This window comes from Amycolatopsis sp. FDAARGOS 1241 (genome assembly GCF_016889705.1).
Taxonomy (GTDB): Bacteria; Actinomycetota; Actinomycetes; order Mycobacteriales; family Pseudonocardiaceae; genus Amycolatopsis.
Window position 1 is genome coordinate 7,638,699 of sequence record NZ_CP069526.1, and the last position, 55,918, is coordinate 7,694,616.

Below are 55,918 nucleotides of genomic sequence, written 5' to 3' on the forward strand. Positions count from 1 at the left end.
GCCATGAGGCGCGCCTGAGCCGGCGGGACGTCGGCCGCGAACTGCTTCGGGAACAGGTCCTGCTTCACGTAGAGGTCGGTCTCGCCGCCGGGGAGGGCGACCTGCTGGAGCGTGTCACCGAGCGTGCTGCCCGGGAACTTGGCGGACAGCCCACCGGCGGACTCGCCCTGGTCGGGAAGGAAGGCCGCGATGTAGACCAGCGCCTGCACCTTGGGGTCGTTCAGCGCCGCGGTGCTGATCACCGAGCCGCCGTAGGAGTGACCGACGAGCACGACGGGCCCGTCCACGCTGTCCACCAGCGCCTTGATGTAGGCCCCGTCGGACGCGACCCCGCGCAACGGGTTGGCGGCCGCGATCACGGAGTAGCCGCGCCGCTCGAGCCGCTCGACCTCGCCGTTCCAGCTCGAGGCGTCGGCGAACGCGCCGTGGACCAGCACGATCGTCGGTTTCACCTTGTGGTTGCCCTGCGCTTCCTTTTGCTGCGGCGCCGCCGACGAAGGCACTGCAGCAAACACGGCGGCCGCGGCCAACGCGACGGTGGCGGCGGCGATCTTGGTGAGGCGGGTCCGGGTACGCATCTCTGGCTCCTTGTGAAGTGCGGTGAAGTTCAGGCTTCTCGCTTGCCTCTGAAGAGTACAACTCAATTGTGCGCAATCAAGTTGTCCACTCTGAGATGTGGATCATCCTTATTCGAGGAATAACCCAGCCCTGGCAGCAGATGTGCGACACACTCGACAGCAGAGTCCGAAGGGCACGAACCCGGCACGTTCTGGCTGCTGCTGCCTCTCCTCGTGCTGACGGTGTCGCTCCTGCTTCACCGGTCCACTCGCGCGGCCGGAGGTCTGCTCGTGGCCGCGGTGTTGCCGACGTACGTGACGTACGCCGTGTCGAGGCCGACGATGGACTACCTCGACCGCTTCGCCGACCACGGTGTTCCGGTCATCACGAACGCCCGGCCGACCGTCGTGATCATCACCGCGCCGAGCCCGCAGGTGCACGACGTCCGCTACGGCGTGCGCAGCCTCGAAGCCGCGGCCGGGTACGAGGAGGTCACCGCCGTGGCGATGCGCGGCAACTACTACCAGACGATCTGGGTGCTGCCCGAGTGGGCAGCCACCGTGCGCGACCACGTGAACGCGGCGGTCGCGCAAGCCGCGCCCGCCAACGACCCCGGCCGCTACGACGAAACCGTCGGCCGCCGGCTCGACCGGTTCAAGGCCCAGCTGCCGGGGTCCTGACCCGGCGGCTCAGCCGAGCTGAGCCTCGAACTCCGGATTCAGCGACGCGGCCGGCACCAGCGCGTGGCGCACCGCCAGGGCCGCGGCCTCCAGGCGGGAGTGGACCCCCAGCTTCACCAGCACGCCCTGGACGTGGCTGCGCACCGTCGCGGTCGACACGCCAAGGCGGCGCGCCATGGTCTCCGTGGTGTTGCCGTCGATGAGCATCGCGAGGCACTGGCGTTCGCGGGTGGTGAGAAAGCGTTCGCGCAGGTCGACCTCGTGCGAGCGTTCCGCGGCGGGCTCGGCGGTGCGGGCGGGGACGTCGACGTGGGTTTCGCCGGCCACGACGCGGCCGATGGCGCTGATGAGATGCTCCACGCCGCGCGTCTTGTGCACGTAGCCGGCCGCGCCGGAGCGCAGGGCGTCGGCCACCGCGAGGTTGCCGGGGCTGGCGGTGAGCATGATGACCTTCGTCCTCGGGCTGGCGTGCAGCGTCGCCGCGACACCGTCTTCCACTGGGCCCTCGCCGAAGTTGCGGTCGAGCAGGCAGACATCCGGGCGCGCGCCGCGCACCTGGTCCACCACCTCCGCGAGGGTGCGGCCCGTGCCCACCACCCGCATCCCGTTCCGCTCCAGCAGCCCGGCCAGGGCGTCCAGAAAAACCTTGTGATCGTCACCGAGGACGATGCTCGTCATGGATGTTCCTCCCCTTCACTTTTCCGGCTGGGGAAGACGATCCGCACGCAAGTGCCCGCCGGCTCGCCCGGACCGACCAGCGTCTGCGCGCCGCAGGACTCGGCCAGCCGCGCGACCGTCGCCAGGCCCAGCGACGCCGTGCCCGGCGGGATGCGCCCGAACCCGGGCCCGTCGTCCGAGATCGACACGGTGACCGGCGAGTTGGCCGTGAGCTCCACGCGCACGTGGCCGCCATCACCGGCGGCCCGCACCGCGTTGCCGAGCACGTTGGCCAGGATCCGCCACAGGACCGTGCTGTCCGCACGGACCGCGGCTGCGGCACCGTCCACGAGCACCACCGACGACCGGCTGACCCGATCGGTCAGCTTCACCAGCTGCGCCAGCAACGGCCGCAGCTGCACGACCTCCGCGTGCGTCTCGGCGGCCAGCGCGTGGGCGACGAGCGTGCGCAGGCGCACGACCTGCTCGCCGATCAATCCCGCCCCGGCCAGATCCTTGAATTCCGCCTCGACCAGGTAGGTCAGTGTCGTGATCTCGTGGCCGAGATCGTGCAGCACTCCCCACAGGGCCTCGACGGTTCGGTCCTCGCTTCGGCGCCCGGTGCCCGCGCGACGTTCCGGCACGGATTCCATGGCCTTTTCCCCCGCCTTTACTTCCCCGACCGAGAGAAGTCGTCCGCGATCTTGGGCGCGTTACTCGTGATGAGACGGTGATCGGAAACGGCCGGTTATCACCTCTCGTGCGTGACACCGCTCGTGGTGACGACGATCTGCCACGGACCGGGTGGCACGTCGGCGGCGTCGGAGAACTGCCAGTCCACCCGATCATCCTCCCCGTTGAGGTCGGTGAACCCGAGGCAGCCGTTCAGCGCAGGTGACACGTCCAGACCGGCGCCGTTGAACCGATGGTTCGCGGGCCGGGCGTCGTCGGAACCGAACACGTACCGGGCGTCGTCGTACCGGCCGGGGCCGGCGTCCTGGATCTGCCCGTAGCAGATCCTGCCCTCGTTGCGAATGCGAACCCAGCGATTTTTCAGGAGACTGAAGGTGGGCTCGGAAATTCGCGCGGAATAGTACTCTTCGTGCGCCCACGGCACCACCTGGGTGCGTTGCCGGCGTGCCGTCTCGTTACCCACATCGTCGAAAGGAAGGTCGAGGTAGAACGGATTCTCGCGTGGGACCACGTGAATGGGGAAGAATCCGTTGGACGCCGTCCGCCGTTCGGTCTCGCAGTTTCCGGCGACGACGACGCCGTCGCAGCCGCCGTAGTGCTCCAGCCAGCGGTCGTCGTACGCGGACTGGACCTGGCTGCCGTCCTCGGCGTCCGGGTCGAACACCTCCCCGACCCAGAAGGTCGTCGCGACGATTCCCGTGTGCCACGGATACCTCTGCTGCGAAGGCTGCACGGCCGGCGCGCCCGCCCGGGGGGTGTGGACGGGCGCGCCGGTGCAGGATGCGGTGATCAACACGGCCGCCAGACCCCACACCGCATACCTGACCCGGGCCGCTGCCCGGCGGCTCCAGCTGGGCAGCGACGATGGGTGGACCTCAGTCACCTGGCTCCACGGGAGCGATGACCTGGCCCGGCTTCGACGGAACCAGCGGTTTCGCGTGCTTGCCGAACACGCCTGCCTTCACCGAGTTGCGGCTCGGCACCGCGAACCGCCGCGGACTCGTGGGCGACGCCTGGATGGCCGCCGCCGCGGCAGCGCCCGAACCCGCGGTGAACGAGTAGTCGTCGGTGGTCACGGAACCGTTGGCGATGAGCGCGAGGCCGAAGCTCAGCCCGACCGCGCCCGCGGGCGCCGGCGGGGTGGTGAACGTGCCCTGCGTCCAACCCGGCGCCGCGTCGAGCCACGGACCGGACGTCCAGTACTGCCAGAAGCCCTGCGTGTTGCGGTAGTACAGCGCGAACTGCGTGATCGCCGTGGACTTGTACCAGACGCCGACGGTGTACGTGCTGCCTGCGGTCACCGTGGGCGTGCAAGCGCCCAGGTCGAACGTCGGCAGGAGCTTCGCGTCACCGTCCGTGTAGCCGGTGACGTCGAGCCGCTCGGCGTACGTTCCGGTGTGCGCGTCGGTGGTGCGCGTCCACGTCGGCGTGTTGGCGCCGTAGCCACCCGGCATGTAGCAGTCGGGGAACCCCGTGCCGCTCGTCGAGCTCTCGAGCGAGGTGTTGGCCAGCGTCGTGTTCGTCGACGCCGGTGCGGTCACGATGGGTTTCACCGCGCCGCCGATGACCTGGTTGATGGTCTTCACCGTCGTGCCCACGCTCGTGCGTGTGGACAGCCACGACAGGAACTGGTCGAGCCGCGTGGTCGGGATCGACAGCTCATCGCACCCCGTGCCGTCGCAGACGTGGTGGAAGGTGAACGTCAGCAGCCCGCCGATGTTCTCGGCCGCGGTGACCGCGCTCTGCATCTGCTCCAGGGTCCAGGTGTTGTCGTCCTCGTCGAGGGCGCGCAGCTCGAACGCGTCGCGGGGCGGCGTCGTCTCGGCAGCGGGACAGCCGGCGCAGCCGTGCGCCGAAGCGATGTCGCCGAGTCCGCGGGCGCTGTTGTACCCGCACGTGCGCGCCGTGTTCTTCACCGTGGTGTTCAGCGACGCGTACGGGTACGCGAAGCTCGTGACGGAAAAGCCCATGCCGGCCAGCGCCGCGCGGTCGTTGCAGATCTGCCGCTTCGCCTCGTCGGCGGGCACCGTGGCGAGGTCGGGGTGCGTGACGGTGTGTCCACCGATCTCGTGCCCGGCACCGGCGATCGTCTGCAGGTCGGCCTGGGTGAGGTAGCCGGGCGCGCCGACCGAACCGCTGATGATGTAGAAGGTGCCCTTCATGTTGTACTTCTGCAGGATCGGCAGCGCGTTCAGCTGGTCCGCGTTGCCGTCGTCGAACGTGAGGCTCACGGCGAGCGGCCTCGCGAGCGACGCGGAAGCCGTGGAGCTCTCCGCCGCCAGCGCGGGCAGCACGCACAGCAGCGCGGCCGCGCAGACCGCGAGCTTCGTGCGCGCCCGCCGGAAGTCGAAGCCCCCGCGGGGCTTGCGGTGTTTCCGCCTTCTTCTTTGCATGGGTGGCCACCAATAGCTCGGGGATTCCTGAACCGACCGTATTGTCCAGACCGCGGCACCGGATCCCCCTCCGAGACGAGGCCACCTACCGCAAATGCGGGATCTCCGTCATCTGCATGAGTCCGCTTTCGCACAGCTGGCTGAGGACAAGCCGGTGCGCGCGCTGCTTTGCTGTGCGGCGTGGACATCACCCGCCTCTTCCTGATCGAAGACCACCTCATGGTGGCCGACGTGCTCACGTCGAGCCTCGCCACCGTGCCGTGGCTCAGGGTGGTCGGCACCCGGTCCGCCACGGACCCGGCGTTGCGCCCCGCGCTTTCGGCGCAGCAACCGGACGTGGTGACCGTCGAACTGCAGTCGCTCACCGACGTGCGTGAGCGGATCCGCACTTGGCGCGAAGCGGCACCAGCCGCGTGTTTCGTGGCGCTCACCGCGAGCCGGGATCGGGAGCTCGCGGTGAGCGCGGCCCACGCGGGGATCAACACCTGGATCCCCAAGGAGAGCTCGCTCGAAGACCTGCTCGACCGCGTCCGCGGCGCCCGCGCAGGGCACGCGTGGTACCCGCCGGAGCTGCTGGCCGCGCTGTTCGACCGGCTGCGCCGCGACGGTGCGGCACCGCGCCGGACCGGGTCGAGCCCCCTCGACGTATTGAGCGGGCGCGAACTCGAAGTGCTGGTCGCGATGGTCGACGGCGACCGCAGCGACCAGATCGCGGCGCGGCTTCAGCTTTCCCGTCACACCGTGCGCACGCACACCCGAAACCTGTTCCGCAAGCTGAAAGTCCACAGCGGACTGGAAGTCGTGAAGATCGCCCGAGCCGCCGGCATCGAGCCCACCGGCCAGACGCCGGCCCGGAAAGGGGAACTCCCTTGACTCTCATGGCCGAATCGCCCCTCAGCGAGGCCGACGACCTCGCGTCAACCGCCGTCGTCGGCATGGGCTACGTGGGCCTGCCGACGGCGCTGGGCTTGCACGCCGCCGGCGCGCGCGTGCTGGGCCTCGACACGAGCGCCGCGCGGCGCGAGACGATCGCCTCCGGCGAACCCGACCTGGTCGACGCCGACGTCGCGCGCCTGGCGGCGGCCCGCGGCGACGACCGCTTCGCAGTCACCGGCGACCCCGCGCGGCTGGCCGAAGCCGACTCGGTGATCGTCTGCGTCCCGACGCCACTGGACCGCTACCTGACGCCGGACCTCGGCCCGCTGCGGTCGGCGTGCCAGGCCGTGGTCGAGCACGCGCGGCCGGGGCAGACGCTCATCCTCACGTCCACCAGCTACGTCGGCACCACGCGGGAGCTGCTCGTGGAACCGTTGGCCGACCGGGGCCTCGTGGTCGGCAAGGACGTGTTCGTGGCGTTCAGCCCGGAACGCATCGACCCCGGCGTCCCCGAGCACACGCAACTCGGCACACCCCGCGTCGTCGGCGGCTGCACGGCGGCGTGCGCCGGCCGCGCACGGCGCGTGCTGGAACGCTTGACCCCGCTCGTGCACGAGGTGTCCTCGGCCGAAGTGGCGGAACTGACGAAGCTGTACGAAAACTCGTTCCGCGCGGTGAACATCGCACTGGCCAACGAGTTCGCCGGGATCTGCTCGACGTTCGAGCTCGACCCGATCGAGGTCACGCGCGCGGCGGCGACCAAACCGTACGGCTTCATGACCTTCTACCCCGGACCGGGCGTCGGCGGCCACTGCATCCCGTGCGACCCGCACTACCTGCTGTGGCAGCTGCGCGAGGCCCGCGGCACCGCTCCGCTGATCAGCCAGGCCATGACGTCGATCGCCCACCGGCCGGGCCAGGTGGCCGACCGCGTGACCGCCACGCTGTCCGCCGCGGGCCGCGGGGTGGCGGGCACGCACATCGTCGTGGTGGGCGTGACGTACAAGCCCGGCGTGCGCGACCTGCGTGAGTCGTCCGCCCTGGAGATCCTCGAGCGACTGGCCGCTCGCGGCGCCAAGGTCGACTATCACGACCCCCTCATTCCGGAGCTGTCGCTGGGCGACCGGTCGCTCCAGAGCGTCCCCGACCCGCACGGCACGGACTTCGACCTGGCGCTGATCCACACCGTCCACCCCGGACAGTCCTACGACTGGATCGAGCACTGCCCCCTCGTCCTCGACGCGACTTACACGTTCGAGGCCGCCGGGCACCGCGAACTCGTCTGACCCCGGCGCGGCCGCTTCGCCTGTCCGTTGCGGCCGCGCCGGCCTGTTCCATCCCAGCGATTACTCCGACGAAAGGGCGAACCCATGCGGTGCTTGGTGACCGGCGGGGCCGGCTTCATCGGTTCCCACCTGACCGAGCGGCTGCTCGGCGAAGACCGCGAGGTGGTGGTGCTGGACGACTTCAGCACCGGCACCGCGCAGAACCTCGCGGCCGTCGCGGACGACCCACGGCTGCGGATCGTCCGCGGCTCCGTGTGCGATCCGGAGGCGGTGGAGTCGTGCCTGGCGGGGGTCGAGCAGATCTACCACCTCGCCGCGGCCGTCGGCGTGTTCACGATCATGCGCAAGACCCTGCAGAGCCTGCGTACCAACCTGCTCGGCACCGAAGTCGTGCTCGACGCGGCGCTGCGGCACGACGCCCGCATCCTCGTCACCTCGACCAGCGAGGTCTACGGCAAGAACACGTCGATCGGCCTGCGCGAAGACGACGACCGCGTGGTCGGCTCGCCGTTGAAGAACCGCTGGTCCTACGCCGAAGCGAAGGCGCTCGACGAGACGTTCACCCACCTCTACGGCACCGAGCTCGGGGTGCGGACGGTGCTGGTGCGGCTGTTCAACACCGTCGGCCCGCGCCAGCGCGGCCGCTACGGCATGGTCGTGCCGCGGTTCGTCGACCAGGCGCTGACCGGGCAGCCGCTCACGGTGTTCGGCACGGGCCGGCAGACGCGGTGCTTCTGCCACGTGCTCGACGTCGTGCCCGCGCTGGTCGCGCTGCTCGACGACGAGTCGGCGCACGGCACTGTGTACAACCTCGGCAGCCCGGAGCAGGTGAGCATCGAAGAGCTCGCGGGGCTCGTCATCGCGGCGACGAAGTCCGGCAGCGAGATCGTGAAGGTGCCCTACTCCGAGGCTTACGGTGAGGGGTACGAGGACATGCAGCGGCGTATTCCGAACTGTGCGCGGGCCGCGCAGCAGGTCGGGTTCCGGGCGGCGCACAGCCTGCGGGAAACCATCGACGCCGTGATCGACGACCGGCGGGCGCACCTGCGGGCCGCCGTCGCCGGTTGATGCCAACGCGCCCGGCCCGGCCGCGTCACCGCGGCCGGGTCGCCTTGCTGCTCGTCTGCGAGCTGCTGGTGCTGACGTTGCTGCGGGACGGAGGAGCGCGCGCGGCCGTGCGGCCACACACGATCGCGTCGCTCCCCTATTGGAACCTGGCCGACGGGACCGCGACGGTGCAGTCGCACACATCGCAGGTGACGGAGGCTTCGCCGTGGCTCTACGGCCTCGACGCCGAGGGCCGGCTCGTCCCGCAGTCGGAGCGCACGGGTGATCTCGCGCAGCTGCGCGCCACGGGCGTGGAGCTGACTCCGACGATCGCGAACGTCACCGAGGGCCGGTGGCACCCGCAGATCGTGCAGCGGATCCTGCACGATCCGCCGGAGCTGACGCAGCACGTGGCGGACATCGTCGCGCTGGCCGTGGGTGAGGACTTCGCGGGTATCGACATCGACTACGAGGAGCTGCGCGCCGGCGACCGCGCGGCGTTCACGGAATTCATCACGCGGCTCGCGGATTCGCTGCACCGCAACGAAAAACGCCTGTCGGTCGACGTTTTCGCCAAGACGACGGACGTCGGCTACGACGAGCGCAACCGTGCCCAGGACTACGCCGCGCTGGGCCGTGTGGCCGACCAGGTCCGGCTGATGGCCTACGACTACCACTGGCAGACATCGGCACCGGGCCCGATCGCGCCCGAGGGCTGGGTCCGCGACGTGCTGACGTACACCGTGACGCAGATCCCGCCCGGGAAGATCGTCCTGGGCGTGCCGATGTACGGCTACGACTGGGTGGGCCACAGCGGCGTGCCGGTGACGTGGGTGCAGGCCTACGGCCGTTCGCGGGAGTTCGGCGCGGCCGTGGAGTGGGACGGCTTCAGCGAGTCGCCGCACTTCACCTACACCGATTCCGCCGGGCAGCGGCACGACGTCTGGTTCGAGAACGCCTACAGCGCCTCGATCAAGTTCGCACAGGCGCGGCAGTTCCGGATCGGCGGGGTGTTCCTCTGGCTGTTCGGCACGGAGGACGACCTCGTCTGGTCCAAACTCGACACTTACTGGACACCCGCGGAGGCTCGATGATCCCCCTTTGGCTGATGGCAATCTTCGTCTTCGGGGTGAACTTCACGTTGTGGGGCACTGCCGGGCTCGCGCGTGCGATCGAGAACCGCCTCCGCCGGCCGCGGCCGGCCCAGCCGTTGCCCGTGCCGTGCCGCCACCCGGGCGGCGTGCGCCGCTCGCGGGTCGCCGTGCTCATGGCCGCGCACAACGAGGAGATCGTGATCGCCGACTCGCTGGCCGCCATCACCCGCCTCGTCCGGCCCGAAAACGTCCACGTCGTCTCCGACGGTTCCACCGACCGCACGGTCGAGATCGCCCTCGCGTGCGGGGTGAATGTCACCGAGACTCCCGTCAACGTCGGCAAAGCCGGCGCCCTGGAAGAAGGCGTGCGCCACTTCTCCCTCGCCACCCGCTTCGACGCCGTGCTGCTGCTCGACGCCGACACCCGCCTCGACCCCGGCTATTTCGACGCCGCCCTCCCGGAATTCGACGACCCGGCCGTGGTCGCCGTCGCCGGCTGCGCCGCCACCGACTGGTCCGCCGCCAAGCGGGGGTTTGCCGCCTGGCTGTTCACCGCGCACCGCTCCCGCATCTACGCCGTGCTCCAACGCCTCCTCAAGTTCGGCCAAACCTGGCACCGCACCAACGCGACGCCGATCGTCCCGGGCTTCGCCAGCCTTTATCGAGCCCACGTGCTGCCGCGGATCGACATCAACCCGCCGGGGCTCGTGATCGAGGACTTCAACATGACGTTCGAGGTGTACCGCCGGCGCCTGGGCAAGGTCGGCTTCTCCTTGCGCGCCGTCGCCGTCACCCAGGACCCGGACTCGCTGCGGGACTACGTGCGCCAAACCCGCCGGTGGGCCCTGGGCTTCTGGCAGACAGTCCGCCGCTTCCGGCCACGCGCCGACCTCTTCACGGCCATGCTCGGTCTCTACCTCGTCGAACTCGTACTGGCCAGCGTCTTCATGGCCCTGCTCCCCTTCGTGGTCGTCCTGCTCCTCCTCGCTGAGTTGCCTGGCTTCCTCGCCGTACCCGTAGCCGGCGACGTCACCCTCGCCGTCGGCCACTACGTCAACCTCCCGACGATCGCCTTCGGCATCCTCCTGCCCGACGTGATCCTGACGGTCGCCGTCGCCCTCACCGAACGCCGCGCCCGCTACCTCCTCATGGCGCCCTTCTACCTCCCCCTCCGTTGTCTCGACGCGTTCGTCGCTCTCTGGACGCTCCCCCGCGCCTGGCTCGAACGCTCCACCGGCCGCTGGCAGAGCCCCTCCCGCCGCGCCGCCGATGCCTCCGGCCTCTCCGGCGTCTCTGATGTCTCCGAGGTCTCCGTCGGCGCCCCCGGCCAGCCCCTACCCGGAGGCCCGCAACCGCACCAGACCCGCGGCCCGCGTCCTCGTGAATCCCACTCCAGTGGCTCGCTACCGCACCAGTCTCAACCCAGCAGCTCCCTCCCGCACCAGTCTCGACCCAGCAGCACGCTCCCTGGCCAGTCCCACTCCAGCGGCTCCCTCCCGCACCAGTCTCAACCCAACGGCCCACTCCCTCGCCAGCCGCAACCCAGCAGCACCCTCCCCGGCCAGTCCCATCCCAACGGCCCGCTCCCGCACCAGACCCACCCCAGCGGCCCACTCACTCGCCAGTCCCAGCCCAGCGGCGGTTCGCTCCCCCGCCAGTCCCAATCCAGCAGCACCCTCGCCCGCCAGCCACACCCCACCGGACCCGGGCGAGGCCACTCCATCCCGGACCACTCCACTGCCGACTCCGAACCGATCTGGCCATCGGAGCTGCCCCCGGAATGGCCGCCCGACCCGTTCCCGCGCGAGAAGGTCAGCTGACCACTCGCATCCCGCCTCGGCAGCCGGCAGCACCCACGGGTCGCGCCGGAACCCACTCGCGGCTGCGACCGTAGAACCCTTGTTCCGCAGGCGTCACGCGCCCTTGGCCAGCGCGAGCTTCTGCGCGGCGCTCACCAACGGCAGCAACCGCGTTCCGAAGTTGCGCACCGCCATCCCCGCACGTGTCGCGGGGATCAGCAACGCCGTGGCCACGGGAACCTTGCGCTGTTTGGGATCCGACAGCTTCCGGTGCGCCGCCTCGTACCGCCGGAAGGCCAAGGCCGGATCGTGCGGGCTCGCCACCAGTTCGGTTGCGAGTGTGTACGCCCCAGCCATCGCCAGCGTCGAGCCGTCTCCGAACAACGACACACACGAAGCCGCGTCGCCCACCAGCACCACCCGGCCCGCCGACCACTTCGGGACGCGCACGCGGCTCACGGAATCGAAGTACAAGTCCTCGGCCACGCGCACGTGCTCGCGCAGCTCGGGCACCCGCCAGCCCGCCCCGGCATACGCGTTCTCCAGCAACCGCTTGTGCTGCTCCGCGTCTCGGTGGTCGAAGCCGGGCACCGCCCGGCCGCGGAACATGAACGCCACGATCCCGCGCTCCCGCGACGGGTGCAGCGCCATCGCACGCCCCGGCGAGTTGTACATGACGATCTCAGTGCGATCGCTCACCGGTCCGTCGAACGGCATGGTCGCAACGTATACGCCCATGTGCTCCACGAATCCCGGCTCCGGCCCGAACGCGAGCCGGCGCACCGCCGAATGCAGCCCGTCGGCGCCCACCACGAGGTCGAACCGCCGCGGCGCACCGTGCTCGAACGTGACGTCGACGCCGCCCGCATCCTGCGCGAGCGCGACTACGGAATCCTGGAACACGTACTCCGCGTCGTCGCCGCTCGCGTCGTGCAGGATGCGCGCGAGATCGGTGCGGGTCAGCTCGACGCCGGTGCCACCGCCATCGTCCATCGGCACCCGGCCGACGCTCTTCCCCCGGTCGTTCACAAACCTCAGGCTCGTGACGCCGGTGGCCGCCTCCCGCAGCCGCGCGCTGATGCCCATCTTCCGCGCCACGTCGGCAGCAGGCCCGCGCACGTCGACCGGACTGCCGCTCGAGCGCAGTCCCGCCGCGCGTTCCACCACGGTCGGGTGGTACCCGGCGCGCACCAGCCAGTGGGCGAGCGTCGGTCCGGCGACACCCGCACCGGAAATCAGCACTGTCTTCGTGGCCATCGGTCATTCCTCCCCAGCCCGACGATCTATCTGACCGTCGGTCAGTGCCGAAGGTACACGCCTGTCCACTGGTCAGGCAAGGAGGTAAGCTGACCGGGTGACAGAAGACGTTCCCCCCGACACCCGGGCCCGCATCCTGAGCGCCGCGATGGACATGTTCGCCGCGCGCGGATACCACGCGACGTCGGTGCGGGAAATCGCCGAACGGGTCGGTGTCACGAAGACCGCGGTGCTGTACCACTTCCCCGGCAAGGCCGACATCATCGCCGCGCTCACCGAGCCGATGCTGGTCGACCTGGAGGCCGCGATCGACTCCGCCCAGGCCCTCGCGCCGGACCCGCACCGGGCCCGGGACGCGGTGATCGAGGGCCTGCTCGACGTGTGGCTCCGGCACCGCTACCTGCTGCGCCTCAACCTGCGCGACCTCGGGTTGACGGCGTCCCAGTCGGTGTTCGACCGCTTCCGCAACGGCATGCTGCGGGCGAACCTGATCGTGGCAGGCCCCGGCGGGGACCTCGCCGGTGACGTTCGGGCCGCGCAGGCCATCGCCATGCTCAGCGACCCGGTGGTGCTCTTCGCCGATCAACCGGCCGACGAACTGCGCGCCGCGGTGCTCGACGGGGTCCACCGACTCTTCGACCAGCCGCGCCCGCGTGCCGGGCGGGGCCGGCCGACGGTCATGACCGACAACCTGATGGTCCTGTGCCGCAAGCTCCACGACGAGGGCTTCTCGGCCGCCCGGATCGCCGACGAGCTGGGCGTCTCACGCGCGACGGTGTACCGCCATCTGCCGGGCTAGCATTATTGAGACGCTTTATGATACTTTTGAGACACCACCGGCACAGCAGTACTCAGGACTCACCGAGAACCCGCGCACCGAGAAACAGGGGAGGCGAATGGACGGAACAACGGCACGACATCCGGGCGTGTCAGCCCAGGACGGAACGGACCGTCTCTTCGTCGCGCGCGACGACTGTGGTGCCGTCGTCGGCCGTGATGATCGGGCGCTGGATCAGTGAAGGGTTGGCCGACAGCGCCTCGATCCAGCGGGCACGATCGGCCGGCGTGCGCGACCACGACTTCAGGTCGAGCTCCGCCGCGACCTTCTCGCCCGTGCGCGTGATGTCCCACGGATCGAGCCCGAGCCGGTCCAGCACGGCCTCTAGCTCGGCGGGCGTCGGCGGGTCTTCGAGGTAGCGGCGCACCGTGTAGGTGGCACCGGCCTCGTCGAGCAGCGACACGGCGGAGCGGCACTTCGAGCACCGCGGATTGACCCAGATCTCCACGGGCTCACCGTACGCGACCTACTTCGAGAACGCCTGCAGCTGGCACTGGTCGGCCAGCTTGTCGAGGTTGTCGTAGGTGTCGGACGAGCCGTCGTCGATGCGCCACGTGAGGCCGTCGGGGTCGACACTGGTGTCGGGGGCCACGTGCACGTGGGCGCCCTGGGCGGTCATGCCCTTGACCATGTCGTGGAACTGGTCGCTGAACTTCGGGTTGGTTCGCGGCGACAGCTGGGGCGGCTGCAGCGGCAGCTTCCCCTTGCAGACTGCTTCGGCCTTCTTGGGCTGGGGGCTGTCGTCGTTCACGTCGAGCGCGGGTGGGCTGCCGGGGCCGCCGACGGGCCCGGCGTGCCCGCTCCGTCCACTGAGGACGGCGTGGCCGTTGGTGCGGAGGCAGGAGTCGTAGGCGTCCCAGTAGGCCTGTTCCTCCTCGGGCAAGCTGTCGAGCCGCAGCTGCAGGCGGCCGGCGTCGGCGCCGACCGTGGTCGGCGACTCGGGCGCGCCGGCGGTCGCACTGCTCGTGTCGAGGGTGGCGACCTGCGGCGCGCCAGGCTGGCCGGAGCAGGCGCTGAGCAGGGCGAACGCGGCGCCGGCGACAAGAACGGTGATGGATGAACGCACGCCGCGAGCGTGCCGGCCGGTTGTGAGCAAGCTGTCACGACGGAGTCAGGAGGCCACGAGGACGTATCGAGGAGCGCCAACACCCCACGGGTGACGGGCGGGTGCCGCGGATCACCCGCCTGAGAAGGGCGTTTTCGGCGTACCGTTCACCCATGGACATGCCTCTGACCACCGACCGCCTCGTGATCCGGGATTGGTCGGTCGACGACGCCGAAGCTGCCTTCCTCATCTACGGCTCGGATGAGGTCACGCAGTGGCTGACTCCCGCGATGGACCGCGTCACCGACATCGCCGCGATGCGGTCGGTGCTGCACGCGTGGCAGGAGGCACAGCCGAACCTCGTCCCGCCGCGCGGCCGCTGGGCCGTGGCGCGCGCCTCCGACGGTGCAGTGGTGGGCGGGCTGGGGATCCGGCTGCTGCCGCCGTACCAGGAGGACTTGGAGCTGAGCTGGCAGCTGCATCCGGACGCGTGGCACCAGGGCTACGCGACGGAGTCCGCGCGGGCGCTGATCGAGTGGGCGTTCACCCAGGACACCGACGAACTGTTCGCGGTCGCGCGCCCGTCCAACACCCGCGCCATCGCGACGGCCGAGCGCCTCGGCATGCAGTGGGTCGGCGAAACGACCAAGTACTACGACCTGCGGCTGCAGGTGTACCGCATCCGCCACAGCGACATCGTCTGACCCGACCACGGACGCACCCCACCGGCGTCGGCCCGCCCCGGCGCCGGTGAACGCTGCGCGAACACTGGAAACGCCGCGCACCGCGCGAATCCCCCGCCCGCGACGCCCCGGCGGCAACACCCAGGCGGAGAAGCTTCCGCGCCCAGATCGCGGCGCCTCTCGCCGGCGACCCGGGGAGGTCCAGACGTCCGCGCGCACGAGAACTACGGCGCAGACGGTCATGGAGATGCCCAGACACCAAGACGTGCCCTGAAGATCGTGGCACATCGCGCCCGCCCCGGTGGTTGAACACCACAGCACGACCGCGCCGCCCGCCAACCAACCCAGCCGCCCACACCGCGGCAAAGACAGCGCGCCAGGCAACCAGCCTGAGCCTCCGCGAAACCCGAAGACCACGCCGCGGGCGCACCAACTCCGCCGCCCGCCGCACCGCCAGCAGGCCGCAGAGCCAGCGGACGGACTCCGGAGGCCGCGTGCCCCGACGAGATCGCCGCGCGAGCAGACCGGCCCGAGCGCTCGCACAAGCTTCGAAGACCACAACGCCAGCAGACCATTTCAGTCGCCCGCAGACCCCGGCACAACCACAGCGCAAGCAGACCAGCCGAGCCTCTACACAACCCGAAGACCACAGCGCAGGCGCACCAACTCCGCCGCCCGCCGCACCGCCAGAAGGCCGCAGAGCCAGCGGGCAGACTCGGGCGCCGACGCACCACCGAGAGATCGCGCAAGCAGCCCCGGCCCGAGATTCGAAGACCGCGACGCCAGCAAATCATGTCAGTCGCCCGCAGACCCCGGCACAACGGCAGTGCTAGCAGAGCAGCCCGAGCCACCACACAGAACCCGGAGACAGCGCAGGCACACCGACTCCGCCGCCCGCCGCACCGCCAGCAGGTCGCAGAGCCAGCGGACGGACTCCGGAGGCCGCGTGCCCCGACGAGATCGCCGCGCGAGCAGATCGGCCCGAGCGCTCGCAAAGGTCCGAAGACCGCAGTGCTAGCAGACCAGCCCGAGCCTCCACACAGAACCCGGAGACAGCGCAGGCACACCGATTCCGGCGCGCATGCACCGCGCGAAACCGCAGAGCCGGCGGGCAGAATCGGGCGCCACGCACCACCGAGAGATCACGCCAGCAGCCGCCCGCCCAGGATTCGAAGACCGCGACGTGCGCAGACCCCAACTCCGGCACCCACGTACCGTGCGAAGAACCCGGGGGCAGACTCCGAGGCCCCTGCACCAGCGGAACAGCACCACGACAGACCAACCCAAGCGCTTGCCTGGACCCGAAGACCGCGACGCGCGCAGACCTCCGACACCCACGCACCGCGAAGAACCAGCGAACAGACTCTGCCGTCCCCGCACCAGCGGAACAACACCACGACAGAACAACCCGAGCGCTCGCACAAGACCCGAAGACCGCGACGTCAGCTAACCAGCTCGGCCGAGCGCGCACCGCAAGAAGACCGTCAGGCGAGCCGGCAAGCTCGAGCGCCCGTGCGTCGCGAGCCGGCAAGTGGTGCCGGCGGCGGTTCAGGCGTCCGTGTAGCGCGGGAAGATCGCGGCCTGGCCGTGGTTCACGCCGGTGGGATCGGTGAGGTTCCACATGGTGACGTCTTCGATCCAGAAGCGGCGGCCCGACTTGGCGATGCGGCGGCCGCGGTAGCCGGTGGCGAAGCCGTGGGCCGTGACGGCTGCGAGGAGGGCGTCGCGGTCTTCCTGGCGGTCAGGTTCGGCCGAGAGGCGCGAGGGCAAGCCCGTGAATTCGGGCCAGGGACGTTCGAAGGCTTGCTGCGCCATGAGGTTGGCGTAGGTGAAGTGGGGGTCGCCGGCGGTGTCGTGGGCGAGGAGGCCGAAGGGGGCGTCCGCGTAGAGCCAGTGGGCGAGGTCGTGCGGCTCGCCCGTGACGAGCGGGGTGCCCACCAGCCGCTCGTAACTGGAGGTCAGGAGGCGGGCGAAGGTGGCGTCCTGGGGCGACGGCATGTCGCCAAAGTACGCCCACCGCAACGCGGCAAGCGGGGACGGGTGATCGACTTCACGGGCGGCGTCCACTGTGGAAACGCGGCTCGCCACGGTCTCCCCCGCGCAACCGTGGCGAGCCGGCGAGCCTGCGGACGGCCGGGAGCCACCCCACAAGAACTCAGGCGTTGACCGGCGTCCAGAGCTCGTCGATCTCGCGCTCGGCGGCGGCGAGGCTCTCGGCGGCCAGGCCGCGAAGGTCGGCCATGGCCGGGTTGGTGTCGGCGAGCGTCAGCTCGGCGGAGATGAAGCGCGGCTCGAGGCCGGTGATCGCGAGGCCGTGCGGCAGCCACGGCTCGGCGTGGTCCCAGCCGAAACGCGGGGTGCCCTCGCCGTAACCGCCGCCGCGGGAGGCCAGGACGAGGAACTCGCGCCCGTCGAGGAGACCGGCGCCAGTGGCGGGGTCGAAGGCCAGGCCGGGCGCGATGAGGTGGTCGACCCAAGCCTTCACGACGCTCGGGGCGCCGTAGTTGTACAGCGGCAGGCCGAGCAGCACCGTGGTGGCCTCGCGGATCTCGCCGACCAGTTCCTCGGTCAGCTTCCAGGACTCGTTCTGCTCGGGGGTGCGCTCCTCGGCCGGCACGAGGCGGGCGAGGCCGGCCACGGAGTCGAAGTGCGGAACGGGGTTCGCACCCAGGTCGCGGTAGGTGACGGTGCCGTCGGGGTGCGCGGCGCGCCACGCGTCAGCCGCGCGGGCGGTGAGCTTGCGGCTCACGGATCGGTCACCGTTGATGCTGGAGTCGATGTGGAGGAGGTGAGGCATCTCGTTAGCCACCCATAGATCGTTTGCGTAGGACAAACCATTTATATCACACAGACGACTAGCGAGTTCTCGTACACTGGACACATGGCCTCGCTCCCGGTCGTCAACCAGCCGCCCCACCGGTGCGGCGCTCTGCTCGACCACCTCTCCCGCCGGGTGCGGACGCGGTCCGAGACCGTGCTGGCACCTCTGGGCCTGCGGCCGCGCCACCTGCTCACGCTCACCGTCCTGCGTGACCACGGCAGCAGCACTCAGCAGGCCCTCGCGGCCACGCTGGGCATCGACAGCACGAACCTCGTCGGGCTGCTCAACGACCTCGAAGCCGACAACCTGATCGAGCGCCGCCGCTCGCCGGAAGACCGCCGCCGGCACGTCGTGGACCTCACGGACGTCGGCGCCAAGAAGCTGGCCAAGGCGGAGTTCGCCCTGGCCGCGGTCGAGGACGAGGTGCTGGCCGCCCTCAGCGTCGAGCAGCGCGAGCAGCTCTACGGCCTCCTCCAGCAGGCCACCGCGACCACGGACGTCGTCGCCTGCGCCGGCGCGGAGGACGAACCGGTTCCGCCGGTCATGTACCGCTGAACCGCGAAAAACGAACCCCACCAGGCGATCCACGGCGTTGAAAAACCGACCCCGGTCGGCCTTCGTGAGCGTGCTCACAATGGGTACGCCCGCGCGCCGTTAGGGGGTCGAGGATCCATGACCGACACCGTGAACAGGCCTGTTCCGGTTCCGACGCGGCCTGCGTGGCGAGGAGCCAAGGGCGGGCAGGTCCTGAAGGTCGTGCGGACGACCGATCACAAGACGATCGGCGTGCTGTACCTCACGACGTCGTTCGCGTTCTTCCTGATCGGCGGGCTCACCGCGTTGCTCATGCGCACCGAGCTCGCGCAGCCCGGGCTGCAGTTCCTCTCCCCCGAGCAGTACAACCAGCTGTTCACCATGCACGGCACGATCATGTTGCTGCTCTACGCCACCCCGAACCTGTTCGGGTTCGCGAACTTCGTGGTGCCGCTGCAGATCGGGTCGCCCGATGTGGCGTTTCCCCGGCTGAACGCGTTCTCGTACTGGCTGTATCTGTTCGGCGGGCTGATCGTGATCAGCAGCTACCTCACACCCGGCGGCCCGCCGGACTTCGGCTGGACCGCGTACACGCCGCTGTCCGACGCGATCCACTCGCCGGGCGTCGGCGGGGACCTGTGGATCACCGGGCTGATCGTGTCCGGGCTCGGGACGATCCTGGGCGCCGTCAACATGGTGACGACGATCGTCACGTTGCGCTGCCCCGGCATGACGATGTGGCGGATGCCCATCTTCACCTGGAACATCCTGCTCACCGGGGTGCTGATCCTGCTCGCGTTCCCGATCCTCACGGCCGCGCTGTTCGCGCTGCTGGCCGACCGGCACATCGGCGCGCACGTGTTCGACCCGGCCAACGGCGGCGCCATCCTCTGGCAGCACCTGTTCTGGTTCTTCGGTCACCCGGAGGTGTACATCGTCGCGCTGCCCTACTTCGGCATCGTCACGGAGATCATCCCCGTGTTCAGCCGGAAACCGCTCTTCGGCTACCGCACGATGGTGTTCGCGACGATCGCCATCACCGGCCTGTCGGCCACCGTGTGGGCGCATCACATGTTCGCGACCGGCGCGGTGCTGTTGCCGTTCTTCTCGTTCATGACGTTCCTCATCGCCGTGCCGACGGGCATCAAGTTCTTCAACTGGATCGGCACGATGTGGAAGGGCAGCCTGACTTTCGAAGCACCGATGCTGTGGTCGATCGGCTTCCTCGTCACCTTCCTGCTCGGCGGCCTCACGGGCGTCATCCTCGCCGCGCCGCCGCTCGACTTCCACGTGCACGACAGCTACTTCGTCGTCGCGCACTTCCACTACGTGCTGTTCGGCACCATCGTGTTCGCGACGTTCGCCGGCATCTACTTCTGGTTCCCCAAGATCACCGGCCGGATGCTCGACGAGCCGCTCGCCAAGTGGCACTTCTGGACGACGTTCATCGGCTTCCACACCACGTTCCTGATCCAGCACTGGCTCGGCGACGCCGGCATGCCCCGCCGCTACGCCGACTACCTGCGCTCCGACGGGTTCACCCTCATGCAGAGCATCTCCACGCTCGGGTCGTTCATCCTGGGTGCGTCGGTGCTGCCGTTCATCTGGAACGTCGTGAAGAGCTACCGCTACGGCGAACGCGTCGAAACCGACGACCCCTGGGGTTTCGGCAATTCGCTGGAGTGGGCGACGACCAGTCCCCCGCCACGGCACAACTTCCTGGAACTGCCGCGCATCCGTTCCGAACGGCCGGCATTCGAGCTGCACTACCCGCACATGGTGGAGCGGATGCGTGAAGAAAGCCACATCCACCGCGGCGGCCGGAACCGGGCGACGCTCAGCGAGACCGCCGCATCGGCGACGATCCCGCCCGACCACCAAGACCGCTGATCGAAAGTGTCCTACTCTGCCTGCAGGAGGGCGGAACCATGGACTCAGCGGCGGAGCGGCTCAGGAAGTACCGCGAGATGCGCGACTTCGAGCGCACCGCCGAGCCCCCGGGCGGCGACGCCGCGACGTCGCCCGGCAACCGGTTCGTCGTGCAGCGCCACCGCGCTCGCCGCCGGCACTACGACCTGCGGCTGGAGCTGAGCGGAGTGCTCATCAGCTGGGCCGTGCCGAAGGGCCCGACGCTGGACCCGAAGGCGCGGCGCCTGGCCGTGCACGTGGAGGACCACCCGCTCGAGTACGCCGACTTCGAAGGCGTGATCCCGCACGGCGAGTACGGCGGCGGCGACGTGATCGTGTGGGACCGCGGCACGTGGGAGCCCGTCGACACCGATGACCCGGAGCAGGCGCTCGCCGACGGCAACCTCCACTTCGACCTGTTCGGGGAGAAGCTGCTCGGCCGCTTCGTGCTCATCCACCCGAGCCGCGACGGCGACGGCAAGCAGTGGCTGCTGCTGCACAAGCAGGACGACCACGCCACGGCCGGCTGGGACGCCGAGGACCACCCGAAGTCCGTGAAGAGCGGCCTGACCAACGACGAGATCAAGGCAGCTCCCCCGGCGCTCTGGCGCGGCGACCTGCCCGCCGCCGAAGCCGAGCAGAAGCTCAAGCCCGTGTTCCGGCCCGCGTCGGACGACGAGCTGGCCGCGCTCGACGAGCTGGGCGCCAAGGGCTCGTGGGCCGTCGCCGGGCGCAAGCTCGCCCTCACCAACCTCGACAAGGTCCTCATCCCGGGCCGCGACGGCGAAGATCCCATCACGAAACGCGACCTCATCCGGTACTACACGCGCATCGGCCCGACGATGCTGCCCTACCTGGCCGAGCGCGCGCTCAACACGAACCGCTTCCCCAACGGCATCGAGAAACCGGGGTTCTGGCACAAGGAAGTGCCCGACCACGCGCCGCAGTGGCTGCACCGCTGGCACTACGAAGCGGCCGATCCCGACGACGTGCAGCAGTACCTCGTGCCCGAGGGCGTCGCGGACCTGGCGTGGCTGGCCAACTTCGGCGCTTTGGAGCTGCACGCGTGGACGTCGCGGATCCAGGACGTCGAGCACCCCACGTGGACGCTGTTCGACATCGACCCCGGGCCGGAGACGTCGTTCGACGACGTGCTTGCCCTCGCCCGCCTGCACCGCACCGCGCTCGATCACCTCGGGGTCATTGGGCTGCCGAAAGTCACGGGGCAGCGCGGGATCCAGGTGTGGGTGCCGGTCGAGCCGCGCTACACCTACGCCGAGACGCGCAAGTGGGCCGAGACCGTGTCGAAGACGATCGGGCGCACGCTACCGGACCTCGTGAGCTGGGCTTGGCAGAAGGATCGCCGCGGCGGGAAGGCGCGGCTGGACTACACGCAGAACGTGCTGAACAAAACGCTCGTCGCGCCCTACAGCGTCCGCCCGCGCCCGGGTGCGCCGGTTTCGGTTCCGCTGCAGTGGGATGAGCTCGACGATCCGGATCTCACGCCCGACCACTGGACGATTCGGACGGTCGCCGACCGCGTCGAATCGGCCGGTGATCCGTTCGCGGCGCTGCTGGGTGTGGAACAGCAACTTCCGAAGCTGTGACATTTCCCGGTTCCGAGCGCACCTGGAGCGCGCTCAAGGCCTAGGGTCGGGGCCATGCGATTCGGACTCTTCGTTCCCCAGGGCTGGCGCCACGACCTCGTCGGCATCGACCCGAAGGACCACTGGACCACCATGCTCGACCTCGCCCGGTTCGCGGACGCGGGCCCGTACGAGTCGATCTGGGTCTACGACCACTTCCACACCGTGCCCGTGCCGAGCGACGAAGCGACGCACGAGGCGTGGAGCCTCATGGCGGCCTACGGCGCGGCGACTTCGCGCGTGCGGCTGGGCCAGATGTGCACCTGCATGGCGTACCGCAACCCGGCCTACCTCGCGAAGGTCGCGGCCACGATCGACGTGATCTCCGGCGGCCGCGTGGAGATGGGCATCGGCGGCGGCTGGTACGAGCACGAGTGGCGCGCCTACGGCTACGGCTTCCCGAGCGCCGGCGAGCGCCTCGGCATGCTCGACGAGGGCGTGGAGATCATGCGCCAGCTGTGGACCGAGGGCAAAGCCACCCTCGACGGCAAGCACTACCAGGTCGACGGCGCCATCTCCCGCCCCCTGCCCTTGCAGGACGGCGGCATCCCCCTGTGGATCGCGGGCGGCGGCGAGAAGAAGACGCTGCGCACGGCCGCGAAGTACGCCCAGTACACCAACTTCGTCGGCGACGTCGAGGGCTTCAAGCACAAGTCCTCGGTGCTCGAAGCCCACTGCAAGGACGTCGGCACTGACTTCGGCGCGATCGTGCGCTCGGCCAACTACAACGTCGTGATCGGTGAGACCGAGAAGGACGTGCAGGACCGCCTGGCATGGATCCGCGCGCACTACGCGCCGCACCTGCCCGCGGACGTCCTCGAGTCCACGTGCGACAGCTTCGCGAAGGGTCCGCTCGTCGGAACGCCGGAGCAGATCGTCGAGCGCCTGAAGGAGCTGGAAGCCCTCGGCATGACCTACGCCATCTCGTACTTCGTCGAGGCGGCCTACGACCGCTCCGGGATCGAGCTGTACACGTCGAAGGTGGTTCCTGAGCTCTCTTGAGCTTTTCGGACGTCCAGCCGGCCGGCGCCCTCTGGGGTTCCGGCCGGTTGTCCTTTGTGGACTCCGTGGGAGCCGTTTCGCTGACGGATGCCCCGGCCGCCGTGCTACCCCGCTACCCCCGCTCGCAACGCTGCCGCCGAGTTAGCGGGTCAGGACCGCCGGGAGAAAACCTCCGCCCTCCTGGGACAAACCCCTGCCCTCCCTGGGCAGGGCTCCCGCCAAGGTGTTGTGGTGTCCAGGAGGATGCCGGGCAGGGCGAGTGCCCTGCTGCCGGCCGAAACCCGGCGCTGACCGAACACGGTGGACCGCTCGTGGGTGATCGCGGCGTGGAGGTGCCTTCCGGCGCCGACGGTGCGGGCGAACGTGCCGCACAGCGGTTTCGCGTCCACCGCAACCGCCAGTGACAGGTGTCGAGGCGGGGTTCGGCGGCATCGTGTCCGGCCGGCCAGGCACTGACCACGTTGTCGATCGGGACGGCGTCGATGCGGCTGGCCACTGGTCGCTCCGTGGCTTTATCCGTTGCGCATACCGGACCACGCGGGCATCGAATCGTGCGCAGGTCGTCCGCCCATCCAGGAGCAGTGCCAACCGCGACGCGCGGGGGCAGGCGATCAAGCGCGGGACGAACCAGCCTCGATGACGCGGCGGGCACGGCTCTCTTCCACGAGCAGGGGACCCGGAGTCTCACATGATCAACAGAGGTTGTAGGGCAGGATCGCCGGGAGACTAACCCCCGCCCTCCCGAGGGGGGCGGCCCCACGTCCATTCTATCGGCCGGCACCGACAGTTTCGGAAAATGCGCCGCAGGGCGAGGTGGTTGTCCACAACTTGGATGCCCTGTGGACAAGCCGGTCTGTGCAAGCGCGATCACGGAGCCACGGCGGTACGTTGGCGAGGGCCGCCCAACACAAGCAAGCCAAGCGACGTCCATCCACCTACGCAGACAGGAGGTCAATCCGAAGTACCCGAACCTGCCAAGCCATCCGCGCCAAGCCACAGAAGCGAACCGGCGCACGTCGCGTTGGAGGAAGTCAGAGAAGTGACTCGAACACATCCGGAAGGGCCACCAGCAGAACCGACACCAGAGCGCACTGAACAGCGAGCGCCGCGACGATACCGAGGTTCCTGAGCGAGCGGACGCCGAGCCCGAGCACCACGCCGATGCCCAGCACGGTGGCGACGGTCAGCGTCAGCGGGTCCTGCCGGCCCCCTTCGCGGACGGCGTCGGCGACGAGGAGGCCCACGGCGGCGGCCGTGGCGAAGGGACCGGCGGACGTGTCGCTGCCGATGTGGCGGAAGACGACACCGAGCAGGCCCGCGGCGAAGCCCAGCACGCACCACAGCACGACGGTCTCGGTCTCGAGCAGGTACGGCATACCGGAGTACTTGATGCCGTACGCGATCTTCTTGCCGAAGGAGAACGCGAGCCGCCGGGACGAGCGCGGCGACCGTGCGCCAGTAGGCCCGCCTCGGCGAAGCGCGCGACGAGATGGCGACGACGAGCACGATCCACAGCACGAAGGCGTGGGCGAGGATCCGCAAGCCGTCGGTGTAATACGCGAACGCGGCGAACGCACCCGACACCAGTCCAACGGCAACGGTCAATACCTCGGCCGGCCCGATCCGCGCCCCGGTCATCCATCCCCCTCGAACGATCAGCGCTTCGTCAGCACCACCAGGTACCGGCACGCCTCTTGCGTCGGATTCACATACGTACCAGGCACCGGCCGGCCGAGTTGCAGGCAGTCGCCCGCGTCGAGGTCGTGGACCTCGGCGCCCTCGATGAAGCGCAGGTGGCCCGACAGCACCCAGATCTGGTGGTCGGCGAAGGCGTACGAGTCGGCCGGGAAGCCGACGGACGCGCCGGCCGGGAGGGAGACCTCCACGAGTTCCGTCGCGCCGCGGGCTGGGGGCGAGATGGAGCGGCGGACGTAGCCGGTGACGGGATCGGTCCAGGTCGGCTGGTCGGCGAGGCGGGCGAGCCTGCGGTCGGCCGAGCCTTCGGCGCGGGCGACGAGTTCGGACAGCGTCAGGCCCAGCGCGGAGGCGAGCCGGCTGAGCAGGACGGCCGTCGGCTGGGCTCCGCCGCGTTCGATCTTGCCGATCATGGCACGGGAGACGCCGCTGCGGTCCGCGAGAGCGGCCGTGGAGAGGTCGTGGGACAGCCGGGCTTCTCGAAGCGTCGAAGCCAGGGAGGCCGACAGCGGGTCCGTCACAATTCGACACTATAGCAGCCAGATAAGGCTACTATAGTGCCCATGCTGATCCGGGAAGCCGACGAACGCGACGCCGAGGCGTGCGCGGAGATCTACGCGCCCTACGTCCGCGACACCACCATCACCTTCGAACTCGAGCCGCCGACGCCGGCCGAGATGGCGGAGCGCATCAAGCGCGCCGCGAAGACGCACGCGTGGCTCGTGCTGGAGGACAACGGACGCGTTGCCGGGTACGCGTACGCCGGCCCGTACAAGGAGCGCGCGGCGTACCGCTGGTCGTGCGAGGTCAGCGTGTATCTGGAGCTCGGGCGGCGGCGCACGGGCGCCGGGCGGAAGCTCTACGAAGCGCTGTTCGCCCGGCTGGCTGAGCGCGGGTTCCGCACGGCCGTCGCCGGCATGACGCTGCCGAACGAGCCCAGCGTGGGCCTGCACCGGGCGCTCAGGTTCGAGCCCGTCGGCACTTACCGGCGGATCGGGTGGAAGCACGGAGCGTGGCGCGACGTCGCGTGGGCGCAGCGTCCGCTCGTGCCCGAGTCGGACGATGCTCCCGGCGACCCGGCGTGACGGTGCAGAATAGGAGCCATGGGTGCCGACCTCGACGAGCTGCGCCGACTGCGAAGGGCGCGTGACCGGATGGACCGCGAGTACGCCCAGCCGCTCGACGTCCCGGCGCTGGCCCGCACCGCACTGATGTCGACGGCGCACTTCAGCCGCCGTTTCCGCGACGCGTACTCGGAAACGCCGTACTCCTACCTCATGACCCGGCGCATCGAGCGCGCGAAGACGCTCCTGCGCAACGGCCTCACCGTCACCGAAGCGTGCTTCGCCGTCGGGTGTACGAGCCTCGGCTCGTTCTCGGCGCGGTTCACGGAGCTGGTCGGCGAAACGCCGTCGGCCTACCGCGCGCGCAACCACGAGGACATCGCCGCGGTTCCGCCGTGCCAGACGATGGTGGCGACGCGCCCGCGCAAGACCGGCAGCAAGAGCAGTTTTGGAGAAGCGCCCGTCGGCGCGCCCGCATAATCTCACGACATGTCTGTTTCCATCGCTGCAGTGCACGTGATCGTCGACGATCCCGATGCCGCCGTCGCCTTCTACCGCGACACCCTGGGCTTCAAGGTCCGCAACGAAGTCAGCAACGACGGGTTCCGCTGGGTCACCCTGACCACCGAAACCCAGCCCGAGATCGAAATCGTGCTCTCGCAGCCGCACGCCGGCCGGTCACAGACCGACGGCGACACCGTGGCCGCACTGCTCGCCAAGGGTGAGCTCGGTGCGATCAACCTGCGCACCGACAACCTCGACGAGACCTTCGCCAAGGTCTCGGCCGCGCCCGGTGCCGAGGTGCTGCAGGAGCCGGCCGACCAGTTCTGGGGTGTGCGCGACGCCGCCGTCCGCGACCCGGCGGGCAACCTGGTGCGGATCGCACAGGCCTAGTTACTGAGCCGACCAAACCGGATAGCGGCGACTGTTACTACGCACGCCGGATCGCCGTGACTGTGGTCGGATCGGTAACGAACGGCACAGCTAGTCGCCGTTGATGTCGAGGTCCTCGATGTCCTGCTCGAGACGGGCGCGCCAGGACCACTGCGGCTGGGCCCAGTCGGTGTCGTCGGCCGGGGGCTCGCCCAGCGGAAGCGCCTGGTCGGTGACGCCGTGGGTCACGCGGTAGGCCAGCGCCGACGTCGCCGCGCGGATCCAGCGGTCGCCGGCCGCGCCCGAAGGCGGCGCCACGCCGAACGCGTGCGTGAACCACACCGGCAGCAGCGCGCTGGATCCGATCGCGTCGGTGATGCGCTCGCGCAGCTTCGAATGCAGCTCTTCCCAGTCGCGTTCGGCTTTCTCGATCTGCGGGAGCACCCGGGTGCGCGTGACGTCGTCGGCGTCGAGCAGCTGACGCGCGGCCTCGGCGTCCTTGGTCGCGGCGGGCAGCTGCCGGTCCAGCACGACGCGGCGGCGGGCGACCACTTCGGACAGTCGCGCCTCCGCGTCGGCTCGGCGGTCGTCGCCGTGCTGGCTGGTGGCGAGCACGCCGAGCACGGCGACCAGCGCGCTGTCGCTCTCCAGCAGGGCTTCGCGCGCCTGCGGCAACCGCTCGAGGTCCTCTTCGTACGGCCGGCGCTGGTTCGCCGTGAGGAGCTGGGCGGCGAGGGCGTGGCGGCGTTCGGCGTCGGCGGCGAGCTTGCGCAGCGCCGGGCCGACGTCGTCGAGGTCCACCACGGGCACCTTCTCCGACACGCGCACCGCGCGTTCGAGCAGCTGCAGGCGCTGGCGCAGCCGTTCCAGCTGTCGCGTCGCCTGGTCGAGGCGCGATTCGTGGCGGGCGTGGGCGTCGGTGAAGGAGTCGAACGTCTCGCGCAGCTCCGTGAGCTCGCGCCCGGTGCGCGTCTCGAGGTCGACGACGGTCTCCTGCACGCCGTCGACGGTCTCGGACAGCGCGTCGAACTCCGGGTCACGCTCGTCTTCGCCGGGTTCGTAGTAGTCCGTGTCGGAGTAGTACTCGGAGTAGGTCATCGGACCTCCTGCACCAGGAACAGCACGGCGGCCGCGGTGGCGAACGCGGCGAGGACCACGAGCACGACCTGGGCGGTGCTCGCGAGCACGATCAGTGCCGCGGCCGTGAGCCCCGCCGCGAGCGCGCCGCTCCACGCGGCCCGCAGCCGGCGGTCGACCATCAGCGGCGTCGGCCCCAGCGGCCCCAGCGCGATCCGCAACCCGGCGACGACCAGCGGCACCGCGAGCAGGACCCACACCGGCCCGATGCCGCCGAACAGCATGAACGCCCCGGCGATCATCCCGACCGCGACGGGCACGGCCGCCAGGTACAGCGCCAGCCGCTGCGTGCCCGCGCGGTGCTCTTCGAGCTTCGCGGCCCGCACCTGCTCGTTCGCGATCTCCACCTCGTGCTCGGTGCGCAGCAAGTCCTCGGCGGTGTCGACCAGGCTGTCGAGCGCGCGCGTGCGCCCAGCGTCGTCGAGCTCGGGCAGGGCCGCCAGCCGCACCCGCATGTCCTCCTGCAGCCGGGCGACGCGCGCGGTGGCCTGGTCGCGCTTGTGCTGCGCTGGCGTAGTCACCCGGCCACTGTAGGTACGAACCGCGCCGGACCCGGGGAACGACGCGGCTTGTCGTGGTCACGGAGTGTTCATGGCGGGGCCGGCTCTGGGGCGCCCCCAGGGCGGCGCCGGGGTTCGTCGGGGTCGTGTGAGCCGCCGGTGCCGGTGTCCGAGCACTGCGCGCTCGAACACCGGCACCGCTGGTTCGGACCGGTGTTCAGGGCGCGGTCGTTCGCCCTGAACCTCCGCCAGGGGCCCGCTCACCAGGGACGTTCGCGCTCTCGGCCGGTGCATCGAGACCTCCAAGGACGGTCTTGCTCGAGCCGAGGCGGACGTCTGGTCGCTTCGACGAGGCAGGCCGGACGTGGCGGCCGGCTGCACCTCGGTTTCACCGGGCACCTCGGGTTGTGGACAACACCGAGAGTTGTGGACAGCTTCGCCCCCGGGGGCGCTGTGAGCCGGTTTTGTCGTTGGTCGCCGATAGAATGGACTCGGGGACGCCCCCTCGGGAGGGCGGGGGGTGTCTGTGGTCTGGCTGGGGGGGTGGCATGGTCTCGGTTGATCATGTGCGTGTCTGGACCATGATCGTGGGGGAGAAGCCAGTCCGCCGCGTCATCGCGGCTGGTTCCGTGCCGGGCTTGAGCGCCTGACCGCGCTCATCGCGATGGGCGCTGCTCCTCGATGAGTGGGTGACCTGCGCAGACACTGGCCATGATGCTCGCGGCATCGCCGGGGCGTGCGGCATTCGATTGAGTCGATCCCGGTGGTTGCCGTGGCGTCCGGGGCACGGTGGTTCACCGCGTTCGTGGAATGGGCTGCCGACGGGCCACAACGCGTGCTGGCGCTGGGAGTCTGATCGCGTGAACGGTAGGTGGCATCGGAGAAGCCACGGTCCGACGAGCGGCCGGCCGTATCGGCGACATCCTCGATTTCGTGGTCAGCGCCTGGCTGCCCCGCGAGGGCGGAGGTGTCGGTGCCCGGCCGGCGCGGGCAAAGCCCGTGCTGCAGCAGCTTCGACGCTGCGGACTGGGGACGCGCGTTCGCGATATTCGCAGGTCAGCGCGGACACACCAGCCGCCCGCGCGCGTCCCGCGGGTCAGCGCCGCGCAAATCCGGGATCTCCCTGACGCACAGCAGGCGCGAGGTCCGGCAGAATCTGGCGGTGCGGATCGGGTTGCTGGGGCCCCTGGAGGTACGGACCGGGGAGGGCGAGGCCGTCGAAGTGGCGGGCGCGCGGGTGCGCGCGCTGCTGAGCGCGTTGGCGCTCGAGGCCGGGCGGGAGGTGTCCGCCGGGCGGCTCGTGGACGCGGTGTGGGGCGAGCGGCCGCCCGCGACGGCGAACGCTTTGCAGGCCCTGGTGTCGCGGTTGCGGCGGGCGGGGGTGGCGCTGGAGTCGACCTCGGTCGGGTATCGGCTTGAGGCCGAGGTCGACGTGGCGCGGTTCGAGGAGCTGGTGGCGCGGGGCCGGCGGACGGGCGACGCCGAGGCGCTGCGGGAGGCGCTGGAGCTGTGGCGCGGGCCGGCGCTCGTGGACGTGGCCGACGGCGAGTACTTCCAGGGCCCGATCGCGCGGTTGACGGAACTGCGGCTGAGCGCGGTGGAGGACCACGCGGAGGCCGTGCTGCGGCTGGGCCGCGGTGAGGAGCTGACGGGTGAGCTCGCCGCGCTGCTGCAGGAGCACCCGCTGCGCGAGCGGCTGGCCGCCGCGCTGATGCGGGCGTTGCACGCGGCCGGGCGGCCGGCGGAGGCGCTGACCGTCTACGAGCGGCTGCGCAAGGCGCTCGTCGAGGAGCTCGGCGCGGATCCGTCGGCGCAGGTTTCCGCGGTGCACACGGCGATCCTGCGTGACTCCACTGTGGACACCGTGCCGGAAGAGGTGCGCACCAACCTGCGCGCCGGGCTGACGAGTTTCGTCGGCCGGGACGCGGACGTCGCCCAGGTCGGCAAGCTCGTGGCCGAGTACAGGCTCACGACGTTGACCGGGCCGGGTGGCGCCGGGAAGACGCGGCTGGCCACGGAAACCGCGCGCACGCTGCTCGATCAGACCACCGGGGACACCTGGCTCGTCGAGCTCGCCCCGATCACCGACGGTGCCGACGTCGCGCAGGCCGTGGTCACCGCGCTCGACGCGCGGGAGCAGGGCCAGCTGAGCTTCGGCGGCGGCGCCACGTCGGCCGAACGGGCCGTGCAGGCGCTGCGCGGCCGCGAGGCCCTGCTGGTGCTGGACAACTGCGAGCACGTGATCGACGCGGCGGCCGAGCTGGCCGAACGGCTGCTGGGCGAGTGCCCGCGGCTGCGCATCCTCGCGACGAGCCGCGAACCCCTGGCCGTGACGGGCGAGGCGCTGTGGCCCGTCGAGCCGCTGGCGCTGCCGCCGGAAGGGGCGAGCGTGCCGGAGGCGATGGCGTGCGCGTCGGTGCGGCTGCTGGCCGACCGCGCGGCCGCGGTGCGCCCGGGGTTCGAGGTGGACCCGTCGACGGTCGGCGCCGTCACGCGGATCTGCCGCGCGCTCGACGGCATGCCGCTGGCCGTGGAGCTGGCGGCGGCGCGGCTGCGATCGCTTACCGTGCCGCAGCTGGCTGCGCGCCTCGACGACCGTTTCCGCCTGCTGACGGGCGGCAGCCGCACGGCGCTGCCGCGGCACCGGACGTTGCGCGCGGTCGTCGACTGGAGCTGGGAACTGCTGTCGGACGCCGAGCGCACGCTGCTGCGCCGCCTCGCCTTCTTCTCCGGCGGCGCCACGGCGGAAGCGGCGGCCGCGGTGTCCGGCGTCGAGGACGCGCCCGACCTGCTGATGGCGCTCGTCGACAAATCGCTGCTGGTCGTGTCGGACTCCGTCGAACCGCGCTACGGCATGCTGGAGACGATCAAGGCCTACGCCTTCGAGCGCCTCGACGACGCCGGCGAACGCGAGCAGGTCCGGCGCGCGCACGCGGAGTGGTTCGCCCAGTTCGCGGAAACGGCCGACCCGCACCTGCGCCGCGCCGAACAGCTGGAGTGGCTGGTCCGGCTGGCGGCCGACCACGGCAACCTGACGGCCGCGGTGCGCGGCAGCATCGCGGCCGGTGATGCGGCCACGGCGCTGCGGCTCGTGGTCGCCGCCGGCTGGTACTGGCTGCTCGGGGGTCACAAGGCCGAGGGTCAGGAGCTGATCGTGGCGGCGCTCGGCGTGCCGGGCGAGGCGGACGTGAACCACCGCGCGGCGGCGAACGCGTTCGCCGTGCTGTTCGTGACGGCCGGCATCGCCGACGACAGCATGGCCGACGAGTGGACGCGCGCGGCGGTCGAGCTGTCGGCCGGCGCCGAGCACCACCACCCGCTGCTGCGCTTCATGCTGCCCTTGCAGGAACTGCTGTCCAGCGGCCGCACCGGTGCGCGCCCGCGGATCGAGGCGCTGGACGAACTCGTCGCCGACGAGGACCCGTGGATCCGCGCCCAGGCCTACCAGAATCGCTTCCGCCTGCAGCTCAACCTGGGCCACGGCCACGCTGCCGCCGAAGCCGACGCCGAGGAGTCCGTGCGGTTGTTCCGCCTGAGCGGCGAACGCTGGGGCCTCTCCCTCGCCCTCACCAACCTCGCCGAACTCACCGCCCGCCGCGGCGACTTCCACCGCGCCACCGACCAGTACCGTGAGGCGATCCACGTCGTCACGGAGATCGGGACGCTCGAAGACGTGCTGTGGGTACGCGCCCGCCTGGCTCAGCTGTACTGGCTGATGGGTGACGTGCCGGCGACGAACGCCGAACTCGCGGCAGCGGACCGCGACGCGGCGGCGGTGGCGTTCCCGGACGCGCTGGCCGGGTTGGCCCTGGCCAGAGGAGATTTGGCGCGGTGGCGTGGCGAGCCTGAGGTCGCCGGCGCGGAGCTGGACCGGGCAGAGGGCCTGGTTCGGCACCTGTCGCTGCACCCCCTGTTCCGCGCGATGCTGTTGCAGCTCCGCGGTTTCTTGGCGGCCGACGCCGGCGACCTCGACGCCGCGGCCACGATGCGGCGCGAAGTCTTCGAGCTGACGACCGCGGGCGGAGATGTGGTTTATCTGGCGCATGCTGTCGTCGCGGTGGCCGATCACGCCTTGCGGGTCGGGATGGGCGAGGAAGCCGCCCGGTTGATGGCTACGGCGGAGGTGCTGCGTGGTGGGCCGGATTTGAGTCTGCCTGATGCGGTGGCGACGGCTCGAGAGGTTGAAACGGCGCAGCCACTGGAGACGGACGAACTGCGGCGGGTGATTGATGTGGTGCTGGGTTGAGTTGAGCATTTGGTTGGGGAAGGTCTTTTTCGCGTGCGGAGCAGGCGAGGGGATGCGGAGTTGCCGGCCGGGCTGTTGAAGTGACCAAGTGATTGGTGGCACCTGCGCCTATTTGCACAGCAGACAGCCGGATATGGCACGAACAAAGGGATGGGCTGACCCGCTGAAACAACGATCCACGCAGTGGCACCCACCACTAATTGCGCAGCAGGCAGCCGGCAACGACTAGGACGAAGTGGCCACGAGCCCGTGAAGCACCCCTCCGCCCGACGCCACGCACTCGCATCTGCGCAATAGACGACGGACAATGGCACGGACGAAGGGACCGACCGACCAGCCCGCCGAAACAACCATCCACCCGGTGCCACCTGCGGAACAGACAACCGGCAAGGACACGGAGGCAGCGATCGACCGCCCAGCTGAAACAATCATCCACCCGACGCCACACACTCGCATCAGCGCAACAGACAGCCGGCAGGGACACCAACGCACCGACCAACCGACCGACCGACCAGCCGAAGCAACCATCCACCCGGTGCCACCTACCCCCATCTAAGCAGCAGGCAGCCGGCAACGGTACGGACGGAGTGACCGAGCAGCCCCTGCCCTGCTCCCCGATACGAAGCCAGAACGCGGTTCGGGGCCTCTTGTCAAGGTACGCTTTCCCGCCTTGACAAGAGGCCCCGAACCGCAGTCACAATTGGGCTTCGGGGAGCGTCCCAAGTTTACTCTTTTCGCCGAAGGAGAAATCTTTTAGCCGAAGGCGAGAGAATTCCCTTCGGGAATTCAGATCCCAGGGAACGGCCCCCATCTATCCATCGATCTACGGGACTCACCTTGTGTCAAGGCGGGAAAGCGTACCTTGACACAAGGTGAGTCCCGTAGAAGAGGCTGGGGATCGGGGGCGGGGAGGTCTGGGTGGTTCCCCTCGTGTAGTTGTCGGTGCGTTTTCGCGTGGTTGAGTGGACGTCGTTCTACCGCACGATATTGCGTTCGAACAGTTTCCGTGCCCAGAAATACCCGCCCATCGAAATCGCCGCACACCACGCGATGGCAAGCGTGACGGTGGTAGTGCTCGTCGTCGTGCCGTGGAGTAGGGCGCGGAGGGTTTCCATGACGGGGGTGAAGGGTTGGTATTCGGCGAACCAGCGCAGGGCCGTGGGCATGGAGTCGGTGGGGACGAAGCCGCTGCCGAGAAAGGGGAGGAGGATGAGGGGCATGGGGAGGTTGGAGGCCGTTTCGACGCTCTTGGTGACCAAACCCAGTGCCACCGTCCAGCCACGTCAGGGCGAAGGCGAGCAGCAGGAGCATGCCGGCGACGCCCAGCCACTGGAAGAAGTTCGCTTCGGTGCGGAAGCCGATGGCGAAGGCGATGGCGAGGATCACCGCGACGCAGAGCAGGGCCTGGATGACGCTGCCGAGGACGTGGCCCGTCAGCACCGACCCGCGGCTGATGGCCATGGTGCGGAAGCGGGCGATGATGCCCTGGGTCATGTCCATGGCGACGGAGATGGACGTGCCCTGGACCGCGCCGCACACGGCCATGAGGATGATGCCGGGCGTCACGTATTCGAGGTAGGCCGTGCGGCCGCCGCCGGTGCCGCCGAGGCCGGCGCCCAGGGTGCCGCCGAAGACGTAGACGAACAGCAGCAGGAAAACGACGGGCATGAGCAGCAGCATCAGCGTCATCGACGGGTAGCGCAGCATGTGCTTGAGGTTGCGGCGCAACATGGTCGAGGAATCGCGCAGGGCGTGGGTCATCGGACTGCACTCCGTTCGGTGAGGGCGAGGAAGACGTCGTCGAGGTCGGGCAGGTGGACGGACAGCTCGCCGACCTCGAGCTGGGCCGAGTCGAGCTTGTCGAGCAGGGAGCGCAGCGACTGGACGCCGCCGTCGCTGGGGACCTGCAGGGTCAGGGCGTCGTCGTCGCGGGTGGACGAGGGGAAGAGCGACGCGGCTGAGGACAGCGTGGGCACGTCGTCGAAGCGCAGCCGCACGTGGCCGCCCGGGATGAGGCGCTTGAGCTCGTCGGCGGTGCCCTGCGCGACGAGCCGGCCGTGGTCCAGCACGGCGATCCGGTCGGCCAGCTGGTCGGCTTCCTCGAGGTACTGCGTGGTGAGGAAAACCGTGACCCCGCCGGCGACGAGCTCGCGGATGATCGTCCACATCGTCCGGCGGCTGCGCGGGTCGAGTCCCGTGGTGGGCTCGTCGAGGAAGATGATGCGCGGCACACCGACGAGGCTCATCGCGAGGTCCAGACGCCGGCGCATGCCGCCGGAGTACGTCGAGGCGAGTTTGCGCCCCGCGTCCACCAGGTCGAACTGCGCCAGCAGCTCCGTGACGCGCCGGCGACCGGCGGCCTTGCCGAGGTGGTGCAGGTCGGTCATCAGCCGCAGGTTCTCCTCCCCCGTCAGCAGGTCGTCGACGGCCGAGAACTGACCCGTGACGCCGATGGCGGACCGCACGCCGTCGGGGTCGGCCGCGAGGTCGTGCCCCGCGACGCGCACCGCGCCGGCGTCCGGTGTGAGCAAGGTGGACAGGATCCGGACCGTGGTGGTCTTGCCCGCGCCGTTGGGCCCGAGCAGGGCGAACACGCTGCCTTCGGTGACGTCGAGATCGATGCCGTCGAGCACCGTCTGGTCGCCGTAAGCCTTGCGCAGGCCCGTCGCCGTGATGGCTGAGGTGGTCATGTGGCCCCCGTTTCTCCGTGGTGCAGCCACCGTCGCCCACGGCGCTGACACTGCCCGGCGCTCGCGCTGACACGGTGCTGACACGGGCTACGGTGGCCAGGTGAAGGTGTTCGTGACCGGAGGCACGGGCGCCGTCGGCGGCCACGCCGTGACGGCGCTGGTACGTGCCGGCCACACCGTGACCGGACTGGCCCGCACGCCGGCTTCCGCGGCCCTGCTGGCCGCGCGGGGCGGGTTTCGCTGTTCGACGCCGCCGGGTTGGCGGTCGGGTTCGACGGGCACGACGCGGTGGTGAACCTGGCGAGCGCGTTGCCGCCGATGTCGCGCTTCCTCTTCCGCAGCGCTTGGCGCCGCTGCGAACACGTCCGCACGGAAGGCTCAGCCACTGTCGCGGAGGCGTGCCGGCGGGCGGGAGTGGGTCAGCTGGTGCAGGAGTCCGTGTGCCTGCTGTACCGGGCCGGCGGCCCGGATTGGGTCGACGAGGACACGCCCGTCGACCGCTTCCCCGCGGCGCGGGGCAACCTCGCCGCCGAAGCCAACGCCACCGGCGGAGTCGTGCTGCGGTTCGGCTGGTTCTACGGCCCGGGGGCAAGGCACAGCGAACAACTGCTCACGCTGGCGCGCCGCCACCTCGTTCTCGAACTCGGCCCGCCCACGGGCTACTTGTCGACCATCCACGTCGCCGACGCCGGCGCGGCGGTGGTCGCAGCACTCACCGCGCGGCCCGGCACCTACAACATCGTGGACGACGAGCCCCTGACGGAACGCGCCTTCAGCGACGCACTGTCCTCGGCCGCCGGCGCCCGCCCGTGGCTGCGCGGCCCGAGTTCCGCTGCCCTCCTCTTCGGCGACCGGCTCACGTCCCTGACGCGGTCGCTGCGGGTGCGGAACACGCGTTTCGTTCCGCGACCGGGTGGGCGCCCCAGTACCCGAGCGCACGCGAGGGGCTGGCGGCGATGGCTCGATAACCGCCGCTTCTCGCCGGCGGAAGAACCAGCTCTCGGACTTCTCACTCCCGCCTGCCCAGCGTTGTCGACATGACCACCTACGTCCTCGTCCCCGGGGCCTGCCACGGTGGCTGGTGCTTCGACCGCCTCCCGCGGGAGCTGCGCGAGCGCCACCACCGCGTGCTCCCCCTGACGCTGACCGGCCTGAGCGAGCGGCGGCACCTGCTGCACGCGGGCGTCAACCTCGACACGCAGATCGAGGACGTGGTCAGCGCGCTCGAGGCCGAACGGGTCGAGGACGCGGTGCTGGTGGGGCACAGCTACGGCGGCATGGTCATCACCGGCGCGGCCGACCGGGTGCCGGACCTCGTGGACGCGCTGGTGTACGTCGACGCGTTCGTGCCGCGGAACGGGGAGTCGTGCTGGATGCTCACGGACGACCGGCAGCGCGAGTGGTACCTGAGCGTGGCCGAGACCGGGCACGCGGTGCCGCCGCTGCCGTTCTTCGACGCCCGGGCATCGGCGCATCCGCTGGCGTCCTTCCTGCAAGGCATCCGGCTGTCGGGTGAGCTCAGCAGGTTCCGCAGGCGGGACTACGTGTACGCGAAGGTGTGGGACGGTGGTTCGCCGTTCGAATCGACGCACCCGCCTCAAGGACGATCCACAGTGGAACGTCCACGCCCTGGACGGCAAGCACGACCTGATGCGCGACGCCCCCGAGGAGCTGCTGCGCATCGTGCTCGAGGCCGGCTGACGAGGGCCCCCGCGGCGTGGTGCGATGAGCGGCATGGAGATCCGGGAGATGCGGGCGTTCGTCGCGGTCGTCGAGGAGGGCGGGCTGTCCGCGGCCGCCCGGCGGCTGCACGTGAGCCAGCCGGCGGTGTCGCAGACCGTGCAGGCGCTGGAGCGCCAGCTCGGGGTGCAGCTGCTGGTCCGCAGCAACGCGGGTGTGCAGCCGACCGACGCCGGCCGGACGCTGCTGACCGAGGCGCGCGCCGTGCTCGCGCGGCACGATCAGGCGGTGGCGGCCGTGGCGCGGCACGTCACCGGCAGCACCCTGCTGCGCATCGGGATCCCGCTGGAGCTGCCGCCGAACCTGCTCTCGCGCGCGCTCGCCGACCTGGCCGGCGCGTTCCCCGACACGCGGGTGCAGGTCGTGCACGCGGCGACGACCGGCCAGCTCGACCTGCTCCGAGACGGTGAGCTGGACCTCGGGCTGCTGCGCGAGCGCCCCGTCGGCCCGGAGCTCGACGCGATGCCGGTGCTGGAGGAGAAGCTCGTGTGCTGCTGTCGAAGGAGGACGCCGAAAACCTCGCCGGGCCCGGCGGTGTCCGGCTCGACGCGCTGGCCGGGCTGACGTGGATCGGCTTCCCGCGCGAAGGCAGCCCGGCCTGGTACGACGAGATCGTCGCCATCTTCCGCTCCCACGGTCTGGAAGTCGGCCCCGAACCGGCCGCGAGCCCGGCGCTCATCGCCGAGCTGAAGTTCGCCGCCGTGAGCGCGGGTGGCGCGTTCACGCTCGCACCACCGAACTGGGCGCTGCCCTTGCCCGAACAGGTGGCCTGGTGCCCACTCGCCGGCTCGCCGCTCGTGCGCCGCACGTGGGCGGCGTGGCCGGCCTCGTCGCACCGGCGCGACCTCGGGCACCTCGTGGCGGCTCTGGACGCCTTATAACCGCTATAAGCCGCACGTATCGCCAGGTCGGAAGGCTTTTCGTGAGGAAGCGCTTGAACGAGTCGGCCGCGCACCTCGGCGCGACCGGATTCGGGAGATGACCATGACAGCAGAACTGTCGGGAACCACGGCGCTCGTCACCGGCGCGACGAGCGGCATCGGCCGCGCGACCGCGGTGGCGCTCGCCAAGCTCGGCGCCCATGTGCTGGTGAGCGGCCGCGACGCGGGCCGCGGTGAGCGGGTGGTGCAGGAGATCGTCGCGGCGGGCGGGCAGGGCGCGTTCCTCGCGTCCGACCTCGCGGACGCGGAATCGGCGCGGGACCTCGCTTCGCGCGCCCTCGCGGTCACCGGCCACGTCGACGTCCTCGTCAACAGCGCGGGGATCTTCCCCTTCGGGCCGACGGCGGAGACCACGGAGCCGGACTTCGACTCGGTGTACTCGCTGAATGTGAAGGCCCCGTACTTCCTCGTCGCGGCCCTCGCGCCCGCGATGGCCAAGCGGGGCAAGGGATCCATCGTCAACGTGTCCACCATGGTCGCGGAGTTCGGTGCCGCGGGGATGGGCCTGTACGGCTCCAGCAAGGCCGCACTGGAGCTGCTGACCAAGTCGTGGTCGGCGGAGTACGGCCCCAGCGGCGTCCGCGTCAACGCCGTGAGCCCCGGTCCGACCCGCACCGAAGGCACGGCGGACATGGGCGAGGGCCTGGACAACCTCGCGTCCCTCGCCCCCGCGGGCCGGCCCGCCACCCCGGACGAGATCGCCGCGGCGATCGTCTTCCTCATCACTGGCGGCGCGAGCTTCATCCACGGCGCCGTGCTGCCGGTCGACGGCGGACGGGTTGCGGTGTAACGGAAAACCCTCCGGTGCCGCGGCTTGCGCGGCACCGGGGACGTCATCGCTTTCGCCCGGCAACCGGCGAATGAGCGCGCGGCGAGGAAAAGCCGCACACGCGATGTCCGGCACCTCGGCGCGAACAATCGCCCGGCGGCACTGCCCGGAGCCTCCCCGGCCAGGCGGGAAAACCACCGGCCGGGGGCGCCCTCGTGCGTGTCCGCAGCGGCGAACCGGGCTACGCGACGAGCGCCGGCACCCGCTCCCCCGTGGCCGGCGGCCCGGGCGGCGTGCCGTCGCCGAACGGCCGGCCGCCCAGTTCCTCGCGGCCGTGGGGCGTCAGCCAGCCCGACGGGTCCGGCCCCGCGGGGATGATGCCCGTCGGGTTGATCGAGCGGTGCACCACGTAGTAGTGCTCCTTGATCTGGTCGAAGTCGGTGGTGTCGCCGAAGCCCGGCGTCTGGAACAGGTCGCGCGTGTAGGCCCACAGCACCGGCAGTTCGGTGAGCTTCTGCCGGTTGCACTTGAAGTGGCCGTGGTACACCGCGTCGAAGCGGACGAGCGTGGTGAACAGGCGGACGTCGGCCTCCGTGATGGTGTCGCCGACGAGGTAGCGCTGGGTCGAAAGCCGCTCCGAAAGCCAGTCGAGCCGGTCGAACAGCTTCGTGTACGCCGCTTCGTACGCGGCCTGTGTCGTCGCGAAGCCGGCCTTGTACACGCCGTTGTTGACGTCGCGGAACACCTTCTCCGCGACGTCGTCGATCTCGTCGCGCAGCGGCTCCGGATACAGGTCGGGCGCGCCCTCGCGGTGGTACGCCCGCCACTCGAGCGACAGGTCGATCGTCATCTGCTTGAAGTCGTTGGTCACGACCCGACCGGTCGGGATGTCGACGATCGCCGGCACGGTGATGCCGCGCGGGTACTGCGGGTCGCGCTTGAAGAAGGCCTCCTGCAGCCGCTCGATGCCCAGTACGGGGTCGCGCCCGCCGGGATCGAGGTCGAACGTCCAGCTGCGCTGGTCGTGCGTCGGCCCGCAGATGCCCATCGACAGCACGCCCTCGAGGCCCAGCAGGCGGCGCACGATGGCGGCGCGGTTCGCCCACGGGCAGGCGCGGGCGATCACGAGCCGGTAGCGGCCGGGCTCCACGGGCCAGCCGTCACGGCCGTCGGCGGTGATGCGGTCGGCGAGGTAGTTCGTGTCGCGCTTGAACTCGCCCCTCTCTGCGTTCTCGGCACTGTCGGCAGTTGCGGCACTGTCGGCGGTCATGTCACCACTTTCGTCGAAGGTTCACTCCGGGCACTGCTGCCCCGGCGGCTCCAGGGCGGCGGCCAGCCGGGCGAGGATCGGGCCCGCGCCGCGGACCTCCTCGGGGCTCAGGTGGTCGAACAGGTGCGACCGCACGCGCTCGAGGTGCCCGGGGTACGCGGCCTTGAGCTTCGTCTGGCCCGCTTCGGTGAGCCGCGCGTTGGCCGCGCGCCCGTCGCTCTCGCACTTGACCTTCTCCACGAGGCCGCGCTTGACGAGGCTGTCGACGACCCGGCTGATACGGCTCAGCGACAGCGCCGTGGCCTTGGCCAGGTCGGTGAGCCGCAGCCACCCCTCGGCGGCCTCGGACAGCGACACCAGCACGGTGTAGTCGGTCATCGAGACGCCGGTCTCGTTCACGAACTGATCTTCCAGCACCCTCGGCAGCACGGTGATGATCCGCGTCAGCGGTCGCCACACGGCCTCTTCTTCCCCGCTCAACGGGGCCCTGTCCACCACACGAGTAGTCTACCGGAATACTTGCTCGCGCAATCACGTTTGATGCGTTAGTGTTCAGTTGAGCCCTCAACCAAGTGGTTGGGGGAGCGAGCCCCGGAGGAAGAGAGAACATGACCAGCGCGACCACCACGTACCCGCAGCTGACCGGCGAGTACACCATTGACACCGCCCACAGCCGCATCGGCTTCGTCGCCCGCCACGCGATGGTGACGAAGGTCCGCGGTGCTTTCAACGAGTTCGACGGCACCTTCTCCGTGAACGGCGACGAGCCGGCCAAGTCGAGCGCCACCGTCACCATCAAGGCGCACAGCATCGACACCCGCAACGCTGACCGCGACGGTCACCTGCGCAGCAACGACTTCCTGTCGATGGACGAGTACCCGGAGATCAAGTTCGTGTCCACCGGGATCACCCAGACCGGCGACGCCAGCTTCGACGTGACCGGCGACCTGACCATCAAGGACGTCACGCGGACCATCACGATCCCGTTCGACTTCGAGGGCTCGGCGAAGGACCCGTTCGGCAACGACCGCGTGGGCTTCGAAGGCTCCACCACGATCTCCCGCAAGGACTACGGCATCACCTGGAACGCCGCGCTCGAGACCGGCGGCGTGCTGGTGTCCGACAAGGTCACCCTCGAGTTCGAGATCTCGGCCATCAAGAACGCCTGATTCTCGTCACAGACCCCGGGTAACCGGGTCGCGCAGGGCCGGCTCACCGAATTCCTCCGGTGAGCCGGCCTGCGGCGTTCCTACCCCTGTGCGACCAGCGCTTCCCCGAGTCGGCGCCAGTGCGGCATCGCCGTGGCCCCCGGTGGGGTCCCGATCACCTGCACGCCGACGTGGTCCGCCCCGGCATCGAGGTGCCCGCGCAGCTTCGCGGCGACGGTGTCGACGTCGCCCCAGAACACGAGGTCGTCGACGAGCCGGTCGCTGCCGCCGTTCACGAAGTCGGCTTCGGAGTAGCCCAGCCGGCGGAACTTCGCGACGTTGTACTTCGACGTCAGGTACCGCTCCAGGTGCTCGCGGGCGACCGCGCGGGCCCGGTCGGCGTCGGTTTCGAGCAGCACCGCGTGCTCCACACCGAGGAACGCGTCCGAGCCGAGGATCTCGCGCGCTTGCGCGGTGTGGCCCACGGTCACGTGGTAGGCGTGCGCACCGTCGGCCTTGTCACGCGCGAGTTCCAGCATCTTGGGCCCGTAGGCCGCCAGGATCCGGCGGATCGGCTGCGCCGGCGCCGGGTTCGGCGTCTCGACCGCGTCCATCTCGTCGAGGTAGGCGGCCATGGCGGCCAGCGGTTTGACGTCCGGCCGCGCCCCGCCGAACCCGAGGCCGAGCACGTGCCGGCCCGGGTAGGCGTCGGCCAGCAGGCACGCGGCGCCTCGGGCCGACCGCGCGTCGCGCGACCAGATCTGCGCGATGCCGTTGACCACCCGCAGCCGGCTGGCGGAAGCGAGCAGGAACCCCGCATGCGTCAGCGCTTCGCGGCCCAGCAGCTCCGGGATCCAGACCGCGGGCCACCCCCGTTCCTCCAGCTCTGCACGGAGTCGCGGACCAGCGCCGCGGGCTGGTGCTCGAAGTCGAACGTCCAGATCCCGAACTTCCCCATCTCAGTCTTCACGTATCGAAGTATCGCAGAATTACGATTTGATGGGCAACCGTGCAGGTGGGGAGCAGTAGCGGGGGGACTACAACGTCTGGCCGAGCGAAGCGACCAGCTCGGCGATGCGGTCTTCGTCGCGCTTGTAGTGGGTCCACTTGCCCACGCGCGTCGACCGGACGAGCCCGGCTCGTTCGAGCTCCGCGAGGTACGCCGACACGGTCGACTGCGCCAGCCCGGCCTTGGCTTGGAGATGACTCACGCACACACCGGCTTCGTTCACACCGTTGTCGAGCGGGAAGTGCTGTTCGGGATCTCGCAGCCACGCGAGCAGCTGCAGCCGCACGGGGTTGGCCAGCGCGCGCAATGCCTTCACCACACCGGGATCCGGCGTCACCACGGCTGTGTCCACTCCGCCAGAATACCCGCGGCTACCGGCCCGCACTGGCGCGCAGGTTCTCGATCGCCACGTCCAGCGCGGCTTCCAGGTGCGCGGAAGAGCCCGTGGACAGCAGCATGAGCACGCCGCCCTGCAAGCCCGCCAGCAGCGCCGACGCCGCGCGGTCAGCATCGATCGACGCCCCAACCTCGCCGATCGCCTGCAGGTGCCGGATCCCCGTGGCCAGCTCCCCCAGCCAGCGCTCCATCAGCTGCGTCGACACGGCCTGCGCGCCCGGCGTGTTGCGGCCGATCTGCGACATCACGACGTTGAGCGGGCAGTGCTGGCCCTGCTCGGTGTAGTGCGCGACCACGGTGTCGCGCCAGGCCCGCCAGTCGGCCCACGTGTGCAGCGCTCGCAGGTACGGCTGCTGCGACCCGAGCACCTGCTCGGCTTCGAACTCGGCGACAGCCAGTAGCAGCTGCTCCTTGCCGTCCGGAAAGTAGTGGAACAGCTGGCTCTTGCTCGTGCCGGTGCGCGCGCGGACGTCGTCGAGCGTCGTCGCGAGCACTCCGCGGTCGCGGATCTCCGCCGCGGCGCCTTCGACGATCCGCTGCCGCGTCGCGGCACCCTTGCTGGTGAGCGTGCGGGTCACGTGTCCTCCCGAGCCGTCTGGACCGACGAGTCCACTCTAGCCCGGATCAGTACGCCGCGCCGCCGTCCGACCAGTTCGTCTCGCCGAAGTCCTCTTCGTCCCCGGGCGCCCGGCGCGGGCGCGGTTTCGGCGCTTCGGCCGCCGGCATGTCCTCCGGCTCTTCGACGCGTTCCCGGGCCGGCGCCGCGTCCGGGACGCCGTTCGGCCAGACGCGCGGAGAGGTCGCACCGAGGTACAGCTTGCCGAGGTCGTCGGCCTGGATCGACATGTCGAAGCTGTCGGAGGTGTTGCGCGCGAACACGTACTGGCCGCCGGGCCGCTTGTCGGTGACCACGGTGGAGCCGTGCGAACGCCACCAGGTGACGACGGCGTCGAACTGCTCGCCGAACGAAGCCACCGCCAGACCGGTGATCGCGTAGGTCACGGAGATCTCGAACCGTCCGGGCGGGCCGCCGTCGGTCGGGTCGGTGCGCTCCGCGCGGTTCTGGGAGAACAAGGTGCGCGACGCAGGGGCCGGCGGCGCCGCGAACGCTTCGCGCACGTAGTCCTCGACCCGGTCGTGGGCCTGTTTCTCGGTGATCGTGGATTCCATGGTCCCACCGCCGGGGGGATCAGGCGACAGTGGTCAGCAGGACGGCGAGGGCGGCGAGCGCCCGGCCGCGGCTCACCCCGGTTTCCCCGCGATGATGCGGCCGAACCTGCGCAGCGAGGGACTGCCGTCTTCGCAGTACTCGCTATGCGACGCGCCGGAGAGCCCGCCCTCGTACCACAGGCCCTTCGTGCCCGGCGCGGATTCGAAGACCTGCCAGCCGAAGCCGGAGCCGGCCGGGTCGGGGCCGAGCGCGACGTCGTGGCCGGGGAGGCCGACGTTGGCGATCTTGATCAGGTCGTGCTCGGCGAGGGTCGAGTGCACGTGCTGGGCCGCCTGGCCCTGCGGGACGCCGTCGAGGTGCAGCTGGTTCGCGGGTCGACGCCGGCACCCGGGCTCGCGACGAAGACGAGGTCGTCGGCGTTGAGGCCGCCGTCGCGCGCGGCGTGGCCGACGACGGTGGTGCCGTAGCTGTGGCCGAGCATGGTGTTGTGCGACTGCGAGCCGCCGTGCGAAGCGCGCAGGCCGTCTTCGAACCTCGACAGGCCGGCTTTCCCGTTGTCCGCATAGCTTTCACTGGCGGCGTCCCACAGTTCGCCGGGCGCGTCGTAGCCGACCCAGGTGTTCACGGACGGGGCCGGCGAGCCCGCCATCGTCGCCGACTACCACATCTTGTCCGACCGGCTGAGGTCACCGCCGATCTTCCCGAGTTCAGTGCCGGTGCCGGGCACGTAGGTGGCGACGTCGGTGGCCGTGCCGGGGTTTCCCGCGGCGAGCACGGCTTTGCCGTCACCGCCGGTGTCGAGCTGCACCAGATACGCCCGCGGTTTCCCGGGCCCGGTCGCGGCCAGGCGGGTGCCGATGTCGTTCAGACCACGCAGCTTCGAGTTCGCGGCGTCGCCCGGGTCCTTCTGCAGCCGTGCGATTTCCCGTTGCAGGACAAGGCGGTTGGCGGCTTCGCGGTCCGTGACGGGCACGCCGTCGAGGTTGCGGACGAGGTCCGGGGCGTCACGCAGGATCGCACCCTGCGTGGTGACCGACAGGCTGTCCCACCACGCGCGGTTGTCGCTCTGCACGGCCCCCGCGTCGGCCGCCTGCGCGAGCGAAGTGGCGTCCTGGTCGGTGATCTCCCCGTCCGCCGCGCGCGCGAGGACGGCCGCGAAGCCGGCGTCGACGTCCGCCGCCTGGCGGAGGATCTGCTCGACGCGGATCCGGTCGCCGCGAACGGCAGCCGGACCGGGCACGGTGCTGATCGAGCCACCGTCGTCGATGGCGAACCCGTTGCGCGCGGCCAGCTCGTCGGTGTCGCGGACGTCGGCGCTGAGGCGTTCGACGGCCGGCTGCGTCTCGTGCGCGGCGCATGGCGGACGCTTCGGCGACCAGCTGTTCGAGCCGTGTGGTCAGCGCGGTGCCGCGAACTCGCGCGGCCGTCGCCGCGTCGCCGGCCCAGCCGTCGAGGCGCGACATGCCCGCCACGTCACCGTCGGCCGCGAGCAGCTTGGCGCACCGGTCGTTCAGCCCGTCGGCGACCGAACCGATCGCCGCGGCGTCCCAGCGCCGCACGTCCCCCAGCTGATCACCACCCTCCGAGCGCAGGCCCTCGGCCGCCGAGTTCTCGGTACGGCGGTGGGTTTCGGCGGCGTCGTCGAGCCGGCTGCCGTACGCGTCGGTGTCCTTCGCCCACTGCCGGACGGCTTCACCCCAAACGTCGCTCAGCTGCGCCGCCGCGGAAACGCTCGTGCCACCCGGCATTCCGGCGGCTGTCCCGCTGAGCGGTCCACTCAGGTCCACCGGCCGCACTGCCGCCGCCGCGCGGTGCGCGCAGCTCGCCGACTCCCCCACGCTCGCCGGGACGACCTCGAACCCCGCGCCCATGCGCACCTTCTTCCCCCCGAGTGCTCAGCCGACACCGTCCGACGAACGGCCCTACCGCACGGTTCCTGAGCCGTATCGGAAATCCTCATTGTCCGGAAAACGTCGCCTGACCTGCGCAATCAGCTCGTGATCGTATCCACATATGTGAACGTCAGTCACGTGACTGAATAGTTATCAGCCGGTGTATTGCCCACCGCTGGACCGCGTGTGAATGTGTACGGCGAAGTTCGCCGGAACGCGCCGGCGGGGATCAGCGGCTGAACGGCCGGCGACGGGAAAGGCGTTGCCGGCGGGGGAAACAGCCGCTTCGCAGTCCTGCGCTGCGGAGTTCCGGCGCGCCCGGTGCAAGCCAGGAAACACCGGCTATTCGAGACCCACCCCGCTCGGCCCGACGGCGCTGGCCACCCCCCAGTGAACCGGACCGGCCGGCCAGCCCAGGAAAGAGACGGCTCGGCAATGACACAGACAGCCGCGGCGCGGCGGCCCATCAACAGGATCACGTTGTACTTCTTCGGTGCCCTCGGCGGCATCCTGTTCGGTTACGACCTCGGTGTCATTTCCGGTGTTCTGCCGTTCATCGGCAAGACCTGGAACCTGACCGGGTGGGACAAGGGCGTGATCACGGCCAGCATTTCGGTCGGCGCGATCTTCGGAGCCCTCTTCTCCTCGCGGATCAACGAGAAGCTGGGCCGGCGCCGCACGATCATGGTGGCCGCGGTCATCGTCATCATCGGCACGATCGCGGCGAGCGTTTCGCCGACGTTCGTCCTCCTGACCATCTCGCGGCTGGTGATCGGCGTCGGCATCGGGCTTTCGTCGTCGACCGTGCCGACGTACCTGTCCGAGCTGGCCCCCGCCCGCCTGCGCGGGGCCATGGGCGCGCTGAACCAGATCTTCATCGTGCTCGGCATCCTGATCGCGTTCCTCGTGAGCTACGGGCTCGGCTCGTCGGGCAACTGGCGGCTGATGTTCGCCGGCGCCATCGTCCCGGCGCTGATCCTGCTGGTGGGCCTCGTCTTCCTGCCCGAGACGCCGCGGTGGCTGCTCGCCAACGGCCACGAAGAGCAAGCGCGTTCGGTGCTGCGCAGCTCCCACGGCACGGGCGTGAACGTCGACGAGGAGATCGGCACCATCCGCGAGGTCATCCGCCTCGACACGGAGTCGGCCAAGACACGCTTCCGCGACCTGTGGGCCCCGATGGTGCGGCCGATGCTCGTCGTGGCACTGCTGCTCGCGGTCGGCCAGCAGTTCAGCGGCGTCAACGCGGTCAACGCGTACTTCCCGACGATGCTGATCGGCCTCGGCTTCGCCACGCAGGCGGCGCTGCTGTCCGGCGTGCTGCTGGGGATCACGAAGTTCCTGTTCACCGCGTGGGTGGTCTTCGTCGTCGACCGCTGGGGCCGCAAGCCGCTGCTGCTGATCGGCAACGTGCTCATGGTCATCACGCTCGTCGCGGCCGGCTTCATCGTGCTCGAGGTGAACGACACCACCACCAAGGGCATCCTGATGCTCGTCGCGATGGTGCTCTACCTGGTGGGCTACGAGCTCGGCTGGGGCGCGGTCGTGTGGGTCATGATGGCGGAGGTCTTCCCGCTGAAGGTCCGCGCCGCGGGCATGGGCATCAGCAGCGTGGTCCTGTGGGCCGCGACCGGCCTCATCAGCGCGATCTTCCCGATCATCTCCGACCCGGGCGCGCTCGGGCTGGGCGGCTCGATGTTCCTCTTCGCGGGGATCAACGTGGTGCTGTTCGGCCTCACCAAGTGGCTGGTCCCGGAGACCAAGGGCCGCACGCTCGAGCAGATCGAGCTCGACCTGCGCGGCCGGCACGGTGCGCGCGCCAAGGCCGAGGCGGCCTGACCCGGCGAAATTGCGACGGCCGGGGTGGGCGGGATCTTCCCGTTCCACCCCGGCCGTCCGGCTTTTCCGGGTCCGTTGGGAGTCCGTATCCGGGTCCACTTCGGACACGATTGCCTTGTGCGGTTGGCACGGTGGTGATCACGGTGCTTCACTGCCATCAGGACGCGAGGAGGTGGCGGCATGACCGAGCCGGGCCGGTTGCCGGGCCGGCACCGCCTGCCCGACGCGCCCGACGACGACGCCGACGGCCTGCCGCTCGTGCGCCCGTACGCGAGGTCGCGCGCGGCCGCGCGCGTCACCCATGACCTCGCGCTCGAGACATTGGTCTCGACCACTGAGCTGGGCCACCGGCTGAGCCGCCTGCTGCGGCAGCCGTACGGGAGCGCGTGCGAGCTGTGCGTGTCCACGGTGTCGGTCGCCGAGCTGTCCGCGTACCTCGGCCTCCCGATCGGCGAAGCGCGCGAGCTCGTGGACGACCTGGTCAACGAGGAGCTGCTGCACGTCCACCCGCCGGTCGGCGCGTACGACCCGAAGGCCCGCACGGTGGTGCTCGACCGCGTGCTCGACGGGCTCGACCACCTCTAGCGCCCGGGTATCCTCGGCGCGGTGACGACTGCGCTGGCTCGGTTCGACCGGTGGATCAGGAACGAGTTCGTCGAGCACAACACCAAGCTCGAAGAGGCGTACTTCGCCGAGCGGCGCGAGGTGCTCGACGGCCGTCCCGAGCTGGACCGGATCAAGCGAGCCCTCGTGGCCGAAGGCGACCACCTGATCGGCGGCATCCTGGCCGAAGACGCGCTGCCGGTGCCAGAGCGTGAGAAGTACCAGTTGCTGGGGATGGTGGGCTACCACCTCGCCGCCTGCCGGAGGCACGAATCGGCCGCGGCGGACGCCGCGGCGCTCTCGGCCGCCTGGTCGCTGGCGCTGCGGCTCGGGTCCTCGCTGGGGGTGGCGCCGCGGTTCGTCTTCGCGCACCAGGCGATGTACAACCCGGCCGTCGGCGGGCGGTTCCAGACGTTCACCTCGCTGGAGGATGAAGCCGTTTTCCTCACCAACAACGGCTTGGGGGTCTTCGCGTACCAGCGCGCGGCCGCCGCCGTGCACCGGATCACGGCGATCGGGGTGTCGAGCCCGTTCTCCGGGCACCTGCTGGAGGCGGCGCGCGTGGCGCTCGACGAGGTGCTGCGGTTCAACCAGGTGCTGGCTAACTCGCTCGACGTGGACCGGTTCTTCTTCAACGTGCGGCCGTACTTCAAGTCGCACCGGGTCGGCAACGCCGAGTACCGGGGCGTCAACGCCGGCGACTTCTCCGCGATCAACGAGCTCGACGTCCTGCTCGGGCTCACGAGCCTGCGGGATCCCTTCTACCAGAACGTCTTGACGGAGAAGTACGCGTACGTCACACCCGAGGACCAGACGCGGCTGCGCGCGATCGGGAGTGAGGAACCGCTGCTCGCGCAGTTCCTGCGGGAAGCCGAGGCCGCGCCGAACCCGCAGCTGACGCGCAACGCGCAGCTGTTCCTCGACGTCTGCCGCGCGCACGGAGCCGCCTACACCTACCACCACCACAAGCTCGTGCTGCCGTTCCTGGTGGAACCGGCGAAAACCGCGCCCCCGGGCCGGCTTTCGGCACTCACGTCGAGTGGCCCACCGCTCGACGTCGTCGTCTCCGGGCTTTCGCACCTGGCCGACCTGCGGTCCGCGCGGGACCGGCCAGGCAAACCCTCGGCCCGGCACTCGCTCGACCGGCTGCGGGAACTGATCTCCGTGCACCCGGGTGACGACCACCGTGCGCCACTCACCTCATCGGCCGAGTGAGCCGAACCGCCAGAGCGCACGGTGACTGCGCCTTGGTCCGAACCAGTGCAACCGAACACGGCGCACCGGGTCGGAATTGTTATCCGGGCGAGGTGGACAAACGCCGTGGAAAATGTCTTGTCGACCCGATCGGGTGAGGAACGAAAAATTCCACCGAAGCCTTGTTGATGAAGATCGACGACGGCGGCGAAAAACGGCCCCGCTTCCCCCGAGGGAAGCCGGGCCGTTTTCTATCGCAGGGGCGGTCAGCAGCTCAGCAGCAGGCTGGTGACGGCGCGGCAGGAGCGCGACGCCTTGTCATTGGCCGCGTTGGGGTCAGCCGGCGAACTCGCCTGGCGCTGGGCCGTGGTCGTGAACGTGCCGATGGTCAGCAGACCGGCGCGGGCGGTGAAGCTCGCCTTGGCCGACGCGCCGGACGCGATCGACGGGACGGCGCAGGTGACCGTGCGCCCGGAAGCCGTGCAGTCCGCCGACTTCGCGAACTGCAGGCCGCTGGGCAGCGAGGCCTGCAGCTTGACGCCGGTGGCGGCGGCCGGGCCGCTGTTCTTCGCGGTGATCGTGTATGTGAGCTGCGAGCTCAGCACGCCGGTCGGAGCGGCCGTGAGGGACACCCCGACATCGGCGGAGTCCATGGCAGGTGTGATGGTGACGGCGGGGCCGTCGAGCGTGTCGAAGGCGTAGTTGTCGCCCACGAACTGGTCCTGGAGGGTCACCGAACCGTCGGGCGCGGTGTCCTTGACCTTGAGGGTGAAGGTGACCGTGGCACCCTGGCCCGGTCCCAGGTCGCCGACGCCCGCGCGGAGGCTGCTGCCCAGCACGCCGCACGCGACGTCGCACGACACCACGTCGACGACGTCGGTGATCGGCGTTTCCTTGCCGTAGAGGGCGGCTTTCGCGCCGGTGACCGTGAAGTCGCGGTCGTTGAAGAGGGTCTCGGTGACCGTGAACGTCTCGCCGCGCTGCAGGCTCGTCGCGCTCACGTCGATGGCGCTGCTCGGCGGGGCGGCCCCGGCCGCCCCGGGCGCGACGAACAGCATCCCGGCGGTGGCCGCGACCGTCGACAGAATTGTGATGCTGCGCCGGCGTCTTTGCTTGTCCATGCGTCTCACATTTTCGTCCGAAGGTACGTTTTTCGATTTTTCGGGAAAGCTCGGGAAAAGGTAGCTGCACCTCCGTCGCCGGACGGGGCCCGTTCGTTACACGGGTTTTTCGGGCAGGCGGCGGAGGACAGGTGGAGACCACGCTCAGTGATCAATCCGGCAGCAACGGCACCGACATCCCGGGGTCGTGGCCGAGCAGGGCCGCGCGGGTGATGGCCGAGCTGCCGAACCGGTCACGGATGCCGTCGACGGCCGAGTCGACCGCCACCCCGTCCTCGACGGCGAACGGCAGCACCAGCTGTACCGAGCCGTGCCTCGTCAGGTTCGAGAACGACACCCCGATCAGCGTCAGGCCGCGGTCGCAGACCAGCGATTGGGACTCCAGCAGCAACTTCCGCGCGGCGGCGAGCAACGTCTCCGTGTGGTCGGTCGCCTCGATCAGCGTCCGCGACCGCGTGGCCCGTGTGAAGTCGGCGAACCTCATGCGGAGCACCACGGTCCGCGTCAGCCGTGACGCGCCCCGCAGCCGCCGGGCAAGATGGTCCACAATGGACACCAGCAGTTCGTCGAGCTCCGCCATCGACCGGCGGCGCCGGCCCAGCGCGCGCTGCGAACCCATCGACCGCCGCCGGCGGCCCACCTGGACGGGCCGGGGATCCCGCCCGTGCGCCAAGGCGTGCAGGTGGTGCCCCGCGCCGCGGCCCAGCATCGACACCAGGTCCACTTCGGGCAGTTCCGCCACCTGCCGCACCGTGCGGATCCCGCGCGAGCGCAGCTTCTCCGACGTCACCTTGCCCACGCCCCACAGCCGTTCGACCGGCAGCGGGTGCAAGAACTCCAGCTCCCGCTCGTGCGGCACCACGAGCAGCCCGTCGGGCTTCGCGACCGCGCTCGCGACCTTCGCGAGGAACTTCGTGCGCGCGACCCCGACCGTGATCGGCAGCCCGACGCGCGCGAGCACGTCCGCCTTCAACCGCCGCGCGATCTCGGCCGGCGTGCCCGCGATGCGCCGCAGCCCGCCGACGTCCAGGAACGCCTCGTCGATCGACAACCCCTCGACGACCGGCGTCGTGTCCCGGAAGACCTCGAACACCGCCTTGCTCGCCGCGCTGTACGCCGCCATCCGCGGGGGCACGACGATCGCGTGCGGGCACAGCAGCAGGGCCTGCGCGCCGCCCATCGCGGTGCGCACGCCCCGAGCCTTGGCCTCGTAGCTCGCCGCCAGCACCACGCCGCCACCGACGATCACGGGCCGCCCGCGCAGGCGCGGATCGTCCCGCTGCTCGACCGACGCGTAGAACGCGTCGAGGTCGGCGTGGAGAATGGGCCCTTCGGTCGACACGAACACATGTTCGCATCGAACGCCGACAAAACTGGCCCGCTTGTCACCTGAACGGCGCAATCAAGCCAGGGGCACAGCGCTGCAACCCCGTTCATCCGTAGCTCACGGCGATCCCGCGTGTCGACCAGGACGGTGCCCGACTGCTGCATCGCGGCGAGGATCCGGCGCCCACACCGGACGCCGGCCGCACCCAGTGGTCAGTGGTCAGGCGCCGTAGCGGAGGCCGTCCAGCAGCAGGTCCAGCAGCCGCCCGGCCTGGGCGCGCTGCGACGGCGCACCGGCAGCAAGGGCGATCCCGCTGAGCCCGATCAGGACGTCGTCCACGAGCACGTCGGCGCGCAGCGCCCCCGCGGCGGTCAGCGGTTCGAGGAGCTTCCCGATCGTCGAGTTCAGCCGGTCGCGGCTGTGCGCGTACGGGTCGCCGCCTGACGCGATCACGGCGCGCAGGGCGTCGGACATGCCGATCTTCGTGGTCATGTAATCCACGAATCGGTCCATCCACGTGCGCAGCGCCTGTTCCGGGGGGAGCTCCTCCAGCAGCACCGGACCGGCGTCGCACAGCTGGTCCAGCTCGTTGCGGTACGCCGCCTCGATCAGCGACTCCCGCGTCGGGAAATGCCGGTAGAGCGTGCCGATGCCGACCCCGGCGTCTTTCGCGATCGCGTCGAGCGTGGCGCCGAGGCCCTTCTCGGAGAACAGCCGGACCGCGGATGTGAGCAGGAGGTCGCGGTTGCGCCGCGCGTCGGCGCGCAGTGGCTTCGTCACGTCGTCATCACCTCGTACCCCTTCCGGCTGGCCCCACTCAAGCATACTTGCAATCGGAGGGTCCTCCGGTTAATGTCGAGCCAACCGGAGGATTCTCCGCAAAGCCTTAAGGAGAGGACCGCCATGCGCATCACCACCCCGTTCACCCGGGAATCCACCGCCGCCGACATCGTCGCGGGCGTCGACCTCTCCGGCCGCCGCGCCATCGTCACCGGAGGAGCGTCCGGGATCGGCGTCGAGACCGCCCGCGCGCTGGCGCGGGCCGGCGCGGAAGTCACGCTCGCCGTCCGCAACACCGAAGCCGGTCACCGCACGGCCGCGGACCTCAGCGCGACGACCGGCAACGAGGCGATCGACGTCCGGCACCTCGAACTCGCCGACCGCGATTCCGTCGCCAAGTTCGCGAGCGACTGGCAGGGCCCGCTGCACATCCTCGTGAACAACGCCGGCGTAATGGCCGAACCGCTCACCCGGACGCGCGAGGGCTGGGAGCACCAGTTCGCCACCAACCACCTCGGCCACTTCGGCCTCGCCGTCGGCCTCCACGACGCGCTCGAACGAGCCGGCGACGCGCGCGTGGTGTCCGTCAGCTCCAGCGCCCACCTGCGATCGGGCGTCGTGTTCGACGACATCCACTTCGAGCGCCGCGAGTACGAGCCGTGGTCCGCCTACGGCCAGAGCAAAACCGCGAACGTGCTCTTCGCAGTCGAGGCCACCCGGCGCTGGGCCGCCGACGGCATCACCGTCAACGCGCTCATGCCCGGCGGCATCCGCACCGCGCTGCAGCGCCACCACGAGGGCAACGCCGAGTTCGAAGCCGTGGCCAAGGATTTCGCCTGGAAGACGCCGGAGCAGGGCGCGGCGACGTCGGTGCTGCTCGCCGCGTCTCCCCTGCTGACGGGTGTCAGCGGCCGCTACTTCGAGGACTGCGACGAGGCCGCGCCGAACGTGCCGCCGGCGCGCGACGGGGTCGCTGCCCACGCACTCGACCCCGCGGCGGCGGCGCTGCTGTGGGAGGTGTCGCTGGAGCTGCTCGCCCGCTGATCCGACGGACGTCGTGCGCTGCTCGGGTTCGTTGTGCCCGATCGGCGTGCGGCAGCGGGCGGTGTCCGCTTAGGGTCGTTCCGTGCGGCTCGTGCTGTTCGACCTCGACGACACCCTCGTCGACCGCGCGGAGGGATTCCGGCGGTGGGCCTGGGAGTTCTGCGCGGAGCACCGGCTGACGGCCGACGACGCGGCGTGGCTCACTGCGGCCGACGAAGACGGGCACGCACCTCGCGAGGCGTTCTTCCAAGCCGTGCGCGACCGCTTCACGTTGAAGGACACAGTGGCCGAGCTCCTCGAGTTCTACCGCCGGCGGCACCCGGTGCTGATCCCCGCCGCGCCCGGCGTGCTCACGGGCCTGCCGCGCCTGCGCGCCGCGGGCTGGCGCATCGGCGTGGTGACCAACGGCAACGCCGAGCAGCAGCTCGCGATCCTGCTGCACACCGACGTCGCCGGACTCGTCGACGGCTGGGCGATCTCGGGGCACGAAGGCGTCGGCAAACCGGACCGGCGGCTGTTCGAGATCGCGGCGGAACGGTGCCAGGCACCGCTGGCCGATGGCTGGATGGTCGGCGACGGCGCGCGCGCCGACATCGCGGGCGGCCGGGCCGCCGGCCTGCGCACGGTGTGGGTCGACCGCGGGCGCGTGTGGAGCGGCGACGAGAAAGCCCCGGACCACGTCGTCGCCGACGCGGCCGGGGCCATCGAACTCCTGCTGGAGTGAGGGGTCAGGTCCCTTCGCGAGCGATCTTCCAGGCACCGTTCTCGTTGACCATGGTGTAGGTGTGGTGCTCGTCGGAACGCACACCGGACTTCTTTACGTAGTGCACCGTGGCGCTCACCTGGTTCGCGCCGACCTGTTTCACGTCGCTGACGCTCACACTGGCGATTTCGCCCCAGAACGAGTCATAGCTCGCGCGACTTTGGGTGCTGCCGTGCGACTCGAACGAACTGGCCAGCATCGAGTAGCCGGCGTCCAGGTTGCCCGGCAGCAACCCGAAGTACTGCTGCACGGCCGCTTCCATGCTCTCCGCCGGGTTCGCGGCGCTGCTTGGCGTCGGCGGCGCGCTGCTGGACGAAGACGGCGTGCTCGGCGGCGGTGGCGTCTGCGAGTTCGTGGTGGTCGGCGGCGCCGTGGTGCTGGGAGCCGAGGAGTTCACGACGGGGGCGGGCGCGCCGCCGTTCGCGGTGGGCGACGGGCTGTCGTTGCGGGTGAGCAGCACGATGACCACGACGACGAGCACCACGACCACCGCGCCGGCGCCGGCGAGGATCATCGGGCGCCGTCTTCGGTCGACGGGGGCCGGGGCTGGGGTCGTCGGCGTGGCGGCGGGAGCGGCCGCGGGCGCGGCGGCCGGGACCGGAGCGGGCACCGTCAGGGGAACGGGCACCGACGCGACAGGCGTGGCGTGGCCGTCGAGCTCGCGCAGCTCGGTGAGCACCTCGGCCATGGAGGGCCGGTCGTCGGGCTTGAGCTCGAGCAGCTTGAGCAGCAGCGGTTCGAGCCTGCCGGCCTGCTTCGGCGGGTTGATCGAACCGCTGGACACGCGGTACAGCAAGGCGATCGCGTTGTCGGCCGTGCCGAAGGGCGGCTCGCCCTCCACCGCCATGTACAGCGTGGCGCCGAGGGCGAAGACGTCGGAGGCGAACGTCGCTTCCTCGCCGCGCGCGACCTCGGGCGCGAGGAACGCGGGCGTGCCGGAGATCTCGCCGGTGGCGGTCAGCGTGACGTCGCCGACCGCGCGGGAGATGCCGAAGTCCGTGACTTTGACGGTGCCGTCTTCGCCGAGCAGGACGTTGCCGGGCTTGACGTCGCGGTGCACGATGCCGGCGCGGTGCGCGGCGGCCAGCACACCGGCGAGCTGCACGGCGATGGGGATGACCTCGTCGACGGACAGGGGGCCGTCGTCGTGCAGCTTCGCGGAAAGGCTGCGCGACGGCAGGTACTCCATGATCAGCCACGGCCGGTCTTCGTACTCGACCACGTTGAACACGGAGATGGCGTTGGGGTGCTGCAGGCGCGCGGCGATGCGGGCCTCGCGCATGGCGCGGCTCTTGGCCTCGTCGAGCTTTTCCTCGCCCTGGTTCACGGGCATGAGGAGTTCTTTAACCGCGACGACGCGGCCGAGGATCTTGTCCTCACCGCGCCAGACCATGCCCATGGCGCCGCTGCCGATGAGCTCGACGAGCTGGTAGCGACCGGCGATCTGCCGGCTCTCCTCGGTCAACGAAAAACCCCTCGGTACGACGTTCACGGACGGCGATCGCCAAGTTTTTCACGGCGCTCACCCGAGTGTCCCGACGACCCTCCGGTGGGGGTGGGGTTTGCTCCGTGTGGCTGAGCCGGGACACTCTGATCACATGAGCGCCCGCGCCCCCTCGTTCCGGAACGTGTTCGGCGTGGCGGAATTCCGGTCTCTGTGGCTCGCGCACGTGCTGTCGGTCGCCGGTGATCAACTGGCCCGGGTCGCGCTCACAGTGCTCGTGTTCGACCGTACCGAATCCGCGGGCTGGGCGGCGCTCACGTACGCGTTGACCTACCTGCCCGACCTCTTCGGCGGTGCGCTCGGCGGTCTCGCCGACCGCTTCCCGCGCCGGGCCGTGCTCGTGGTGGCCGACGTGCTGCGCGCGGTGCTCGTGGCCGTGATGGCGATC

56 protein-coding genes and 3 pseudogenes (2 of these 59 only partly in view) are annotated in these 55,918 nt (G+C 70.3%); 30 read left to right on the plus strand and 29 right to left on the minus strand.

Translation table 11 applies throughout. The annotated features are described in order from the left end of the window. On the minus strand, window positions 1-452 hold the 5' portion of the coding sequence (locus I6J71_RS37150) for an alpha/beta fold hydrolase (RefSeq protein WP_239155525.1). 253 nt of this gene lie to the left of the window's left edge; 452 of the gene's 705 nt are visible here — the first part of the coding sequence; it begins with the start codon at window positions 450-452; its stop codon lies off the left edge, out of view. A 348-nt stretch (window positions 453-800) separates the two neighbouring features. Here I6J71_RS37150 and I6J71_RS37155 point away from each other — a divergent pair, with 348 nt between their 5' ends. Further along, complete coding sequence (locus I6J71_RS37155; RefSeq protein WP_204091129.1) at window positions 801-1,238, plus strand: hypothetical protein; 438 nt, start codon at window positions 801-803, stop codon at window positions 1,236-1,238. Window positions 1,239-1,247: 9 nt separating this feature from the next. Here the strand turns inward: I6J71_RS37155 and I6J71_RS37160 are convergent, their stop codons facing one another. From I6J71_RS37160 to I6J71_RS37175, 4 genes are all read right to left on the minus strand, one after another. Further along, window positions 1,248-1,916 carry a response regulator transcription factor gene (locus I6J71_RS37160; protein WP_204091130.1) on the minus strand — a complete coding sequence of 223 codons (669 nt, stop codon included), beginning with the start codon at window positions 1,914-1,916 and terminating at the stop codon, window positions 1,248-1,250. After that, window positions 1,913-2,548 carry a sensor histidine kinase KdpD gene (locus tag I6J71_RS37165; protein ID WP_204091131.1) on the minus strand — a complete coding sequence of 212 codons (636 nt, stop codon included), beginning with the start codon at window positions 2,546-2,548 and terminating at the stop codon, window positions 1,913-1,915. The genes I6J71_RS37160 and I6J71_RS37165 overlap by 4 nt, the downstream gene beginning before the upstream one ends. A gap of 98 nt (window positions 2,549-2,646) precedes the next feature. After that, on the minus strand, window positions 2,647-3,252 hold the full coding sequence (locus I6J71_RS37170) for a hypothetical protein (protein ID WP_204091132.1): 606 nt from the start codon (window positions 3,250-3,252) through the stop codon (window positions 2,647-2,649). Window positions 3,253-3,463: 211 nt separating this feature from the next. After that, window positions 3,464-4,981, minus strand: a complete 1,518-nt coding sequence (locus I6J71_RS37175) for a polysaccharide deacetylase family protein (RefSeq protein WP_204091133.1) — start codon at window positions 4,979-4,981, stop codon at window positions 3,464-3,466. A gap of 180 nt (window positions 4,982-5,161) precedes the next feature. Between I6J71_RS37175 and I6J71_RS37180 the strand changes: the two genes are divergently transcribed. The 5 genes from I6J71_RS37180 to I6J71_RS50205 all read left to right on the plus strand — a co-directional run bounded on the left by I6J71_RS37180 (window position 5,162) and on the right by I6J71_RS50205 (window position 11,104). Next, a complete protein-coding gene (locus I6J71_RS37180) occupies window positions 5,162-5,854 on the plus strand; it encodes a response regulator transcription factor (RefSeq protein WP_204091134.1) in 693 nt (230 codons plus the stop codon). A 5-nt stretch (window positions 5,855-5,859) separates the two neighbouring features. Further along, the gene (locus tag I6J71_RS37185; protein ID WP_204091135.1) at window positions 5,860-7,143 is read left to right on the plus strand and encodes a nucleotide sugar dehydrogenase; all 1,284 of its coding nucleotides are present in this window, start codon (window positions 5,860-5,862) and stop codon (window positions 7,141-7,143) included. Between the two features lie 84 nt (window positions 7,144-7,227). Beyond that, window positions 7,228-8,211 carry an NAD-dependent epimerase/dehydratase family protein gene (locus tag I6J71_RS37190; RefSeq protein WP_204091136.1) on the plus strand — a complete coding sequence of 328 codons (984 nt, stop codon included), beginning with the start codon at window positions 7,228-7,230 and terminating at the stop codon, window positions 8,209-8,211. Next, entirely contained in the window at window positions 8,211-9,284 is a 1,074-nt protein-coding gene (locus tag I6J71_RS37195) for a glycosyl hydrolase family 18 protein (protein ID WP_204091137.1), read from the plus strand. The genes I6J71_RS37190 and I6J71_RS37195 overlap by 1 nt, the downstream gene beginning before the upstream one ends. 14 nt (window positions 9,285-9,298) lie before the next feature. Further along, complete coding sequence (locus tag I6J71_RS50205) at window positions 9,299-11,104, plus strand: glycosyltransferase family 2 protein (RefSeq protein WP_304503253.1); 1,806 nt, start codon at window positions 9,299-9,301, stop codon at window positions 11,102-11,104. 93 nt (window positions 11,105-11,197) lie between these two features. Here the strand turns inward: I6J71_RS50205 and I6J71_RS37205 are convergent, their stop codons facing one another. Beyond that, window positions 11,198-12,340 (minus strand): FAD-dependent monooxygenase, encoded by a 1,143-nt coding sequence (locus I6J71_RS37205; RefSeq protein WP_204091138.1) that lies wholly within the window; start codon window positions 12,338-12,340, stop codon window positions 11,198-11,200. 97 nt (window positions 12,341-12,437) lie between these two features. On the opposite strand from I6J71_RS37205, the gene I6J71_RS37210 reads away from it, so the two are divergent. Further along, window positions 12,438-13,139 carry a TetR family transcriptional regulator gene (locus I6J71_RS37210; protein ID WP_239154130.1) on the plus strand — a complete coding sequence of 234 codons (702 nt, stop codon included), beginning with the start codon at window positions 12,438-12,440 and terminating at the stop codon, window positions 13,137-13,139. A gap of 130 nt (window positions 13,140-13,269) precedes the next feature. Here the strand turns inward: I6J71_RS37210 and I6J71_RS37215 are convergent, their stop codons facing one another. Both I6J71_RS37215 and I6J71_RS37220 read right to left on the minus strand, forming a co-directional pair. After that, the gene (locus I6J71_RS37215; protein ID WP_204091139.1) at window positions 13,270-13,626 is read right to left on the minus strand and encodes an ArsC/Spx/MgsR family protein; all 357 of its coding nucleotides are present in this window, start codon (window positions 13,624-13,626) and stop codon (window positions 13,270-13,272) included. An 18-nt stretch (window positions 13,627-13,644) separates the two neighbouring features. Next, the gene (locus I6J71_RS37220) at window positions 13,645-14,244 is read right to left on the minus strand and encodes a hypothetical protein (RefSeq protein ID WP_204091140.1); all 600 of its coding nucleotides are present in this window, start codon (window positions 14,242-14,244) and stop codon (window positions 13,645-13,647) included. Window positions 14,245-14,396: 152 nt separating this feature from the next. Here I6J71_RS37220 and I6J71_RS37225 point away from each other — a divergent pair, with 152 nt between their 5' ends. Beyond that, complete coding sequence (locus I6J71_RS37225) at window positions 14,397-14,927, plus strand: GNAT family N-acetyltransferase (protein ID WP_204091141.1); 531 nt, start codon at window positions 14,397-14,399, stop codon at window positions 14,925-14,927. Between the two features lie 1,527 nt (window positions 14,928-16,454). Here the strand turns inward: I6J71_RS37225 and I6J71_RS37230 are convergent. Then, complete coding sequence (locus I6J71_RS37230; protein WP_204091142.1) at window positions 16,455-16,904, minus strand: MEKHLA domain-containing protein; 450 nt, start codon at window positions 16,902-16,904, stop codon at window positions 16,455-16,457. A 157-nt stretch (window positions 16,905-17,061) separates the two neighbouring features. Next, window positions 17,062-17,703, minus strand: a complete 642-nt coding sequence (locus tag I6J71_RS37235; protein ID WP_204091143.1) for an FMN-dependent NADH-azoreductase — start codon at window positions 17,701-17,703, stop codon at window positions 17,062-17,064. An 84-nt stretch (window positions 17,704-17,787) separates the two neighbouring features. On the opposite strand from I6J71_RS37235, the gene I6J71_RS37240 reads away from it, so the two are divergent. The 4 genes from I6J71_RS37240 (at window position 17,788) to I6J71_RS37255 (ending at window position 22,817) form a co-directional block, all read left to right on the plus strand. Next, window positions 17,788-18,282 (plus strand): MarR family winged helix-turn-helix transcriptional regulator, encoded by a 495-nt coding sequence (locus I6J71_RS37240; protein WP_204091144.1) that lies wholly within the window; start codon window positions 17,788-17,790, stop codon window positions 18,280-18,282. 117 nt (window positions 18,283-18,399) lie between these two features. Next, on the plus strand, window positions 18,400-20,151 hold the full coding sequence (ctaD, locus tag I6J71_RS37245; protein WP_204091145.1) for a cytochrome c oxidase subunit I: 1,752 nt from the start codon (window positions 18,400-18,402) through the stop codon (window positions 20,149-20,151). 38 nt (window positions 20,152-20,189) lie between these two features. Next, window positions 20,190-21,776: a non-homologous end-joining DNA ligase gene (ligD, locus tag I6J71_RS37250; RefSeq protein ID WP_204091146.1), complete on the plus strand. Its 1,587-nt coding sequence runs from the start codon at window positions 20,190-20,192 to the stop codon at window positions 21,774-21,776. 54 nt (window positions 21,777-21,830) lie between these two features. Beyond that, a complete protein-coding gene (locus tag I6J71_RS37255; RefSeq protein ID WP_204091147.1) occupies window positions 21,831-22,817 on the plus strand; it encodes an LLM class F420-dependent oxidoreductase in 987 nt (328 codons plus the stop codon). Window positions 22,818-23,848: 1,031 nt separating this feature from the next. Here the strand turns inward: I6J71_RS37255 and I6J71_RS37260 are convergent. Continuing rightward, window positions 23,849-24,193, minus strand: coding sequence for a hypothetical protein (locus I6J71_RS37260; RefSeq protein ID WP_204091148.1), 345 nt, complete (start codon window positions 24,191-24,193; stop codon window positions 23,849-23,851). 279 nt (window positions 24,194-24,472) lie between these two features. Then, window positions 24,473-25,033, minus strand: coding sequence for an XRE family transcriptional regulator (locus tag I6J71_RS37265; RefSeq protein ID WP_204091149.1), 561 nt, complete (start codon window positions 25,031-25,033; stop codon window positions 24,473-24,475). A gap of 42 nt (window positions 25,034-25,075) precedes the next feature. On the opposite strand from I6J71_RS37265, the gene I6J71_RS37270 reads away from it, so the two are divergent. The 3 genes from I6J71_RS37270 to I6J71_RS37280 are packed head-to-tail and all read left to right on the plus strand — an operon-like array spanning window position 25,076 to window position 26,470. Further along, on the plus strand, window positions 25,076-25,597 hold the full coding sequence (locus I6J71_RS37270) for a GNAT family N-acetyltransferase (RefSeq protein WP_204091150.1): 522 nt from the start codon (window positions 25,076-25,078) through the stop codon (window positions 25,595-25,597). An 18-nt stretch (window positions 25,598-25,615) separates the two neighbouring features. Continuing rightward, window positions 25,616-26,056: a helix-turn-helix transcriptional regulator gene (locus I6J71_RS37275; RefSeq protein WP_204091151.1), complete on the plus strand. Its 441-nt coding sequence runs from the start codon at window positions 25,616-25,618 to the stop codon at window positions 26,054-26,056. A gap of 9 nt (window positions 26,057-26,065) precedes the next feature. Further along, window positions 26,066-26,470, plus strand: a complete 405-nt coding sequence (locus I6J71_RS37280; protein WP_204091152.1) for a VOC family protein — start codon at window positions 26,066-26,068, stop codon at window positions 26,468-26,470. Between the two features lie 90 nt (window positions 26,471-26,560). On the opposite strand, the gene I6J71_RS37285 is transcribed toward I6J71_RS37280, so the two are convergent. Then, entirely contained in the window at window positions 26,561-27,547 is a 987-nt protein-coding gene (locus tag I6J71_RS37285) for a hypothetical protein (RefSeq protein WP_204091153.1), read from the minus strand. Next, the gene (locus tag I6J71_RS37290) at window positions 27,544-28,107 is read right to left on the minus strand and encodes a hypothetical protein (protein ID WP_204091154.1); all 564 of its coding nucleotides are present in this window, start codon (window positions 28,105-28,107) and stop codon (window positions 27,544-27,546) included. The genes I6J71_RS37285 and I6J71_RS37290 overlap by 4 nt, the downstream gene beginning before the upstream one ends. Before the next feature lie 1,141 nt (window positions 28,108-29,248). On the opposite strand from I6J71_RS37290, the gene I6J71_RS37295 reads away from it, so the two are divergent. Then, the gene (locus I6J71_RS37295; RefSeq protein WP_204091155.1) at window positions 29,249-32,332 is read left to right on the plus strand and encodes a BTAD domain-containing putative transcriptional regulator; all 3,084 of its coding nucleotides are present in this window, start codon (window positions 29,249-29,251) and stop codon (window positions 32,330-32,332) included. 974 nt (window positions 32,333-33,306) lie between these two features. Here the strand turns inward: I6J71_RS37295 and I6J71_RS37300 are convergent. After that, a pseudogene (locus tag I6J71_RS37300) lies at window positions 33,307-34,093 on the minus strand (ABC transporter permease). Further along, window positions 34,090-35,022 carry an ATP-binding cassette domain-containing protein gene (locus I6J71_RS37305; RefSeq protein WP_204091156.1) on the minus strand — a complete coding sequence of 311 codons (933 nt, stop codon included), beginning with the start codon at window positions 35,020-35,022 and terminating at the stop codon, window positions 34,090-34,092. Before I6J71_RS37305 ends, I6J71_RS37300 begins: the two are co-directional and overlap by 4 nt. Window positions 35,023-35,122: 100 nt before the next feature. On the opposite strand from I6J71_RS37305, the gene I6J71_RS37310 reads away from it, so the two are divergent. From I6J71_RS37310 to I6J71_RS37330, 7 genes and pseudogenes are all read left to right on the plus strand, one after another. Beyond that, window positions 35,123-35,317: an NAD-dependent epimerase/dehydratase family protein gene (locus I6J71_RS37310; protein WP_204091157.1), complete on the plus strand. Its 195-nt coding sequence runs from the start codon at window positions 35,123-35,125 to the stop codon at window positions 35,315-35,317. Beyond that, window positions 35,281-36,063, plus strand: coding sequence for an NAD(P)-dependent oxidoreductase (locus tag I6J71_RS37315; protein ID WP_204091158.1), 783 nt, complete (start codon window positions 35,281-35,283; stop codon window positions 36,061-36,063). Before I6J71_RS37310 ends, I6J71_RS37315 begins: the two co-directional genes overlap by 37 nt. Continuing rightward, window positions 36,060-36,374 (plus strand): annotated as a pseudogene (locus tag I6J71_RS49325) (alpha/beta fold hydrolase); the annotation flags it as partial. The gene I6J71_RS37315 and the pseudogene I6J71_RS49325, both read left to right, overlap by 4 nt. Window positions 36,375-36,588: 214 nt before the next feature. Further along, on the plus strand, window positions 36,589-36,723 hold the full coding sequence (locus I6J71_RS50025; protein WP_255570501.1) for a hypothetical protein: 135 nt from the start codon (window positions 36,589-36,591) through the stop codon (window positions 36,721-36,723). 24 nt (window positions 36,724-36,747) lie between these two features. Beyond that, a complete protein-coding gene (locus tag I6J71_RS49330; RefSeq protein ID WP_239154131.1) occupies window positions 36,748-37,326 on the plus strand; it encodes a LysR family transcriptional regulator in 579 nt (192 codons plus the stop codon). After that, entirely contained in the window at window positions 37,251-37,643 is a 393-nt protein-coding gene (locus I6J71_RS49335) for a LysR substrate-binding domain-containing protein (protein WP_239154132.1), read from the plus strand. Before I6J71_RS49330 ends, I6J71_RS49335 begins: the two co-directional genes overlap by 76 nt. A 103-nt stretch (window positions 37,644-37,746) precedes the next feature. Beyond that, window positions 37,747-38,493: an SDR family NAD(P)-dependent oxidoreductase gene (locus I6J71_RS37330; RefSeq protein ID WP_204091159.1), complete on the plus strand. Its 747-nt coding sequence runs from the start codon at window positions 37,747-37,749 to the stop codon at window positions 38,491-38,493. A 220-nt stretch (window positions 38,494-38,713) separates the two neighbouring features. On the opposite strand, the gene I6J71_RS37335 is transcribed toward I6J71_RS37330, so the two are convergent. Both I6J71_RS37335 and I6J71_RS37340 read right to left on the minus strand, forming a co-directional pair. Then, the gene (locus I6J71_RS37335; RefSeq protein ID WP_204091160.1) at window positions 38,714-39,742 is read right to left on the minus strand and encodes a glutathione S-transferase family protein; all 1,029 of its coding nucleotides are present in this window, start codon (window positions 39,740-39,742) and stop codon (window positions 38,714-38,716) included. A 21-nt stretch (window positions 39,743-39,763) separates the two neighbouring features. Then, entirely contained in the window at window positions 39,764-40,240 is a 477-nt protein-coding gene (locus tag I6J71_RS37340; RefSeq protein ID WP_204091161.1) for a MarR family winged helix-turn-helix transcriptional regulator, read from the minus strand. Between the two features lie 110 nt (window positions 40,241-40,350). On the opposite strand from I6J71_RS37340, the gene I6J71_RS37345 reads away from it, so the two are divergent. After that, window positions 40,351-40,911 carry a YceI family protein gene (locus tag I6J71_RS37345; protein WP_204091162.1) on the plus strand — a complete coding sequence of 187 codons (561 nt, stop codon included), beginning with the start codon at window positions 40,351-40,353 and terminating at the stop codon, window positions 40,909-40,911. Window positions 40,912-40,991: 80 nt separating this feature from the next. Here I6J71_RS37345 and I6J71_RS37350 read toward each other — a convergent pair. The 7 genes and pseudogenes from I6J71_RS37350 to I6J71_RS49350 form a co-directional block, all read right to left on the minus strand. Then, window positions 40,992-41,848, minus strand: a pseudogene (locus I6J71_RS37350) (TIGR03620 family F420-dependent LLM class oxidoreductase). A gap of 79 nt (window positions 41,849-41,927) precedes the next feature. Further along, window positions 41,928-42,251 carry a helix-turn-helix transcriptional regulator gene (locus I6J71_RS37355; RefSeq protein WP_204091163.1) on the minus strand — a complete coding sequence of 108 codons (324 nt, stop codon included), beginning with the start codon at window positions 42,249-42,251 and terminating at the stop codon, window positions 41,928-41,930. A 19-nt stretch (window positions 42,252-42,270) separates the two neighbouring features. Continuing rightward, window positions 42,271-42,873: a TetR/AcrR family transcriptional regulator gene (locus I6J71_RS37360; protein ID WP_204091164.1), complete on the minus strand. Its 603-nt coding sequence runs from the start codon at window positions 42,871-42,873 to the stop codon at window positions 42,271-42,273. A 46-nt stretch (window positions 42,874-42,919) separates the two neighbouring features. After that, the gene (locus I6J71_RS37365; protein WP_204091165.1) at window positions 42,920-43,465 is read right to left on the minus strand and encodes a hypothetical protein; all 546 of its coding nucleotides are present in this window, start codon (window positions 43,463-43,465) and stop codon (window positions 42,920-42,922) included. A gap of 72 nt (window positions 43,466-43,537) precedes the next feature. Next, window positions 43,538-43,786: a hypothetical protein gene (locus I6J71_RS49340; protein ID WP_239154133.1), complete on the minus strand. Its 249-nt coding sequence runs from the start codon at window positions 43,784-43,786 to the stop codon at window positions 43,538-43,540. Next, a complete protein-coding gene (locus I6J71_RS49345; RefSeq protein ID WP_239154134.1) occupies window positions 43,756-44,115 on the minus strand; it encodes an alpha/beta hydrolase in 360 nt (119 codons plus the stop codon). Before I6J71_RS49345 ends, I6J71_RS49340 begins: the two co-directional genes overlap by 31 nt. A gap of 9 nt (window positions 44,116-44,124) precedes the next feature. Then, window positions 44,125-44,706: a hypothetical protein gene (locus I6J71_RS49350; RefSeq protein WP_239154135.1), complete on the minus strand. Its 582-nt coding sequence runs from the start codon at window positions 44,704-44,706 to the stop codon at window positions 44,125-44,127. Between the two features lie 1,087 nt (window positions 44,707-45,793). Here I6J71_RS49350 and I6J71_RS37375 point away from each other — a divergent pair. From I6J71_RS37375 to I6J71_RS37385, 3 genes are all read left to right on the plus strand, one after another. Beyond that, window positions 45,794-47,194, plus strand: a complete 1,401-nt coding sequence (locus I6J71_RS37375; protein ID WP_204091166.1) for a sugar porter family MFS transporter — start codon at window positions 45,794-45,796, stop codon at window positions 47,192-47,194. Between the two features lie 180 nt (window positions 47,195-47,374). After that, the gene (locus tag I6J71_RS37380) at window positions 47,375-47,779 is read left to right on the plus strand and encodes a DUF742 domain-containing protein (protein ID WP_204091167.1); all 405 of its coding nucleotides are present in this window, start codon (window positions 47,375-47,377) and stop codon (window positions 47,777-47,779) included. 21 nt (window positions 47,780-47,800) lie between these two features. Next, the gene (locus tag I6J71_RS37385; RefSeq protein WP_204091168.1) at window positions 47,801-49,012 is read left to right on the plus strand and encodes a monodechloroaminopyrrolnitrin synthase PrnB family protein; all 1,212 of its coding nucleotides are present in this window, start codon (window positions 47,801-47,803) and stop codon (window positions 49,010-49,012) included. 245 nt (window positions 49,013-49,257) lie between these two features. On the opposite strand, the gene I6J71_RS37390 is transcribed toward I6J71_RS37385, so the two are convergent. The 3 genes from I6J71_RS37390 to I6J71_RS37400 form a co-directional block, all read right to left on the minus strand. Beyond that, window positions 49,258-50,112 carry a DUF11 domain-containing protein gene (locus I6J71_RS37390; protein WP_204091169.1) on the minus strand — a complete coding sequence of 285 codons (855 nt, stop codon included), beginning with the start codon at window positions 50,110-50,112 and terminating at the stop codon, window positions 49,258-49,260. A gap of 151 nt (window positions 50,113-50,263) precedes the next feature. Next, window positions 50,264-51,460 carry a DNA polymerase IV gene (gene dinB / locus I6J71_RS37395; RefSeq protein ID WP_204091170.1) on the minus strand — a complete coding sequence of 399 codons (1,197 nt, stop codon included), beginning with the start codon at window positions 51,458-51,460 and terminating at the stop codon, window positions 50,264-50,266. A 198-nt stretch (window positions 51,461-51,658) separates the two neighbouring features. Next, window positions 51,659-52,219, minus strand: coding sequence for a TetR/AcrR family transcriptional regulator (locus tag I6J71_RS37400; RefSeq protein WP_239154136.1), 561 nt, complete (start codon window positions 52,217-52,219; stop codon window positions 51,659-51,661). Window positions 52,220-52,342: 123 nt separating this feature from the next. On the opposite strand from I6J71_RS37400, the gene I6J71_RS37405 reads away from it, so the two are divergent. Both I6J71_RS37405 and I6J71_RS37410 read left to right on the plus strand, forming a co-directional pair. After that, the gene (locus I6J71_RS37405) at window positions 52,343-53,263 is read left to right on the plus strand and encodes an SDR family NAD(P)-dependent oxidoreductase (protein WP_204091172.1); all 921 of its coding nucleotides are present in this window, start codon (window positions 52,343-52,345) and stop codon (window positions 53,261-53,263) included. 82 nt (window positions 53,264-53,345) lie between these two features. Further along, the gene (locus I6J71_RS37410; protein WP_204091173.1) at window positions 53,346-53,987 is read left to right on the plus strand and encodes an HAD family hydrolase; all 642 of its coding nucleotides are present in this window, start codon (window positions 53,346-53,348) and stop codon (window positions 53,985-53,987) included. Window positions 53,988-53,991: 4 nt separating this feature from the next. Here the strand turns inward: I6J71_RS37410 and I6J71_RS37415 are convergent, their stop codons facing one another. Beyond that, on the minus strand, window positions 53,992-55,491 hold the full coding sequence (locus I6J71_RS37415) for a serine/threonine-protein kinase (protein WP_204091174.1): 1,500 nt from the start codon (window positions 55,489-55,491) through the stop codon (window positions 53,992-53,994). A 133-nt stretch (window positions 55,492-55,624) separates the two neighbouring features. Between I6J71_RS37415 and I6J71_RS37420 the strand changes: the two genes are divergently transcribed. Beyond that, window positions 55,625-55,918, plus strand: the beginning of a protein-coding gene (locus tag I6J71_RS37420; protein WP_204091175.1) for an MFS transporter. 939 nt of this gene lie beyond the right edge of the window; the window shows 294 of its 1,233 coding nt (coding positions 1-294); its start codon is at window positions 55,625-55,627; the stop codon falls past the right edge of the window.

Excerpts from the sequence above, each read along its gene's own strand:
- I6J71_RS37160 (WP_204091130.1), bottom strand. The coding sequence starts at position 1,916 with ATGACGAGCATCGTCCTCGGTGACGATCACAAGGTTTTTCTGGACGCC.
- I6J71_RS37165 (WP_204091131.1), bottom strand. The coding sequence starts at position 2,548 with ATGGAATCCGTGCCGGAACGTCGCGCGGGCACCGGGCGCCGAAGCGAG.
- I6J71_RS37175 (WP_204091133.1), bottom strand. The coding sequence starts at position 4,981 with ATGCAAAGAAGAAGGCGGAAACACCGCAAGCCCCGCGGGGGCTTCGAC.
- I6J71_RS37185 (WP_204091135.1), top strand. The coding sequence starts at position 5,860 with ATGGCCGAATCGCCCCTCAGCGAGGCCGACGACCTCGCGTCAACCGCC.
- I6J71_RS37190 (WP_204091136.1), top strand. The coding sequence starts at position 7,228 with ATGCGGTGCTTGGTGACCGGCGGGGCCGGCTTCATCGGTTCCCACCTG.
- I6J71_RS37195 (WP_204091137.1), top strand. The coding sequence starts at position 8,211 with ATGCCAACGCGCCCGGCCCGGCCGCGTCACCGCGGCCGGGTCGCCTTG.
- I6J71_RS50205 (WP_304503253.1), top strand. The coding sequence starts at position 9,299 with ATGGCAATCTTCGTCTTCGGGGTGAACTTCACGTTGTGGGGCACTGCC.
- I6J71_RS37205 (WP_204091138.1), bottom strand. The coding sequence starts at position 12,340 with ATGGCCACGAAGACAGTGCTGATTTCCGGTGCGGGTGTCGCCGGACCG.
- I6J71_RS37225 (WP_204091141.1), top strand. The coding sequence starts at position 14,397 with ATGGACATGCCTCTGACCACCGACCGCCTCGTGATCCGGGATTGGTCG.
- I6J71_RS37230 (WP_204091142.1), bottom strand. The coding sequence starts at position 16,904 with ATGCCGTCGCCCCAGGACGCCACCTTCGCCCGCCTCCTGACCTCCAGT.
- I6J71_RS37235 (WP_204091143.1), bottom strand. The coding sequence starts at position 17,703 with ATGCCTCACCTCCTCCACATCGACTCCAGCATCAACGGTGACCGATCC.
- I6J71_RS37240 (WP_204091144.1), top strand. The coding sequence starts at position 17,788 with ATGGCCTCGCTCCCGGTCGTCAACCAGCCGCCCCACCGGTGCGGCGCT.
- ctaD (WP_204091145.1), top strand. The coding sequence starts at position 18,400 with ATGACCGACACCGTGAACAGGCCTGTTCCGGTTCCGACGCGGCCTGCG.
- ligD (WP_204091146.1), top strand. The coding sequence starts at position 20,190 with ATGGACTCAGCGGCGGAGCGGCTCAGGAAGTACCGCGAGATGCGCGAC.
- I6J71_RS37255 (WP_204091147.1), top strand. The coding sequence starts at position 21,831 with ATGCGATTCGGACTCTTCGTTCCCCAGGGCTGGCGCCACGACCTCGTC.
- I6J71_RS37260 (WP_204091148.1), bottom strand. The coding sequence starts at position 24,193 with ATGCCGTACCTGCTCGAGACCGAGACCGTCGTGCTGTGGTGCGTGCTG.
- I6J71_RS37270 (WP_204091150.1), top strand. The coding sequence starts at position 25,076 with ATGCTGATCCGGGAAGCCGACGAACGCGACGCCGAGGCGTGCGCGGAG.
- I6J71_RS37275 (WP_204091151.1), top strand. The coding sequence starts at position 25,616 with ATGGGTGCCGACCTCGACGAGCTGCGCCGACTGCGAAGGGCGCGTGAC.
- I6J71_RS37280 (WP_204091152.1), top strand. The coding sequence starts at position 26,066 with ATGTCTGTTTCCATCGCTGCAGTGCACGTGATCGTCGACGATCCCGAT.
- I6J71_RS37285 (WP_204091153.1), bottom strand. The coding sequence starts at position 27,547 with ATGACCTACTCCGAGTACTACTCCGACACGGACTACTACGAACCCGGC.
- I6J71_RS37305 (WP_204091156.1), bottom strand. The coding sequence starts at position 35,022 with ATGACCACCTCAGCCATCACGGCGACGGGCCTGCGCAAGGCTTACGGC.
- I6J71_RS49330 (WP_239154131.1), top strand. The coding sequence starts at position 36,748 with ATGAGCGGCATGGAGATCCGGGAGATGCGGGCGTTCGTCGCGGTCGTC.
- I6J71_RS37330 (WP_204091159.1), top strand. The coding sequence starts at position 37,747 with ATGACAGCAGAACTGTCGGGAACCACGGCGCTCGTCACCGGCGCGACG.
- I6J71_RS37335 (WP_204091160.1), bottom strand. The coding sequence starts at position 39,742 with ATGACCGCCGACAGTGCCGCAACTGCCGACAGTGCCGAGAACGCAGAG.
- I6J71_RS37345 (WP_204091162.1), top strand. The coding sequence starts at position 40,351 with ATGACCAGCGCGACCACCACGTACCCGCAGCTGACCGGCGAGTACACC.
- I6J71_RS37365 (WP_204091165.1), bottom strand. The coding sequence starts at position 43,465 with ATGGAATCCACGATCACCGAGAAACAGGCCCACGACCGGGTCGAGGAC.
- I6J71_RS49345 (WP_239154134.1), bottom strand. The coding sequence starts at position 44,115 with ATGGCGGGCTCGCCGGCCCCGTCCGTGAACACCTGGGTCGGCTACGAC.
- I6J71_RS37375 (WP_204091166.1), top strand. The coding sequence starts at position 45,794 with ATGACACAGACAGCCGCGGCGCGGCGGCCCATCAACAGGATCACGTTG.
- I6J71_RS37380 (WP_204091167.1), top strand. The coding sequence starts at position 47,375 with ATGACCGAGCCGGGCCGGTTGCCGGGCCGGCACCGCCTGCCCGACGCG.
- I6J71_RS37390 (WP_204091169.1), bottom strand. The coding sequence starts at position 50,112 with ATGGACAAGCAAAGACGCCGGCGCAGCATCACAATTCTGTCGACGGTC.
- I6J71_RS37405 (WP_204091172.1), top strand. The coding sequence starts at position 52,343 with ATGCGCATCACCACCCCGTTCACCCGGGAATCCACCGCCGCCGACATC.